Source organism: Bradyrhizobium sp. NBAIM08, assembly GCF_020193935.1.
Lineage (GTDB): Bacteria > Pseudomonadota > Alphaproteobacteria > Rhizobiales > Xanthobacteraceae > Bradyrhizobium > Bradyrhizobium yuanmingense.
In genome coordinates this window covers 390,050-446,241 of the sequence record NZ_JADYVR010000004.1, presented here as the reverse complement: position 1 = coordinate 446,241, position 56,192 = coordinate 390,050, and the positions used below count along the sequence as shown (strand labels likewise).

At 63.9% G+C, this 56,192-nt stretch carries 54 protein-coding genes and 1 tRNA gene (2 of these 55 running past the window's edge); 23 read left to right on the top strand and 32 right to left on the bottom strand.

Annotated elements, in window-relative coordinates:
* The 6 genes from argB to rpmH form a co-directional block, all read right to left on the bottom strand.
* Window positions 1–644, bottom strand: partial view of an acetylglutamate kinase gene (gene argB / locus I6F37_RS16805; protein WP_036014067.1) — the 5' portion only. Its footprint begins 244 nt before the window's first position; only the first 644 of its 888 coding nucleotides appear in the window; it begins with the start codon at window positions 642–644; its stop codon lies beyond the left edge, outside the window.
* A 164-nt stretch (window positions 645–808) separates the two neighbouring features.
* The gene (locus tag I6F37_RS16800) at window positions 809–1,174 is read right to left on the bottom strand and encodes a DUF423 domain-containing protein (RefSeq protein ID WP_225114333.1); all 366 of its coding nucleotides are present in this window, start codon (window positions 1,172–1,174) and stop codon (window positions 809–811) included.
* Complete coding sequence (gene yihA, locus I6F37_RS16795) at window positions 1,174–1,827, bottom strand: ribosome biogenesis GTP-binding protein YihA/YsxC (protein WP_036026511.1); 654 nt, start codon at window positions 1,825–1,827, stop codon at window positions 1,174–1,176. The genes I6F37_RS16800 and yihA overlap by 1 nt, the downstream gene beginning before the upstream one ends.
* A gap of 114 nt (window positions 1,828–1,941) precedes the next feature.
* Entirely contained in the window at window positions 1,942–3,792 is a 1,851-nt protein-coding gene (yidC, locus tag I6F37_RS16790) for a membrane protein insertase YidC (RefSeq protein WP_036014059.1), read from the bottom strand.
* Window positions 3,793–3,808: 16 nt separating this feature from the next.
* Entirely contained in the window at window positions 3,809–4,195 is a 387-nt protein-coding gene (rnpA, locus tag I6F37_RS16785) for a ribonuclease P protein component (protein WP_109145452.1), read from the bottom strand.
* Window positions 4,196–4,222: 27 nt separating this feature from the next.
* Window positions 4,223–4,357: a 50S ribosomal protein L34 gene (rpmH, locus tag I6F37_RS16780; RefSeq protein ID WP_008542748.1), complete on the bottom strand. Its 135-nt coding sequence runs from the start codon at window positions 4,355–4,357 to the stop codon at window positions 4,223–4,225.
* Window positions 4,358–4,707: 350 nt separating this feature from the next.
* On the opposite strand from rpmH, the gene I6F37_RS16775 reads away from it, so the two are divergent.
* From I6F37_RS16775 to I6F37_RS16750, 6 genes are all read left to right on the top strand, one after another.
* Window positions 4,708–6,207 carry a HAMP domain-containing sensor histidine kinase gene (locus tag I6F37_RS16775; protein WP_036014057.1) on the top strand — a complete coding sequence of 500 codons (1,500 nt, stop codon included), beginning with the start codon at window positions 4,708–4,710 and terminating at the stop codon, window positions 6,205–6,207.
* 296 nt (window positions 6,208–6,503) lie between these two features.
* A tRNA-Arg gene (locus I6F37_RS16770) sits at window positions 6,504–6,580 on the top strand.
* A gap of 84 nt (window positions 6,581–6,664) precedes the next feature.
* The gene (queD, locus tag I6F37_RS16765; RefSeq protein WP_225152044.1) at window positions 6,665–7,021 is read left to right on the top strand and encodes a 6-carboxytetrahydropterin synthase QueD; all 357 of its coding nucleotides are present in this window, start codon (window positions 6,665–6,667) and stop codon (window positions 7,019–7,021) included.
* 237 nt (window positions 7,022–7,258) lie between these two features.
* The gene (locus tag I6F37_RS16760; RefSeq protein WP_225152042.1) at window positions 7,259–9,124 is read left to right on the top strand and encodes an adenylate/guanylate cyclase domain-containing protein; all 1,866 of its coding nucleotides are present in this window, start codon (window positions 7,259–7,261) and stop codon (window positions 9,122–9,124) included.
* An 87-nt stretch (window positions 9,125–9,211) separates the two neighbouring features.
* The gene (locus I6F37_RS16755) at window positions 9,212–10,114 is read left to right on the top strand and encodes a hypothetical protein (RefSeq protein ID WP_225152040.1); all 903 of its coding nucleotides are present in this window, start codon (window positions 9,212–9,214) and stop codon (window positions 10,112–10,114) included.
* Window positions 10,115–10,215: 101 nt separating this feature from the next.
* The gene (locus tag I6F37_RS16750; RefSeq protein WP_225152021.1) at window positions 10,216–10,857 is read left to right on the top strand and encodes a hypothetical protein; all 642 of its coding nucleotides are present in this window, start codon (window positions 10,216–10,218) and stop codon (window positions 10,855–10,857) included.
* A 90-nt stretch (window positions 10,858–10,947) separates the two neighbouring features.
* Here the strand turns inward: I6F37_RS16750 and I6F37_RS16745 are convergent, their stop codons facing one another.
* Both I6F37_RS16745 and I6F37_RS16740 read right to left on the bottom strand, forming a co-directional pair.
* Window positions 10,948–11,739, bottom strand: coding sequence for a phytanoyl-CoA dioxygenase family protein (locus tag I6F37_RS16745; protein ID WP_225152019.1), 792 nt, complete (start codon window positions 11,737–11,739; stop codon window positions 10,948–10,950).
* A gap of 184 nt (window positions 11,740–11,923) precedes the next feature.
* Window positions 11,924–12,250: a hypothetical protein gene (locus tag I6F37_RS16740; protein WP_036014049.1), complete on the bottom strand. Its 327-nt coding sequence runs from the start codon at window positions 12,248–12,250 to the stop codon at window positions 11,924–11,926.
* A 275-nt stretch (window positions 12,251–12,525) separates the two neighbouring features.
* Here I6F37_RS16740 and I6F37_RS16735 point away from each other — a divergent pair, with 275 nt between their 5' ends.
* Together I6F37_RS16735 and I6F37_RS16730 are read left to right on the top strand one after the other, a co-directional pair.
* A complete protein-coding gene (locus tag I6F37_RS16735) occupies window positions 12,526–13,191 on the top strand; it encodes a class I SAM-dependent methyltransferase (RefSeq protein ID WP_036014038.1) in 666 nt (221 codons plus the stop codon).
* A gap of 15 nt (window positions 13,192–13,206) precedes the next feature.
* Window positions 13,207–14,250 carry a zinc-binding dehydrogenase gene (locus I6F37_RS16730; protein ID WP_036026523.1) on the top strand — a complete coding sequence of 348 codons (1,044 nt, stop codon included), beginning with the start codon at window positions 13,207–13,209 and terminating at the stop codon, window positions 14,248–14,250.
* 30 nt (window positions 14,251–14,280) lie between these two features.
* Here the strand turns inward: I6F37_RS16730 and I6F37_RS16725 are convergent, their stop codons facing one another.
* The gene (locus tag I6F37_RS16725; RefSeq protein ID WP_225152224.1) at window positions 14,281–15,144 is read right to left on the bottom strand and encodes a LysR family transcriptional regulator; all 864 of its coding nucleotides are present in this window, start codon (window positions 15,142–15,144) and stop codon (window positions 14,281–14,283) included.
* Window positions 15,145–15,245: 101 nt separating this feature from the next.
* Between I6F37_RS16725 and I6F37_RS16720 the strand changes: the two genes are divergently transcribed.
* From I6F37_RS16720 to I6F37_RS16690, 7 genes are all read left to right on the top strand, one after another.
* Window positions 15,246–16,556, top strand: coding sequence for an aspartate aminotransferase family protein (locus I6F37_RS16720; RefSeq protein ID WP_225152017.1), 1,311 nt, complete (start codon window positions 15,246–15,248; stop codon window positions 16,554–16,556).
* A 20-nt stretch (window positions 16,557–16,576) separates the two neighbouring features.
* On the top strand, window positions 16,577–18,187 hold the full coding sequence (locus tag I6F37_RS16715; protein WP_225152015.1) for a gamma-glutamyltransferase family protein: 1,611 nt from the start codon (window positions 16,577–16,579) through the stop codon (window positions 18,185–18,187).
* A 200-nt stretch (window positions 18,188–18,387) separates the two neighbouring features.
* On the top strand, window positions 18,388–20,547 hold the full coding sequence (locus I6F37_RS16710) for a GumC family protein (protein WP_225152014.1): 2,160 nt from the start codon (window positions 18,388–18,390) through the stop codon (window positions 20,545–20,547).
* A gap of 2 nt (window positions 20,548–20,549) precedes the next feature.
* The gene (locus I6F37_RS16705; RefSeq protein WP_225152012.1) at window positions 20,550–21,713 is read left to right on the top strand and encodes a glycoside hydrolase family 5 protein; all 1,164 of its coding nucleotides are present in this window, start codon (window positions 20,550–20,552) and stop codon (window positions 21,711–21,713) included.
* Window positions 21,714–21,769: 56 nt separating this feature from the next.
* Window positions 21,770–23,329: a hypothetical protein gene (locus I6F37_RS16700; RefSeq protein ID WP_225147276.1), complete on the top strand. Its 1,560-nt coding sequence runs from the start codon at window positions 21,770–21,772 to the stop codon at window positions 23,327–23,329.
* Between the two features lie 105 nt (window positions 23,330–23,434).
* Entirely contained in the window at window positions 23,435–23,653 is a 219-nt protein-coding gene (locus tag I6F37_RS16695; protein ID WP_036026528.1) for a hypothetical protein, read from the top strand.
* 10 nt (window positions 23,654–23,663) lie between these two features.
* A complete protein-coding gene (locus I6F37_RS16690; RefSeq protein WP_057027549.1) occupies window positions 23,664–24,122 on the top strand; it encodes a hypothetical protein in 459 nt (152 codons plus the stop codon).
* Between the two features lie 87 nt (window positions 24,123–24,209).
* Here I6F37_RS16690 and I6F37_RS16685 read toward each other — a convergent pair whose 3' ends face one another.
* Window positions 24,210–24,638, bottom strand: coding sequence for a hypothetical protein (locus I6F37_RS16685; protein ID WP_036026530.1), 429 nt, complete (start codon window positions 24,636–24,638; stop codon window positions 24,210–24,212).
* Window positions 24,639–24,680: 42 nt separating this feature from the next.
* Here I6F37_RS16685 and I6F37_RS16680 point away from each other — a divergent pair, with 42 nt between their 5' ends.
* Window positions 24,681–24,959 (top strand): hypothetical protein, encoded by a 279-nt coding sequence (locus I6F37_RS16680; RefSeq protein ID WP_192893365.1) that lies wholly within the window; start codon window positions 24,681–24,683, stop codon window positions 24,957–24,959.
* A 112-nt stretch (window positions 24,960–25,071) separates the two neighbouring features.
* Here the strand turns inward: I6F37_RS16680 and I6F37_RS16675 are convergent, their stop codons facing one another.
* The 3 genes from I6F37_RS16675 to I6F37_RS16665 all read right to left on the bottom strand — a co-directional run bounded on the left by I6F37_RS16675 (window position 25,072) and on the right by I6F37_RS16665 (window position 26,588).
* A complete protein-coding gene (locus I6F37_RS16675) occupies window positions 25,072–25,572 on the bottom strand; it encodes a hypothetical protein (protein WP_057027814.1) in 501 nt (166 codons plus the stop codon).
* 206 nt (window positions 25,573–25,778) lie between these two features.
* Entirely contained in the window at window positions 25,779–26,171 is a 393-nt protein-coding gene (locus tag I6F37_RS16670; protein WP_225152010.1) for a hypothetical protein, read from the bottom strand.
* Window positions 26,172–26,243: 72 nt separating this feature from the next.
* Entirely contained in the window at window positions 26,244–26,588 is a 345-nt protein-coding gene (locus I6F37_RS16665; protein WP_036014486.1) for a DUF1236 domain-containing protein, read from the bottom strand.
* Between the two features lie 490 nt (window positions 26,589–27,078).
* On the opposite strand from I6F37_RS16665, the gene I6F37_RS16660 reads away from it, so the two are divergent.
* Both I6F37_RS16660 and I6F37_RS16655 read left to right on the top strand, forming a co-directional pair.
* On the top strand, window positions 27,079–28,398 hold the full coding sequence (locus I6F37_RS16660; protein WP_225152008.1) for an aminotransferase class V-fold PLP-dependent enzyme: 1,320 nt from the start codon (window positions 27,079–27,081) through the stop codon (window positions 28,396–28,398).
* A 174-nt stretch (window positions 28,399–28,572) separates the two neighbouring features.
* On the top strand, window positions 28,573–29,412 hold the full coding sequence (locus I6F37_RS16655; protein WP_225152006.1) for a hypothetical protein: 840 nt from the start codon (window positions 28,573–28,575) through the stop codon (window positions 29,410–29,412).
* A gap of 92 nt (window positions 29,413–29,504) precedes the next feature.
* Here the strand turns inward: I6F37_RS16655 and I6F37_RS16650 are convergent, their stop codons facing one another.
* From I6F37_RS16650 to I6F37_RS16620, 7 genes are all read right to left on the bottom strand, one after another.
* Window positions 29,505–29,903, bottom strand: a complete 399-nt coding sequence (locus I6F37_RS16650; protein WP_225152004.1) for a VOC family protein — start codon at window positions 29,901–29,903, stop codon at window positions 29,505–29,507.
* Between the two features lie 153 nt (window positions 29,904–30,056).
* Window positions 30,057–31,130: a M48 family metallopeptidase gene (locus I6F37_RS16645; RefSeq protein WP_225152002.1), complete on the bottom strand. Its 1,074-nt coding sequence runs from the start codon at window positions 31,128–31,130 to the stop codon at window positions 30,057–30,059.
* Window positions 31,131–31,158: 28 nt separating this feature from the next.
* The gene (locus I6F37_RS16640) at window positions 31,159–31,557 is read right to left on the bottom strand and encodes a DUF2846 domain-containing protein (RefSeq protein WP_225114314.1); all 399 of its coding nucleotides are present in this window, start codon (window positions 31,555–31,557) and stop codon (window positions 31,159–31,161) included.
* A 159-nt stretch (window positions 31,558–31,716) separates the two neighbouring features.
* Entirely contained in the window at window positions 31,717–32,739 is a 1,023-nt protein-coding gene (locus I6F37_RS16635; protein ID WP_225152000.1) for an LLM class flavin-dependent oxidoreductase, read from the bottom strand.
* 54 nt (window positions 32,740–32,793) lie between these two features.
* On the bottom strand, window positions 32,794–33,258 hold the full coding sequence (locus I6F37_RS16630) for a hypothetical protein (protein ID WP_109145435.1): 465 nt from the start codon (window positions 33,256–33,258) through the stop codon (window positions 32,794–32,796).
* A 238-nt stretch (window positions 33,259–33,496) separates the two neighbouring features.
* A complete protein-coding gene (locus I6F37_RS16625) occupies window positions 33,497–34,360 on the bottom strand; it encodes a L,D-transpeptidase (RefSeq protein ID WP_225151998.1) in 864 nt (287 codons plus the stop codon).
* A gap of 188 nt (window positions 34,361–34,548) precedes the next feature.
* Window positions 34,549–36,750 (bottom strand): response regulator transcription factor, encoded by a 2,202-nt coding sequence (locus I6F37_RS16620; RefSeq protein WP_225151996.1) that lies wholly within the window; start codon window positions 36,748–36,750, stop codon window positions 34,549–34,551.
* A gap of 360 nt (window positions 36,751–37,110) precedes the next feature.
* Here I6F37_RS16620 and I6F37_RS16615 point away from each other — a divergent pair, with 360 nt between their 5' ends.
* Window positions 37,111–37,404, top strand: coding sequence for an antibiotic biosynthesis monooxygenase (locus I6F37_RS16615; RefSeq protein ID WP_225150875.1), 294 nt, complete (start codon window positions 37,111–37,113; stop codon window positions 37,402–37,404).
* A 129-nt stretch (window positions 37,405–37,533) separates the two neighbouring features.
* Here the strand turns inward: I6F37_RS16615 and I6F37_RS16610 are convergent, their stop codons facing one another.
* Window positions 37,534–38,409 carry an AraC family transcriptional regulator gene (locus I6F37_RS16610; RefSeq protein WP_225151993.1) on the bottom strand — a complete coding sequence of 292 codons (876 nt, stop codon included), beginning with the start codon at window positions 38,407–38,409 and terminating at the stop codon, window positions 37,534–37,536.
* A gap of 194 nt (window positions 38,410–38,603) precedes the next feature.
* Here I6F37_RS16610 and I6F37_RS16605 point away from each other — a divergent pair, with 194 nt between their 5' ends.
* Together I6F37_RS16605 and I6F37_RS16600 are read left to right on the top strand one after the other, a co-directional pair.
* On the top strand, window positions 38,604–39,722 hold the full coding sequence (locus tag I6F37_RS16605) for an aldo/keto reductase (RefSeq protein WP_036041701.1): 1,119 nt from the start codon (window positions 38,604–38,606) through the stop codon (window positions 39,720–39,722).
* A gap of 72 nt (window positions 39,723–39,794) precedes the next feature.
* Complete coding sequence (locus I6F37_RS16600; protein WP_036014475.1) at window positions 39,795–40,496, top strand: formylglycine-generating enzyme family protein; 702 nt, start codon at window positions 39,795–39,797, stop codon at window positions 40,494–40,496.
* Between the two features lie 99 nt (window positions 40,497–40,595).
* On the opposite strand, the gene I6F37_RS16595 is transcribed toward I6F37_RS16600, so the two are convergent.
* The 8 genes from I6F37_RS16595 to I6F37_RS16560 all read right to left on the bottom strand — a co-directional run bounded on the left by I6F37_RS16595 (window position 40,596) and on the right by I6F37_RS16560 (window position 50,450).
* Window positions 40,596–41,642 (bottom strand): transglycosylase, encoded by a 1,047-nt coding sequence (locus I6F37_RS16595; RefSeq protein ID WP_036014474.1) that lies wholly within the window; start codon window positions 41,640–41,642, stop codon window positions 40,596–40,598.
* 353 nt (window positions 41,643–41,995) lie between these two features.
* Entirely contained in the window at window positions 41,996–42,994 is a 999-nt protein-coding gene (locus tag I6F37_RS16590) for a glycosyltransferase (RefSeq protein ID WP_036014472.1), read from the bottom strand.
* 321 nt (window positions 42,995–43,315) lie between these two features.
* On the bottom strand, window positions 43,316–44,341 hold the full coding sequence (locus I6F37_RS16585) for an acetylserotonin O-methyltransferase (RefSeq protein WP_225151991.1): 1,026 nt from the start codon (window positions 44,339–44,341) through the stop codon (window positions 43,316–43,318).
* A gap of 680 nt (window positions 44,342–45,021) precedes the next feature.
* Window positions 45,022–45,354, bottom strand: a complete 333-nt coding sequence (locus I6F37_RS16580; protein WP_225151989.1) for a DUF3325 family protein — start codon at window positions 45,352–45,354, stop codon at window positions 45,022–45,024.
* Window positions 45,351–46,916, bottom strand: a complete 1,566-nt coding sequence (locus I6F37_RS16575) for a PepSY domain-containing protein (RefSeq protein ID WP_051057174.1) — start codon at window positions 46,914–46,916, stop codon at window positions 45,351–45,353. The genes I6F37_RS16580 and I6F37_RS16575 overlap by 4 nt, the downstream gene beginning before the upstream one ends.
* Before the next feature lie 61 nt (window positions 46,917–46,977).
* Window positions 46,978–47,259 (bottom strand): DUF3649 domain-containing protein, encoded by a 282-nt coding sequence (locus I6F37_RS16570; protein WP_036014469.1) that lies wholly within the window; start codon window positions 47,257–47,259, stop codon window positions 46,978–46,980.
* Entirely contained in the window at window positions 47,256–47,996 is a 741-nt protein-coding gene (locus I6F37_RS16565; RefSeq protein WP_036014467.1) for a cobalt ABC transporter substrate-binding protein, read from the bottom strand. Before I6F37_RS16565 ends, I6F37_RS16570 begins: the two co-directional genes overlap by 4 nt.
* A gap of 144 nt (window positions 47,997–48,140) precedes the next feature.
* Window positions 48,141–50,450 carry a TonB-dependent siderophore receptor gene (locus I6F37_RS16560; protein ID WP_036014492.1) on the bottom strand — a complete coding sequence of 770 codons (2,310 nt, stop codon included), beginning with the start codon at window positions 50,448–50,450 and terminating at the stop codon, window positions 48,141–48,143.
* 280 nt (window positions 50,451–50,730) lie between these two features.
* On the opposite strand from I6F37_RS16560, the gene I6F37_RS16555 reads away from it, so the two are divergent.
* Window positions 50,731–51,012 carry a hypothetical protein gene (locus tag I6F37_RS16555; RefSeq protein ID WP_157784098.1) on the top strand — a complete coding sequence of 94 codons (282 nt, stop codon included), beginning with the start codon at window positions 50,731–50,733 and terminating at the stop codon, window positions 51,010–51,012.
* Between the two features lie 101 nt (window positions 51,013–51,113).
* On the opposite strand, the gene I6F37_RS16550 is transcribed toward I6F37_RS16555, so the two are convergent.
* The 3 genes from I6F37_RS16550 to I6F37_RS16540 form a co-directional block, all read right to left on the bottom strand.
* On the bottom strand, window positions 51,114–53,135 hold the full coding sequence (locus I6F37_RS16550) for a YgiQ family radical SAM protein (protein WP_225151987.1): 2,022 nt from the start codon (window positions 53,133–53,135) through the stop codon (window positions 51,114–51,116).
* Window positions 53,136–53,219: 84 nt separating this feature from the next.
* The gene (locus tag I6F37_RS16545) at window positions 53,220–54,632 is read right to left on the bottom strand and encodes an amidase (RefSeq protein WP_225151985.1); all 1,413 of its coding nucleotides are present in this window, start codon (window positions 54,630–54,632) and stop codon (window positions 53,220–53,222) included.
* 2 nt (window positions 54,633–54,634) lie between these two features.
* Window positions 54,635–55,669 (bottom strand): LacI family DNA-binding transcriptional regulator, encoded by a 1,035-nt coding sequence (locus tag I6F37_RS16540; RefSeq protein ID WP_225151983.1) that lies wholly within the window; start codon window positions 55,667–55,669, stop codon window positions 54,635–54,637.
* A gap of 202 nt (window positions 55,670–55,871) precedes the next feature.
* Here I6F37_RS16540 and I6F37_RS16535 point away from each other — a divergent pair, with 202 nt between their 5' ends.
* Window positions 55,872–56,192 carry the 5' end (the start) of an ABC transporter permease gene (locus I6F37_RS16535; protein ID WP_036014490.1) on the top strand. The gene runs 621 nt beyond the window's last position, so the window shows 321 of its 942 coding nt (coding positions 1–321); its start codon is at window positions 55,872–55,874; its stop codon lies beyond the right edge, outside the window.

The following is a 56,192-nucleotide window of genomic DNA, read 5'->3' as shown; positions in this document are numbered from 1 at the left end:
AGCAGCAGAAGGCGCTTGGCCTTCAGCGCGCCGGCGACGGCCCCTGCAAAGGTGTCGGCGTTGATGTTCAGCGTCTGGCCCTCTTTCGAGGTTGCGAGCGGCGCCAGCACCGGGATCAGCTCGTAGCCGATCAGCTGGTTGAGCAAAGTGAGGTCGACCTTCTCGGGGTCGCCGACGAAGCCGAGATCGATCGCCTTCTCGATGTTCGAGTCGGGATCGACGATGGTGCGCGTCGTCTTGGTCGCCTTCACCATGTTGCCGTCCTTGCCCGACAGGCCCACCGCCTTGCCGCCGGCCTCGTTGATGTAGCCGACGATCTGCTTGTTGACGGAGCCGGCGAGCACCATCTCGACGATCTCGATGGTCGCGGCATCGGTGATGCGCAGGCCCGCGGCGAATTCCGAGACGATACCAAGACGCTTGAGCATGGTCGCGATCTGCGGCCCGCCGCCATGCACCACCACCGGATTGATCGCGGTCTGCTCCAAGAGCACGATGTCGCGGGCAAAGTTCTTCGCGGTCTCCTCGTCGCCCATGGCATGGCCGCCATATTTGATGACGATGGTTTCCTCGTCATATTGCTGCATGTGCGGCAGCGCTTCGGACAGGATGCGGGCCTGGTCGAGCGGAGAGATGTCGGTCATGTCGGGTCTCGCTGGCGGGTCGAATGGTGCGCGTTCTATCCGATTGGCGGGGACAGCGCAAAGGTGTGGCAGCTATGTAGCCCGGATGGAGCGCAGCGTAATCCGGGATTCGTCGCCGCAGACACCGGCCCCGGATTGCGCTTCGCTCCATCCGGGCTACGGATTCAGCGCTTCGCCACCACCGCCGCCACGCTTACCGCCAGCCAGCTCGCAATCATCACCATCCCGCCCGTCGGCGCCGCCATCGGAAACAGCGCGTGCCCGGCATACTGCCGCAAGGTGAGGTCGCCTGCGAACAGCGCGGCACCGATCGCGAAGCCGAACGTCGCCACGATTCCAATTCCGCCGTGCAGAAGGCCGCGCGTGAGCAAGGCGATGGTCGCAAGTATGGCACTTGCATGAAACAGCAGCATGGCGCTGGCGGAGGCAAGACGGCTCGCGTCGGCACCATGGGCGGACGCGGCGGCCAGCGCGACGCCGGCGGCGCCCATCAAGCCGGCAAGCCCGATCAGCAGACGGTGCGCTGCCATCACGAGGCCCGCTCTTCCAGGAGCTTCGCCATCGCGGCGCGAAGCTCGGCCATGCCGGTCGCGCTGCGCGACGAGGTCGCGAGCACGGTCGGGAACGCGGCCGGATGCTTGGCGAGCACGGCCTCGGTCTCGGCGATGCGTGCTTGCAGCTCGGCGACTTTCACCTGGTCGGCCTTGGTCAGCACGATCTGGTAGCTGACGGCGGAGCGGTCAAGCGTCTTCAGCACCTCGAGATCGACATCCTTGATCCCGTGCCGCGCATCGATCAGCACGTAGACGCGCGCGAGACTGGCGCGTCCCAGCAGGAATTTGTGGATCAGCTCGGTCCAGGACGCGACCTGGCTCTTCGGCGCCTTGGCATAGCCGTAGCCGGGCATGTCGACGAGGCGCAGGTCGTTCTTGCCGGGGACCTCGAAGAAGATCAGCTCCTGGGTGCGGCCCGGCGTATGCGAGGTGCGCGCCAGCGCGTTGCGGCCCGTGAGCGCGTTGATCAGGCTCGACTTGCCGACATTGGAGCGCCCGGCAAAGGCGATCTCCAGCCCCGCCATCGGCGGCAGCGTTTCGATCGAAGGGGAGGCCCAGATGAACTGCCAGTCACGAGCGAACAGTTTTCGCCCGGCCTCGATCAGCTTCGCATCTTTGTCGTCGGTCATGCGAAGCCTCGCTGTTTCCTTGCGTCATTGCGAGCGAAGCGAAGCAATCCAGAAATGTATCCGCCGAGGGACTCTGGATTGCTTCGTCGCAAGGGCTCCTCGCAATGACGACGCTTACGTCGCCTTCCTCGCGAACGTCGCCTTGAGATTGTCGAGTAATTCCACCTTCACGCCGTTGCGGCGCATGATGTAGCCCTGCTGGACCACCGAGAGCAGGTTGTTCCAGGCCCAGTAGATCACGAGGCCCGCCGGGAATCCCGCCAGCATGAAGGTGAAGATCAGCGGCATCCAGTTGAAGATGATCTGCTGCGTCGGATCCGGCGGCGTCGGATTCAGCTTCATCTGGATCCACATCGTGATGCCCATGATGATCGGCCAGATGCCGAGCGCGAGGTAATAGCCGAACACCGGAATCGTGGTCGGATCGAACGGGAGCAGCCCGAACAGGTTGAAGAGGTTGGTCGGGTCCGGCGCGGAGAGGTCCTTGATCCAGCCGAAGAACGGCGCGTGCCGCATCTCGATGGTGACGAACAGCACCTTGTAGAGCGCGAAGAACACCGGAATCTGGATCAGCACGGGCAGACAGCCGGCGACCGGATTGATCTTCTCCTTGCGGTAGATCTCCATCATCTCCTGCTGCTGCTTCACCTTGTCGTCGGGATAGCGCTCCTTCAGTGCCAGCAGCTGCGGCTGGATCGACTTCATCTTCGCCATCGAGGCGTAGGACTTGTTCGCCAGCGGGAAGAACAACAGCTTCACGATCACCGTGACGAGCAGGATCGAGACGCCGAAATTGCCGAAGAAGCGGAAGAAGAAGTCGAGGCCGAGGAACATCGGCTTGGTGAGGAAATAGAACCAGCCCCAGTCGATCAGCAGGTCGAACTGGTTGAGGCCGAGCGCCTTGTTGTAGCCGCCGAGGCCCGCGAGCGGGAAGTTGATGCCGACCACGCCGGCTTCCTTGGCGCCTGCGAACAGCCGCGCGTTGGCCGTCGCGGTGCCGCCGATCGCGACGGTGACGGGGTCGAGCAGATAGTCGGTCTGGTAGGTATGGACCTTGCCGACCGGGTTCGACGAGAAACGCGCCTGGAGCTGGGCGTTGGTATCCGGCAGCAGCGCGGAGGCCCAGTATTTGTCGGTGATGCCGAGCCAGCCATTGGTGGCCTTGAAGTTCACCTGCTTGGCTTCGTCGATCTTGCTGTAGGCATATTCCTGCAGCCTGTGTTCGCCGAGATAGCCGATCAGGCCCTCATGCAGGATATAGTAGCCGGAGACATGCGGCGCGCCGTGGCGCGAGATCAGCGCGAACGGATAGAGCGTGACGGGCGCGTTGCCGACATTGCTCACCTCGTCCTTGATGGTGAAGAGATAATGGTCGTCGACGGCGATGGTGCGGCGGAAAGTCAGGCCGTCGCCATTGTCCCATTTCAGCACCACGGGCGTCGACGGCGTCAGGCTGCCGCTGCCCTCCTGCTGCCAGACGGTCTGGGCATCCGGCATCTTTGCCGTCACGCCCGTCGCTGCAACCCAGCCGAACTCGGCGTAATAGGGCTCCGCCGTGCCCGACGGCGAATAGAGGACGATCGGCGGCGATTTCGGATCGACCGTCTCGCGATATTGCACCAGCGCGATGTCGTCGATGCGGCCGCCCTTCAGCGAGATGCTGCCGGCGATCCGCGGCGTCTCGATCTTGACGCGCGGGCTCGCTGCAATGGCAGTCTCGCGCGAAACGACCGCTTGGGGCGGGCTCGCGGCCGGCGTCGACGGCTGGGCCGCGCCGGGCTGCGGCGCGCTGCCCGGCGTCGGGGACGCGCCCGGCTGCGGCGTGCTGCCCTTCTGGAGCTCGGACTGCGCCTGCTGCTGGGCGCGCTGCTTCTCCATCTGCGGCACATTGTAGAAGTACTGCCAGGCGATCAGCACCAGGCCGGACAGAATGACGGCGAGGATGGTATTGCGATTGTCGGTCATCTCGATTGTCTCGTCATCAATCCGGTTTGCGGCTGGTCGCTGCGGCGTGACCCGGCCTGTGGCCGCGCGCTTTGGCCGTATGCCGCGCGGGCTTCGTGAACGCTATGCGCAGATCGTCGAGCATGGTGGCGAAGTCGCGCGAGAGCGCGTCCTTTCGTCCGACCAGGACATAATCATGGTGGGGCTGCATCGATGTCGGATCGAGCCGCTTCACCAGTTCGCGCAACCGGCGCCGGATGCGATTGCGCTCGGGGGCGTTGCCGTTCTTCTTGGTGACGGTGAAGCCGATCCTGACAGGGCCGGAATCATCGCGGCGGCGGCTTTGCAGGACGAACGCGGGACTATTCACCCGCGCGCCATTGGCAACGGCGAGGAAATCCGCCCGCTGCCTCAGCCGATCCATGATGAAATCCCAAAAAGGGGGTCCGGCTCAGGCGCTCAGACGCTTGCGGCCGCGGGCGCGGCGGGCGGCGAGAACCTTGCGGCCGCCGGCAGTGGCGAGACGGGCGCGGAAGCCGTGACGGCGCTTGCGCACCAGTTTGCTGGGTTGATAAGTCCGCTTCACGGGTTTTTCTCCGCTGACCGGGCAATTTGCCTGTAGAATTGATGGTAAAGTCCGGAAGATGCGGCCCAAAACGGGCCCTTTTTCGGCCCCAAGAGAGCCGCTCCCGGTGTCGCACCGGGTCATCGCGGACAATTCGCGCGGCTTATAAGGGAGCGCCTTGTCTTCGTCAACGCCGCACAAGCGCGCGATTGTGGTGAATATCGCTGTTTGCGCGGCGTTTTTAACCCTTGAGGTGGCGACTCGCGCTATCAGCGCTTACATCACACCTCGGCAGATTAGCGATCCGTAATTTGACCGGACATCGGTCGGGTCGCATCCTCCATCAGCCAAGGCCAACAGGGGCGAGTTTCGTGCCAGCCACAGATCGCCAGCCGATCCAGGATCTGGATCAGCCAGACCAGCCGGCGACGCGGCCCCGCGGCTCGCGCGGGCTCGGGTTGTCCGGCAAGCTGCTGCTGCTCACCATTCCCTTGGTGATGATCGCCGCGGTGCTGCTCTACGTGCCAGCCATCGCGAATTTCTGGGTCAACCGGCTGAATGATCGCGTCGCGGCGGCCAACACCGCGGCGCTGGTGCTGGATGCGGCGCCGCTCGGCATGGTCCCCGATTCGCTGTCGCGGCAGATCCTGAAGAGCATCAACGCCCGTGCTGTTGCCATCAAGATGGGTCAGCAGCGCCGGCTGCTCGCCAGCGACAACATTCCCGCCGCCATCGAGCACGACATCGACCTGCGCGACATGACGGCTTGGGAGGCGATCACCGGCTCGTTCCGGATGATGCTGGAAACCGGCAACCAGGCCATCCGCATCGTCGGCCCCGGGGTCGGCAATGCACAGTTCATCGAGATCGTCACCGATGAGCTGCCGCTGCGGAAGCAGATGTACCGCTTCTCCCGCAACCTCGTCGTGGTCGCGTTGATCATCGCGGTGCTGACCGCGGGCCTCGTCTATCTCGCGCTTCATTACCTCTTCGTGCGCCCGATGCGGCGGCTGACCGCGAGCCTGGTCGGCTTCCACGAGAATCCCGAGAGCTCGGCCGGCATCATCGTGCCGAGCCAGCGCAGCGACGAGATCGGGGTCGCCGAGCGCGAATTGTCCGACATGCAGCGCGACCTGATGTCGATGCTGAATCAGAAGAGCCGGCTCGCTGCCCTCGGCCTCGCGGTCTCCAAGATCAACCACGATCTGCGCAATCTGCTCGCCTCGGCCCAGCTGCTGTCGGATCAGCTCGCCAGCGTGCCGGATCCGCGCGTGCAGCGCTTTGCGCCCAAGCTCGTGCGCTCGCTCGAGCGCGCCATCGCCTTCTGCCAGTCGACATTGTCCTACGGCCGCGCCCAGGAGGCCGCACCCGACCGCCGCATGATCCTGATCGAGCCTGTTGTGATGGAGGTGCGGGAGACCGCGGGGCTCGCCAACGACGCCTCGATCGCCTGGGTCGCCGCGATCGAGCGCGGGCTCGCGGTCGACGCCGATCCCGACCAGCTGTTCCGGGTCTTGCTCAACCTCGTCCGCAACGCCGCCCAGGCGCTCGAAAGCCATGCGGCGGGTGAGGGGCGCGTGCAGCAGATCCGGATCACCGGAAAGCGCGAAGGCGCCGTCGCCATTCTCGAGGTCTCCGACACCGGCCCCGGCGTTCCCCCGAAGACCCGGGAGCGCCTGTTCGAGGCCTTCCAGACCTCGGGCCGCCCCGGCGGCAGCGGCCTTGGCCTCGCCATCGCCGCCGAGCTGGTCCGCGCCCATGGCGGCGAGATCCACCTGGTCGAGGGCACCATCGGCGCCACGTTCCGCATCGTCATCCCCGACCGTCCCGTGGAACTGCTCTCCATCCGCAACGAGCGCCAGAGGGCTTAAGGCTAGGCCAGCGGCCGACTGAAACGAGCTGGGCCATCGCCATTCCTTCCGTCATTCCGGGACGACCCGAAGGGTCGGGCCCGGAATCCATAACCCCGGCTGGTGGTTATGGATTCCGGGCTCGCGACTTCGTCGCGCCCCGGAATGACGAAGAGAAGTGCGGAAATGCTCCAAAATACCGGCGAGCCGGACCTTGCCAATCGGGACAAGAGCGGTTAGTCAGAGCGCTCTTTCGCACCCCCTCCGGCTCCGCCGGGGGCTGCTTGCGGGCCCTGCCCGCGCTGTTTGCGAAACACGCGCCCGTAGCTCAGCTGGATAGAGCATCAGACTACGAATCTGAGGGTCGGACGTTCGAATCGTTCCGGGCGCGCCATTCTTTGCCGAAAGGTCAGGACAGGACAGCATCTGGTCGCCAGACCGGCCCGAGACCGGATGGCCATGCCGTGTGGGGAGCTGGATGAGGATATCGCAGGCGTTCAAGTTTGAGGCGGCGCATCGGCTGCCAAACGTGCCCGAGACTCACAGGTGCAGCCGGCTGCATGGTCATTCCTATCGGGTCGAGGTCCAGCTGGATGGGCCGGTCGACCCGCACACCGGCTTCGTCGCTGATTTCTTCGATATCGAGAAAAGCTTCGCCGGCATCATGGCGGCGCTGGACCACCAGTGCCTGAACGAGGTCGACGGCCTCGCGAACCCGACCGCCGAGAATATCGCGGTCTGGATCTGGGACCGCTTGAAGCCCAGCCTGCCGCTGCTGTGGGCGGTCCGCGTTTATGAAACGACGGATTGCTGGGCCGAATATCAGGGGCGGTGACGACGGCCCGCTGACCCAGCGCCAGTCTCACCGACGCCATATGGGAACCCGCAGGGAAACTCTGGATCAGCCGTATGAGCGGAGTGGTGCTGCTTGCGCGCCGCCGGACGGGTCTCATTGCTCACGAATATATGAGCTGTGTTGATAACCGCATGCGGGTTGGAAGGTTTAATTTCAAGCTGGCGTAGAATGTCCGCAATGCCAGTTGTGCTTGGCCCCTGTACAGGGAAACCGTTGATGGAACGCAAGCTCGCCGCGATCATGGCCGCCGACATCGTCAGCTACAGCCTGATGATGGCCGAAAACGAGGCCTCCACCTATAAAGAGCTGCGCACGGTCTTCGACAATCTGATCGAGCCCACAGTCGCGCAGCATGGTGGACGCATCTTCAAGAAGACCGGCGACGGGTTTCTGGCGATGTTTCCCAGCGTCAACGAAGCCGTTGATGCGGGCTCTGCCATCCAGCAAGGGTTCGACAACGCCCCGTTTGAGCTGCGCATAGGCATCAACCTCGGTGATGTCATCGAGGACAATGGCGACATGTACGGCGACGGCGTTAATGTCGCCACACGGCTCGAGACGATGGCCGATCCCGGTAGCATCTTTGTTAGCGGCGCTGTCGTCCTGGCCGCAGACCGCAATCGCGGCGACGTGTTCGCGCGTGTGGGCCGCAGGCGCGCCAAAAACATTCCCGACCGTCTTAACGTCTACCGGGTCCGACGCGCGCAATCCTCGTGGTCTCGCTGGCGAAAAGTCCCGCGCGTTCTACGCGGTACCGCTGCGCGCTGGTCGTATGGCGTCGCCGCCGTAGCCCTTGTCCTCATCGGCACCCAAATCCAACCGCTTTCCCTGGCGGCGATGGTCAGCCGGCTCCCGGCCGCGCTATCTTTCGACCAGACCCGCGCCGACCCGCGCCCGTCAGTTGCGGTCATGCCCTTTGCGACCATGGGCGGCGACCAGTCGTACTTTGCAGACGGGCTGACCGAGGATGTGACCACGGCGCTCGCAAGGAATTCCGAGCTTCAGATCATCGCGCGCGACTCCACCTATGCCGTGCGCGGGCAAGACAGCGATATGCGCAAGCTCGGGGCAAAGCTGGGCGTTTCCTACGTGGTGGAAGGCAGCGCGCGCCGCGAGGGGGACCGGCTTCGCGTCTCGGCGCAGCTGATCGACGTGAAATCGGGCGCGCACCTTTGGTCGCGCAGCTTCGACAGGCAGGTTGCCGACGTCTTCACCGTACAAAGCGAGCTGACCACGGAAATCGTCGCCCAGCTCGCGCCGTATATCGGCCGAAGTGAAGCCATCGCTGCCGCGCAACGTCCGACCGACAACCTTCAGGCTTACGATCTTCTGCTGCGGGCCCGTCATCGATACCGGCATGGCGTCCAGGATGCGGAAGCGCTTATGGAGGCACGCGGCCTATATCAGCGCGCGCTGGAAATGGACCCGGCCTATGCCGCCGCCCGTGCGGGCTTGGCCCTCACTTACATCGCGGATGTGGCCAAGAGGTCGAGTGGTCGGGCGACAGCGCATGAGCTGGAACTAGGTCTTAGCGAAGCGCGCCAGGCTGTGCGCCTCGATCCCAATCTCTCGCTCGGCTATCAGGTGATCAGCTTCGGGCTGGCGGTGCAGGGCGATTATGCGGGCGGCTTGCAGGCCGCCAAGCGCGCCGTCGAACTGAATCCCAATGACCCGGATAGCATGATGGCATTGGCAAAAGCACAAGTCCGTTTCGGGGACTACGCGGACGCTGTTGCCAATGCCGAGCGGGCGCGTCGCCTTCATCCCATGGCACCGGAATATTACGCCTATGTGCATGGCCAGGCGCTTTACGCCGCTGATCGTCGCGATGAGTCGGCTACCGTGATCTCCGAATGCCTTGTAAGGGCGCCGCGCGATGCCAACTGCCTGCTCATACAGGCTGCGCTGCAAGGGCGGCGCGGTGATATAGAAGCGGCGCAGCTGACGATGGCAAGCTTGGTAGGGGCCCAACCGACATTTTCGTTGGAGGCAGAGCGCTCTTATCGCCGGTTTGGCAACAAGCCGCTCATGGAGCAGTTCCTGAAGGACCTGACGGTGGCGAAGGCACCGGGGGCTGCGTAATAGGATTCTGTGTAGCTGAAATTCAATGAGATAGCAGTTCTCAGTTTCATCTCGTCGCGCGCGCCGTTTCGATGGTAAGTTCGTCCGATGCGCACGATCGATCATCTATTCTCCCGCTTCGTTTTATTCCTTGCCATTGCAGCCGCCCCGGTGCTTCCCGCGCGCGCGGCCGAAACCTGCCCGTTCATCAGCGCCCAGGAGCTCGCCCGGGCGATGCCGGCGCTGAAATGGTCGCTGATTTCGAACCAGGACGGCCGCGGCTGCATCTACCAGGCCGGGCGCGGCGACACGATGATGCTCTCGGTGTTCCGCAATCCCGACAAGGACCGCGCCAGGGAATTGTACGCGACCTTCGTCAAGACGCTTGGCGAACGCATGCCGCTGAGCGCAGTGTCCGGAATCGGCGACGAGGGCCAGGGTGGAACGAGCGCGGCGGGCGCGGAACGCCAGGAGGCCTCGGTCGTCGCCCTGTCCGGCGATTACATCCTGCAGATCAGCGTCTATCCGGTCGGCCGGCGTGCCGATGATGCGCTGCTCGCGCCGATCGCTGAGGCCGCGCGCGTTGCCGTCGGCAATGTGAGCAGGAGCAGCGAGCGGTTCGGCAATTGCGAGTGGCTCACGGCCGCCGATGCCGACGGCTTTCTCGACAACGGCACGCTGACGGTGCAGCGGACCGGGGCAGGCAGCTGCATGATGTTCGATCGTGAGGCCAACACCATGACCGTCGCGGTGATCACGACCTCGCGCGATACCGCCATCGGCATGATGAAGCGTGCAGGGCCATGCACGCACGTGGCGATCCCCGAGCTCGGCCGCGAAGCCTTCGGCGAGCATTCCTGCACCAAGGGCAACGGCAACGCCGTCCACATCCATGTCTGGAAGAACGGCCGCCAAGCCTCGATCCTGTTCGCCCCGGTCAAGCCGCATCCGCAGTCCGGCTCGGTCGAGCGCCTGAAGGCGGTTGCCGCGCGGGTGTATGGGAAACTGTGACGACGGTGGTCGGGGTCACACTTGCGTCGCGCAATTCTGGATTGCGTTTGCCGCGGGCGCAGCTATCGTCCCACACCCCACGGTCTGCTGGAAAGCCCTTGATGTCTAAGCGTCGCACATGGTCCGCAGCCAGTGGCTTGATCTGTGTCGCTGCCGCGCTCCTGTTATCGGCCCTCACCGCGGATGCCCGGGAGGCACAGTGGTCTCCGTTGTGGGATGCCTTGACGAAGCGGTCTGACGCAAAGGTGGTCGACGGCGTCAATGACAAGGGCAAGGCGACGCGACGTATAGATCTCTCCTCGGGGGTGTCCTTCTTTCTGGAGCGCGATGGCGACCGGATCATGAGTACCGGGTTCGACAACAGCGGACGCGGAGCCGTGCAATGCAGTTGGGAGATTTATGTCGGGGTTCGAGCCTACACCGAAGCTTGCCAGCCGGGCGAAGATCAAGCCTTTGAAGCCGATCTGGACGATGCGATAGCTCGCATGAACGAGTTCATCGTTGAGAACAGCATCGTTCCCGTGACCAAATCGGAGCTTCAGGATGCCATTCGGCAACGTAAGCAGCACGTCGGGGACGTGGTGCGCGGGCAATCCGACGACGATCGCCGCAAGCTATGCGAAGCCAGCCCTATTCGTCCCATGAGCATTGCATTGCGGTCCGCTTCGCACGACTTGCGAGTTTCAACTTTGAACACGCTCTTGTCCGTCAAGCGACCACCGGTGAAAAATCCGTGCCTTTGAGCGTGCCGCTGCCGGCGTGATGCGGCTTCGCAAAACGATGCAAGACGACAGCAACATCCGGGACCCTTGGAGGTCCCGGATGTCATCCGCCTAGACCGTCAGCCCGCAAGCCTGCCGGATCGCGATCTGAATCGGCGAAGGTGGCAGCGCCGGATCGAATTCGCGCTTCGGCAGCAGCGGAGGCTGTGCCATGAAGCGCGGCTCTTTCCCGCGGTGGGGTTGCGCGGCATGAACCAGGAACGGGTGGCACAGATAGACGGTGCCTGGCTTGCCGGTCGCAAGTTCAACCTCGCGATCCCTTGTCGACGCCCAGTCGCCGGCAGCAAGTTGCCGGAGCGTTGCGCCCGCCTCGCCATGGGGCAGTAGCTCCCGCGCGATGGCCGCATGCGAGCCTTTCCGGATTCGCGTGGGCGCATCATCGTTTCCGACGTCCGAGAACAGGAAGAGCATCAGCAGCGCACGGCCGCTGCTCTTCACATTGGCACGCCATTCCATGAAGTCGGCATGGGCTGTGCCAAAGCTCATGTCCACATGCCAGCCATCGTCGCCTGGCGATTGCGATGACGGGAAGCGGATCGGAAAGGTTCCGAGGCCCCTGGGCGCAAGCCAGCGTCCTTCGCCGGCGAGCTGATCATAGGCCTTGTGCAGACGCGGCGTGTTCGCGGCTTCAATGAAGGGGGGCGTCGCTTTGGCGCCGACCCGGACAACGGGCTGGGTCCAATGTTCGGGCTCGTCCGGCGACAGGCCGATATCCGCCCACAGCTCGTCCCTGCATTGCTTGGCAAGGTCGGTGCTGAAGGCATTCTCGAGTTTGACGAAACCGTCGTCGATGAAGGTCTGGACCTGACGGGGCGTCAGGCCAACCTGTTCGGTCTTGGGCATTGCACATCTCTCCGTTCGGCTACCGCAGCGCGCGTAGCCGTTTGATCTGAGTGGCGCAGGAGCGCCGGAACGACGTTCGGCCGTTCAGATCAGCGGGAAGAATGTGGAGATGAACATCATGGCGGGAACGTATAGCGCGGCGGAGCGGGGAATCAAGACACGGACAAGCGGATGAGCGAGGCCTTCACCGCAGGCCCTGCTCGTCGATCAGGATGCGGTGGATCTCGATGCGCTCCGGCAGCTCGATCAGAAACTCCGCGTCGCGCGCGAGATGATGGACCTTGGTCGGCTCGCCCTTGGTGAAAGCCGTCATGGCTGCGATGTCCGCCCAATAGGAAATGGTGGTGAACCACGTCTCCTCGTCGCGGTCCTCGCGCAGTTGCTGCACACCGAGCGCGGTCTTTCGCAGCGGCGGGATGCCCTCGGCTTGCAGATAGGCCTGGTAGGCGTCGGCGAGGTCGCGGCGGGTACGGCCGCGCCAGACGCGGGCGATGGTCGGCTTGGTCGGCATGGCAGGATTCTCCTCGCTGCCGAACGCCGTGCGGCGCATCTCGTTCCAGCGTCGCCATGTCACGGCCGCCGGCAGCCGCGGCTGGAACCTGGCGCTTGGTCGGCACTGGCGATTCATCGGCCGGATCTTGACCGGCGCCGCGGCAGCATTTCCACATCATTGATCTGAAACAATGATGGTCTTCGCGACAAATGCTAGGGCCAGTCGCAGGTCACGTGCGAGGCTCCCCAGGCCGGTCAAGACAATCTCCGCGCGTGATGAAATCCGAGGGCTCAATGGGACGACTGCTGAATATCGTAACGCCGCTGCACACTGCGACCAAGCGCGACTACATGGGCCGCATGAACGACGACAAGATCGGCTGCTCGCTGAAGGCGCGGGAGTACGAGGCAGATTACTGGGACGGCGATCGCCGTTTCGGTTATGGCGGCTACCGCTTCATCGAGGGGCGCTGGGCCCCCGTCGCCAAGGCGCTGATCGAGACCTATGGCCTGAAGGACGGGTCGAGCGTGCTCGACGTCGGCTGCGGCAAGGGTTTTCTGCTGTACGAGATGCAGAAGATCCTGCCGGGTCTGAAGGTCACCGGCTTCGACATTTCCAAGCATGGTCTTGCCAATGCACACGAGCAGGTGAAGCCGTATCTGTTCAACTATCGCGCCCAGGACGTCTATCCCTATGGCGACGACAGCTTCGACCTCGTCATCTCGCTCGGCACCCTGCACAATCTCAGGCTCTACGAGCTCGAGGCCGCGCTCAAGGAGATCGAGCGGGTCGGCAAGAACAAATACGTCATGGTCGAGGGCTACCGGAACGTCACCGAGCTGCACAACCTCGAATGCTGGGCGCTAACGGCAGAATCCATCCTGCACACCTCGGAATGGATCTGGCTCTACGGCAAGCTCGGCTACACCGGCGACTACGAATTCATCTATTTCGAGTGACCGGGCGCGCGATCCATGGACATCAAGACCGCGAAGGCCGCGATACTCGTCGAATCCGGCAAGCCGCTGATCGTCGACGAGTTCAATCTGCCCGACAGGCTCGAGCATGGTCAGGTGCTCGCCCATGTGCACACGTCGAGCATTTGCGGCGCACAGATCAACGAGATCGACGCCGTCAAGGGCGTCGACAAGTTCCTGCCGCACCTGTTGGGGCACGAGGCGCTGGCGACCATCGTCGAAACCGGACCCGGCGTCGTCTCCTGCAAGCAGGGCGATACCGTCGTCATGCATTGGCGGCCGGGGAAGGGCATCCAGTCCAACACGCCGGTCTATTCCTGGCGCGGCAAGCGCCTCAATGCGGGCTGGGTCACCACCTTCAACGAATATGCCGTGGTGTCGGAAAATCGCGTCACGCCCGTTCCTGATACGATCGACCGCACCAGTGCGCCGCTGCTCGGCTGCGCGGTGACGACCGCGCTCGGCGTCGTCAACAACGATGCGCAGATCGCCATCGGCGAAGCCGTCGTCGTATTCGGTGTCGGCGGCGTCGGATTGAACATCGTGCAATTCGCCGCGATGGTCGGCGCATGGCCGGTCATTGCGATCGATCGCCTCGACAACAAGCTGGCCATGGCGAAGGATTTCGGCGCCACCCACATCGTCAATTCCGAGACCGTGAAGGATGTGGCCGCCGAGGTCCGGTCCGTCACGGGGGCCGACGGCCCCGACAAGGTCGTCGAGACCACCGGCGTCAAGAACCTGATCGAGCTCGCCTACGAGATCACGGCTAAGAAAGGCCGCTGCATCCTGGTCGGCGTGCCCCGCGAGAAGGCCGAGATCTATACCCTGCCGTTGCACTTCGAGAAGGTGCTGAAGGGCTCGGAAGGCGGGCAATGCCAGCCCGCGCGCGATATCCCGCGCCTTGTGCGACTCAGCGACGCCGGCAAGGTGAGCTACCGCGGCATCGTCACCCACGAGTTCGCGCTCGACGACATCAACGACGCCCTGGATCTGATGCGCAGCGGCACATCGGGACGGATTCTCCTGAACATCAGCTGAGCGCTGCGCTCGCCGCACACGCGCAGGTCACTAATCGATCTCCGCCTTGGTCTTCAGTCCGGGCAATACGGTGCGGACGTGCTCGGCCAGCGTCGTCGCCAGCAGCGAGGGCCTCGCCTCCGAGAATTCGAGCGCGATGCCGATGGTCGGAAGCAGGGGCAGTCCGGCCGAGACGACGTGTAGATCGAACGGGACGGCGGTTCGTGTCAGGACGCTGATCGCATGACCGGACCGCGCGATCGCGATCAGGCCGGCGAGGCTGTTGCTCGCGTAGGCGACCCTGTAGCGCCGATTGACCGCGTCCATCGCGGCGCAGGCGGCGCGGTAGTCCAGGCTCATCGGCGCCGCCAGCGCCAGCGGCAGCACATCCTGCGTCAGTATTTTCGGTTCGGCCTCGTTCGCGACCCAGACGAAGCGCTCCTCTCGGATCACCTCGCGCGCTCCGGCATCGGACAGCGAGATCAGCGCCATGTCGATCTGGCGCCGCGCCAGCATCGGGCGCAGCTCGGAGGTCGGTGCGCAGACCATGCGCAGCTCGACATTGGGATGCAGCGCGCAGAACCCCTTCAGCAGCGCCGGCAGGAAAGCGATCGAATAGTCCTCCGGGCAGCCGAGGCTCAGCGTCCCCTCGAGACTCTCGCCGCTCATGTCGGCGAGAATCTCGTCGTGCTGCGCCAGCAGCGTCTCGGCGTGGGCGAGCAGTTTCTCGCCGGCCGCGGTCAGCCTCATGCCGGATCCGCTGCGGTGAAACAGCGGCTGCGTGATCGTCTGTTCCAGCCGTTGCATCTGCATGCTGAGCGCGGACTGTGTCCGGCCAATCTGCAAGGCCGCCAGGCTGATCGAGCCGGTGCGGGCCACGACGACGAAATTCCTCAGAAGGTTGAGATCCAGCATCGACATCAAGAAGATTGATATCCAAATTGAATTATATCAATTAGCCTGAAGTCAAATTCTTGACTAGAGGTCGGACGTCCCCCAAGCGAGAGGTGGCTGTCATGACCTTGAATGCCGATCCCGATTTCTGGGCGTCCGCCAACACGCATCTGACCCGCTATGGGCCGAGTTTCGAACCCGTCATCATCGAGCGTGCGGCCGGCAGTTTCGTCTACGACGCCGACGGACGCGCCATCCTCGACTTCACCTCGGGTCAGATGAGCGCCGTGCTGGGGCACACGCATCCCGACATCGTTGCTACGGTCGCACGGCAAATGGATGCGGTCGCTCATCTCTTCAGCGGCATGCTCTCGCGTCCGGTGGTGACGTTGGCCGAGCGTCTCGCTGCGCTTGCGCCCGGTCTCGACCGCGTGCAGCTGCTGACGACAGGCGCGGAAGCCAATGAAGCGGCGATCCGGATGGCCAAGCTCGTCACCGGCCGGCACGAAATCGTCGCCTTCGCGCAAAGCTGGCACGGCATGACCGGCGCGGCGGCGTCGGCGACCTACAGCGCGGGCCGGCGCGGTTATGGGCCGGCCGCGGTCGGATCGTTCGTCATTCCCGCGCCGAACGCCTATCGGCCGCGCTTCAGGAACGTCGACGGCAGCAACGACTGGCAGACCGAGCTCGACGATGCGTTCGCACTGATCGACAGCCAGTCGACCGGTAGTCTGGCGGCCTTCATCGCCGAGCCGATCCTCTCCAGCGGCGGCATTCTGGAACTGCCGCTCGGCTATCTCGCGGCCTTGAAGCAAAAATGCGAGCAGCGCGGCATGCTGCTGATCCTCGACGAAGCTCAGACCGGAATCGGCCGCACCGGGCACATGTTTGCCTTCGAGCGTGACGGCGTGGTGCCTGATATTCTCACGCTGTCGAAGACGCTCGGCGCCGGTCTGCCGCTCGCCGCGGTCATGACGACAAAGGCCATCGAGCAGACCGCGTTCGAGCGCGGCTTCCTGTTCTACACCACGCATGTCTCCGATCCCTTGCCCGCCGCGATCGGCGTCACGGTGCTCGACGTTGTCGCGCGCGACGGGTTGGTGGCGCAGGCAACCGCCAGGGGCAACAGGCTCCGGGATGGATTGCTGTCGCTGCAGCAAAAGTTCGAATGCGTCGGTGACGTCAGGGGCCGCGGGCTTCTGCTTGGTCTTGAAATCGTCGTCGACCGGCAGTCCAAGACGCCGGGGTTTGAACTCGGCGCGCGGATCATGGAGGAGACCATGCGTCGCGGTCTCAGCATGAACATCGTCAAGTTGCCCAGCATGGGCGGCGTATTCCGCATCGCGCCGCCGCTCACGGTGTCCGAGGCCGAAATCGATCGCGGTCTCGAGATCATGTCGGAGGCGATCCAGGCTGCTGCGACGACGCACTGATCGGGGAAGGCCTTTTCCGGATGCAACTCGCCAGGACATATGGGCGTCCGACGCTGTTCTCGCGGCACGGCATGGTCGCCGCCGCGCATCCTCTCGCGGCACAGGCCGGTGCACGAATCCTGATGCAGGGCGGCAATGCGTTCGATGCGGCCGTCGCCACGGCGGCCGCCCTCAACGTGGTCGAGCCGTTCATGTCGGGGCTTGCCGGGTTTGGACTGGCCACGATCTGGGTGGCGATCGAGCAGCGCATTCGCGTGCTCGACTTCGCGCCGCCGATGCCCGCAAGCTTCCCGGTCGGCAGATACACCAGCAGATTCGAGCTCGAGCGCGGTCCGCAGGCGGCCTCGACGCCCGGCAATCTCGCGGGCTGGTGCGAGCTGCTCTCGCGCTATGGACGCAAATCGCTTCCAGACGTCTTTGCGCCGGCGATCACGCTGGCGCAGGGCGGCTTTGCGCTCTCGGACTTCGGTGTTGATGAGATCAACGAGCAGGTGCCGCTGCTCGAACCCTGGCCGGACCTGCACGCCGCACTGGTCAGGAACTATCTCCCGGATGGAATGCCGGTGAAGCTCGGCAGCATCGTCGCGCAGCCTGATCTTGCGCAGACTCTTGCCGAGATCTCCGACTTGGGGCCCGAGCATCTGTATGGCGGCAAGCTCGGCCGGCGGATCGTGGACTATCTCGCCACGCTCGGCGGCAGCCTGACGCTGGACGATGTCATCGCCGTCAAGCCGCATTGGTTCGATCCCCTGACCGTGTCCTATCGGGGGCTCGAGCTTCACGTGCCGGCGCAGCAATGTGGCGGCTTTCAGTTCGCCCTGACCCTCAAGATCCTTGAAGGCTTTGACCTCGGGCGTTTGCCGAAGGACGGTGCCGATCATCTCGATACGGTCTATCGCGCGATCCGTCTCGCCGCCGGCGAGCGCATCGCCCATGGCAATCTGGGACCGGATCAAGCCGCTGCAGCAATGTCCGAGGCGACGATCGCGCGGCTTCGCCAGCGTGTGAGCGACGGCCGGCCGATCACGGGCCCGACAGAGCAATGGATGCCGCAGGATCGTGCCGATCCCGGCCACACCACCTCGTTCTCGATCGCCGACGCCGAAGGCAATCTGGTCTGCATGACGCAAAGTCTCGGCAGCCCGTTCGGCAGCGGCGTCGTGGTGCCGGGGACCGGCGTTTGCCTCAACAATCATCTGCATTGGGCCGACGTGCAGCCGGGAAGCCCGAACCTCGCCAAGCCGGGCGATGCGTTGCCGGTGACGCTGGCACCGTCGATTGCGACGCGCGGCAGCCGTCCGGTGCTCGCGCTGGGGACGCCCGGCAGCTACGGCATCCCGCAAACCCAGGCCCAGGCTTATGTGCAGCACATCGAGTTCGGCCTTCCGCTGCAGCAGGCGATCGAGGCGCCGCGTTCACGGCTGTGGGACGGCCGCTTCATTCAGGCAGAGAACCGCATCGCGCCGGAAACGATCGTCGAACTGAAACGCCGCGGTCACGAGATCGAGATCCTGGACACCGGGTGGACCATGCTCTGCGGCGGCATGCAGGCCATCGCGCTCGATCCGGAAACCGGCGTGATGACGGGTGCCGCCGATCCGAGGCGGGATGGATATGTCATCGCCTTGTGAGCGGTCGCACATCGAGGCGAGCGCAGGCAGGCGCCGCCGATGTGCGCCGCGCCTGAATGGCTGGCCGCGTCGCGTTAACGAATCGTTCACCGCCCAAGACCATCCCAGCCCGGCCCAGCCGTAACCGCCGGTTAACCATGGATATTTACGGTGTAGCAAGCCTCAGAGCTATGACTGTCAGTTGATTTCGAGTCCAACCCATGGCGTTCGGTAGCCGCGCATCTCCGCGAAGCATCGCCCCGACGGAGCAAGCGGCTTCGTGGGAAGCGCCGCGCGCTGCGAAGGCGAAGCCTGACGGCGCCTCGCCGGGCATGACCAAGGGATCGCTGACCGTCTCCGGGACGCTGTCCTTTCTGCGCGAGAACGGCCGGCGCATTCTGACGCTGGCGCTGGCGCTGTTCGCCCTCGGCGTCGTCGCCCTGATGGTGCTTCCGGTCCGCTATGCCGCGACGGCCCTGGTCGTGCTCGATCCGCGCGAGCTGCGCGTGACCTCGGAGCAGGACGTGCTGCCCGGCATCGGCCAGGATGCCGCGGCGCTGCAAAGCCAGATCGAGATCGCCAAATCCGACGGCTTCCTCCGCCCCCTGATCGAGCAGCTCAAGATCGCGGACGACGAGGACATCGCGGGCGGCTACACCGACATGACGCGCCTGCTCGAAAGATTCCGCAACCGCCTCGAGATCACCCGGCGCGGGCTGACCTACGTCATCGCGATTTCCTTCACCTCCAACCGGCCGGATCGCGCCGCCTACTACGCCAATGCCATCGCCGAGGCCTTCGTTGTCAGCCAGGGCCGCGTCCGCACCGAGGCGACGGACGAGGCGGCCGGCTGGCTCCAGGACCGGCTGAAGACGCTGAGCGAGCGCCTGCGCGCGTCGGAAGACGCAGTCGCCGCCTTCCGGCTCGAGCACAACATCGTCAATGCCGGCAAGGAATCCACCACGCAGCAATTGCGGGTGACCGATCTGACCCAGCAGGTCTCCGCCGCCCGCGCCCGCACCGAGGAGGCCAAGGCGCGCTACGAGCAGGTGCAGCGCGACGTCAAGGCCAATGTCGAAGGGCCGGTGAAGCAGGATCTCCTCAGCATGCTGCGCGCGCAGCGCTCGGCGCTGAACGACCAGATCGCGCAGAAGAAGGCGGTCTATGGCGACCGCCATCCCGACCTTGCGATCTCCTACAGCCAGCTGGCGGATATCAACCGGCAGATCGAGATCGAGCGGAAGAAGAACATCGATACAGCCAAGTCCGAATATGAGGCTCAGCTGGAGCAGCAGAACGCGCTGGAAAAGCAGCTCAAGGCGGTCGAGACCAAGATGCTGCGCGACGGCCAGGCGCTGGTGAAGCTGCAGGAGCTGCAGCGCGACGCCGATGCCAACCGCAACATCTACGAGCAGTTCCTGTCGCGGTTCAAGACCACCAATGAGCAGCGTCAGCTGCAGGCGTCCCAGACCAAGATCGCATCCGTTGCCATTCCGCCGTTGCGCTCGACGCGTCCGCCGCTCGCCTTGCTGCTCGCGGCGCTGGCGATCGGCTCGCTGCTGACGTCGACCGCCGCCGTTGCGGTGACGACGAGCCTGTCCGCCGACAAGCCCGAATCCGTTGAGGCGCCTGTCTCACGTGAAGCGGAGGAGACGCCCAACCGGCAAGTTTCCCCTCCTGCCGCCGCCGCGCGCCCAGCCGAGGCGATGCCCCGCCTTCCTGTCTGGGCTCGCATCCCCGAGCTGGCGCCAGGCGCCGGGATCAACGGAGGCGGGATCAACACGGTCTGGCAAAGACCGGTCAGCGCGTCGGCCGAGCTCGATCTCGGTCCTCACCTACGGCCGCTGCTCGAACGCATCGACCGCGTGCCGGTGCGCGGCTGCAAGGTCGCGCTGGTCTTGTCGGTCGGCAAGAGCGCCGGCGGCAACACCGTGGCGCGCGCCCTCAATCGCGCCGCCGTCAACCGCGGCATGATGAGCGTGCTGATCCGGCTCCAGCCGGAATTTGCAGGCACTCAGCCGCCGGTGACCGAATGGCAGGACGGCTCGACCACGGCGGGACTTCAGTCGATCGACGAGTTGCTGAGTGCCGGCCGCAAGCCCGATGCGCGGCCCGAGGACGATATCCGTTCCGAGTTCGACCTGATTGTCGTCCACGCCGGCAATCTCGCCTTGCAGCCCGACGCCATTGCGCTCGCCGCGCATGCGGACCTGATCGTTCTGGTGGCGCGCGCCGGCGAGCTTGGTTCGTCGGCGATGCGCAGAGTGACCGCGGCGCTGTCGAGATACGCGGCGGTGTCGACCGGCCTCGTCGTCAATCACGTGCCCGCTGATTCAATGGTGGCTCAGCCCGACAGTGGCGCTTTGGGCCTTGCGGTGTGACGATGACACTCTTGCGCCGCCGTCTGCTGGCTGCGGCGATGCTGTTGTCGATCGCGGTCGGCCGTCCGGTATTCGCCGAGGATTGCGTGCCACTGCCGTCGACGGTTTCGCCCGGGCGGCTTGCCGCGCTCTCGCGCGGCTTCAACGCCGACGGCTGGATCAACGGTGCGCCGCCGAGCCGCGCGCTGCTGCAGCAGCTGCGCAAGGCGGGCATGAGCCATGTCCGCCTGCCGGTGCCGGCGGAGCGTGTGATGCCGCGCTTTGCCGCAAAGGACGAGCGCGAGGCGACGCTGCGCGTGCTCGACAGCGCGCTGAAGCAGCTGACCTCGCTCGGCTATTCCAGCTCCGTCGACCTTCATCCGGGCGAGCGCTTCAATCGCCTGCACAAGGATGATCCGGATGCAGCGATGGGCGAGATGCAGGAGGCCTGGCGCGCGCTTGCAGGGGTCATTCGATCCTATCCTGCCGATCTAGTCTTCGCCGAGCTGCTCAACGAGCCCGATATCGAAGCGGACAGATGGCAAAGAGAGGTCGAGGCGCTCGCCGCCTTCGTTCGCCGGTTGCTGCCCGCAACCACCCTCATCGTCGGCCCTGTCAACTGGCAGCGCGCGGACTCGCTGCCGCGGTTTCGCCCCCTGGCGGACCCTGACGTCATCTACGCCATCCATTTCTACGATCCGATGGTGTTCACCCACCAGGGCCACTGGGACGCGCGCGATCCGCTGCACGACATCATGGATCTGCCTTATCCGATCAATGCCGGCGATCCCAAGGTTCAGGCGCTTCGGCAGGATTTGCAGGCTAGGGCCGCGGTCAAGGCGCTCGCCATGCTCGATACCGCGATTGCCGCCACCAAGGAGAAGCCGGGAGCCGATCGCTGGCTCGCGCCCGCGCTCGCATGGCAGCAGCAATTTTCGCGGCCGATCGTCGTCAATGAGTTCGGCGTGTTGAAAGCCGGCGCCCCCCGGCAGAGCCGGTTGCGCTGGCTGGCGGAGGTCACTGCCTATGCTCGCGCGCATTGCTGGGGCTGGGCGCATTGGGAACTGGAGCAAGGCTTTGGCCTCGTCGATGCCGCAACCGGCAAGCCCGATCCCGACGTGATGCGGGCGCTGCTCGGCGCGCCCGGCCGGCCTGAACGGGCTCCCGCTGCGCGCCGCGATCGTTAACGGATCCTTACCCCTCGCGCGGCTATCGTGTCCGGCGCGATGGTAAAGGACGATTGATGAGCGCCGGGTACTCACCGCAAGGCCAGAGCGTGCAGGCCGCGCCGTCGCCTCCGGCCTGGCGCGAGCTGGCCGCGACCTTCTGCATCGCCATCGCGACGATCAGCTCTGCGCCGGTTCTGCACCTCGCCAATCCCGCGCTGGCCATCATCATCGAGGTCCTGATCGGTATCGCCATCGTCGTTGCGGTCCCGACCTGGGCCCCGGCGGTCGCGATCTTCGTCCTGTTCTTCCAGAACCTGTTCGTCTCCATCCTGTCGCCGCTGGTCCCGCTCCCCTCCGATCTCGACTTCATCAAGGGCTACAATTTCCTGATTTGCTCCGTGATGTGGCTGGCGACGTTTGCGCTCTACGTGCTGGGCCAGAGGAGCCAGTCGAGGGAAATCAATCAGATCATGCGCTGGGGCGTCGTCACCCTCGCCGTCGTCTCGCTCTATTTCGCGATCGGCTTCGTCCAGGACGGACAGCCGGCGGCGGTCTATTTGCGCAACATCGTTCTGCCGCTGTTTCTGTTTCAGCTGTCGCTCCTGACCGCGGCAACCTTTGAGGTGCGCATCACGCCGTTCCTGGTCGCGCTAGCGGTCATCCTCATGCTGTGCGGCTATGTCGAGCTCGTCTTGCGCGATGTCTGGCTGGCCGTCACCAACGGCCATACGTTCTGGGGCTTCGACGAGCTCAAGGCGACCCATTCCGGCGTCTGGGAAACCCAGATGCGGCAGACCGGCAACGTGCCCGTCACACTCAAGGATCGTTTCAGCTTCGACTTCCTGAACACGCCCTTGCTCGAAGGCTTCGGCCTGTCGAAGATGCTGCGCATTCACGGCCCGAACATGCACCCGATCAGCTTCGCCTACGGGATCGGCTTTCTCGCCCTGTTCCTGTTCTCGGTCGGCCGCCCGCTGCTCGCCCTGGCAGCCCTGCCGCTGCTGGTCTTCTGCAGCGTGAAGGGAGCGCTCATCACCGTCATCTTCGTGGCTGCGGGCTGGATCGGGACTCGCCTCATCGGTGCCGTAGCGACATTGTTGCTGGGGTTCGCCGGCATGATCGCCTTTGCGATCCTGGCGATCCGCATCGGCCTGCAGATCGGCGACTATCACGTCATCGGCCTGATGGGCGGCCTCGACGGATTCGTGCAGAGACCTTACGGCCGGGGCCTCGGCATCGGCGGCAATTTGTCGGAGAGCTATTTTTCGATCGATTGGAGCGCCGCGCAGGCGGCCGGCACGATCGACGGCGCGGTCGAAAGCGCGATCGGCGTCCTCTTGTACCAGATGGGCATCGCGGCCTTCGTGCCGCTGGCCTTCTATTTCGCGATGGCGCTCAAGGCCTGGCGCCTCTATGCGTCGTCGGGATATCTGACGCAGGGCCTCGCCGGCTTCGGCGTGCTCGTCGTTCTGCTCAACGGATTATTTCAGGAAGAGGCCCTGTTCGCGCCGCTCGCGCTGGGCCTGATGCTCTCGCTCGCCGGTCTCGTCATCGGCAGCCATGCGAGGGTGCAGAGCGTTGCAAACGAGCATGCCGAGCCCGCTCGGCTCACCGGCTACCAGCCGGCTGCGTGAGCTGCCGACCTGCCGACGGTCCCAGTACTCGGGACCGTGCCCATCCAGGAACTTCCGGTTTTTCCCGGCGTTGAACACGACCCGCACAAGCGGCCGACGCACGCGATGAAGAATTTTTCCAACGCCGAATTTTCTCCCGAGGTGATCGAGATCATGACGACCGCGCTGGAAGCTGCGGTTGCGACCCTGCCGGATCCCGTGCATTCCTCGCATGTCAACGCGCTCGCCGAATCCATCCTGCGCACCGCCGGCGCTGGCGAGCGGGACGTCTCCAACCTGCAAAGGATGGCCTTGATGGAGCTGCAACTGGCGCCGCGCAAATGACGAGGCGGACATGAAGACATTGCTTGCCGCAATCATCGCGCTCTGTGCGACATCCTCGATCGCCTCGGCAAGCGGCTGGAGGACTTACCGCATCCCGGAATCCGGAACGTCGGTCGACATTCCCGCCGCGATCTTCACCGAACCGGCCGGCAAGCCTGACGGATATGGGCAGCATTTCCGCAGCTCCGACGGCAATGCCGACTTCACCGTTCAGGCCGTCGAGAACCGGCAAGGTCTGTCGCCGGGCGAATTCCTCGCCAGCAAGAATCCGCCGACGGGGATCATCTACAAACGGATCAGCTCGAACTTCTTCGTGGTCTCGAGCATCAAGCGCGACAAGATCTGGTACAACCGCTGCAATTTCGCGCGCGGCTACGTGCACTGCGTTCTGATCAATTATCCGGCCGCCCAGAAGCGGCGATGGGATGCCGTCGTCACCCGGATCAGCCACAGCCTGCGTGGTGGCTGAGCCGGCTCGCAAGACGGAAAGTCGCAAACGGAAAAGCTGCCCGGGCCAAGCCGGGCAGCAGGTGGTGAGGAATAGAGCCGCGCGATGCTAGCGGGCCGTCGTCGTCGTCCTCGACATTGTCGGCTTCGAGCCCGGCACATGCGACATCGTCTTGGTGGTCGAGCCGACCTGCTCGCCGGCCTTGACCTTGGTGCGGGTGTGCGAGCGGCTGAACGTGCCGCCATCATGGGCTTGCGCGCGGGCGTTGGAGTTCAGTACCGGACCGTTGCCCTTGTTCATGCTGACGCCGGTCTTGGTCTTGCCGTCGACGGTAGCGGCGCTTCCGCCGGCCGCGATCGAAGAGCCGGTGCGGCCCGTCGCCGAGGTGGACGTTCCGCCGGTGCCGACGGTGGAGGCGGAGGTGCCGCCCGCTGCAGCCGAGCCGCCGCTGCCACCGGTGATACTGGTCTGCGCCAGCAATGGTGAAGTGGCGGCAAGCAGAAGCGCGACCGCCGAGGTCGTAACGAGCGTTCTCATGATTCAATCCTTTCTGTACCCTAAGGCGACGAGGTCGAGATTGTGCAGCCGTTGACGGTGATGGTGCTGGCGCTGGTGGAGCCGGGCCCACCCGCCGTCGACGAGGAGCTCGAGACGTGGCCGCCGCCCGCTTGCACATTGACCGACGATCCGCCGGCAGAGCTCGAGCTCGACAGCGAGCCGCTCGATGCGGTCGAGCCCGTCGTGCCTGAACCCGATGCGCCCGCGGCCGTGATGCTGCCGTCCGCATGCTTCACCACCGTCACCTTGCACGTCTCGCCCGACGCCGTCTTGCCGGTCTTTTCCATGGTAGCCGCCTGAGCTGCGCTAAACGTCAGTGCCAACGCTGCGATCGCAATGATTGATCTGTTCATGCGAGTTCTCCTCCAACAAAGACGAAGGAGCGGCATCGCTGCCGCTCCTGGTCAAGGCACTAGTTCTTGTCCTTCTTCCACTCGTCCTTGTTATGGCCCTTGCCCTTTTCGAGGCCCATGTCGCTGGCGTGGCTACCCGACTTGCCGTCGCCCATGCCGGGCGATTTCGACGAACCGGACTGGCCAACGGTCGAGCCGCCCGCAGCCGAGCCGCCAGTGCCGACGCTGGATGAGCTCTTGCCATCGCCCGCCGATGAACCACCGGTGCCGAGCGTCGAGGCCGAGCCGCTGCCCGAGCCACTGCCCGCCGCCGATCCGCCGGTGCCGACGGTCGAAGAGCTGGTGCCGCCGCCGGCCGAAGAGCCGCCGGTGCCGAGCGTCGAAGCAGAGCCTGACCCGCTGCCGCCAGCCGAAGAGCCACCGGTGCCCACCGTCGAAGAGCTGGTGCCGCCGCCGGCCGATGAACCGCCGGTGCCGACCGTCGAGCTCGATTGCGCAACGGCGAGCGCCGTGCCGGCCAGCAGCGCGGCCGCAGCCGCAGAGAGCTTCAGGATCCTCATGTGCATTTCCTCCAGGTTTCCAAAAATCAAATCGCCAATCAGGCCCGGGATAAATTGGCAATCGCGGAAACGTTCCTTGTGTCGGACACGTTGACGCTTCGATTCAGCCTGAGACAGTTCCGCGACGCGAAGCGCACAGCTTTTATTCATTCAGCGTTCATCTGGTGCTGCGGCCATGGAGTCGCGTTCGCTACGATCGCCGGCTCTCAGAATGCTCCGGCCGTCACCTGACGCGTGGAGAGGCGAGAGGAAGCCGCGCGGCCATTCCGATTCGAATGCAGACCGGCTGCGCGCGCCGTGTCGCGCCGAGATGCCGCGACGTCCGGCGTTCGCGTTTCAAGCATCGTCAATGCGCCGCTCGTACCGCGATCAGGCGCGTCGGCGGCGAGCAGGGGAGTGGAGACGGTGGCGGCGATCCGAGTGGATGTGTCGAAGATGATTTTGTCAGGCAGCGCCCGTGCGGAGTGGATGCGAATGGTGGCCCGAGCGGCCTCCGGGCCGGCAGCACGCTCCGCGGGCTGCGGCAGAGAGCGATCCAGCAACAAGAGCAGCGCCACCGCGAAAATGCTTGCAAATACGACGTATCGGACGATCGGCATCAGGCGCTACCGCAAACGAGCTGTCGAAAGAATGCACGGGCGGGCCGCCTCGACGACCCGCCGTGCGGCGGTTTAGTCAATCTCCTGGACGACCATGCGGCTGCCGGGATCGACCAACATCACGCGGTTGCCCGAATAGACGTAGCGGTACTTGGTGAGCGAGGGACCCCAGTCACTCGGCACGGCTGCGAGCTCGACGTCGCTCGGCACGGGCGAACCGACGACGATCTTTTCGCGCGTTTCGACCGGACGGATCTTGCGCTCGGTGACGTAGGACCGGATCTTGGTGCGGGACTCCGGTTCGATCTGCACGGCCGCGCCGTGCCCGGCCCCGGTCGTCGTGGTGACGGTGGTTTGCGCCATCGCGCCCGTCGACACGAGCAGAGCGGCGGCCGAAATCAACATGAGCTTCTTCATTGCGTTCTCCCTCGCCGCTGCATGCGGCGCTGCAATGAACTCGCCATCGGCTGCGCCGTTCCGGGGAAACCCGGAACGTTTGCCGTTTTTTCCCGTTCTCTCCCGGGAGGATTCAACTGGAGGAGAGGAAATTGCCTGTGTTCATTCTTTGGGCAGTGCCCGCGATCATCGTGCTGGGCGGCGGCATCTATCTCATCGGCTACCTGCACTGAATGTGAAGGTTCCGGTTTCAGCACAAAGGAAGAAACCGGACCCCACATCCGCTCGCGCGCGTCGAGGCCGGTGCTCCGGCCGCGCCGTCGCCAGCGGCTTCCGATCATCGCATTGTCACGCTCCGGTCATCTCCGCTGCATCGTCCGTTGCTCTTGTCCCGCGCGCCAGAGCCTGCTTCGTCCGGTGACGTCGGAACGGAGCTCTGGATCGTCGTTTGGCGTTTTCGCGATGCGATCCCGACGCTGCTTCGCTCGAAAACGCTCTGGGGAGAGCTGACATGCAACTGATCAGGACGATTTCAGCGGACCGCCGCGCGATGCTCAAGGGCCTCGCCGCAGCAGCCGTGGCGCCGCTTGCGGGGCCGGCCTTTGCCGCCGAAGGACTTCCGCCGCAGCCGACCGGCTCAATGGCCGCCATCGCCACCGACAAGTCCTATTGGGCGGCCGTGAAAGGGCTCTATGCCGTGACGCCGGACATCGTCAATTTCGAGAACGGCTATTGGGGCATCATGGCCGAGCCCGTGCGGCGCGAGTTCATCCGCCAGTCCGACATGGTCAATTATCAGAACACCTATTACGCGCGGCTGCGTGCGGGCGCAGATTTCGAGGCGGTGCGCACCAAGGTGGCGGAGGCGGTCGGCGCGATTCCAGCTGAGATCGCGCTCACCCGCGGCGCCACCGAAGCGCTTCAGCTCCTCATCGGCGGCTACAACAGGCTGAAGCCGGGCGACGGCGTGCTCTATGCCGATCTCGACTATGATTCGATGCAATATGCGATGAACGCGCTGAAGGCGCGCCGCGGCGTCAACGTGGTCAAGTTCGACGTGCCGGAGCCCGCCACCCGCCAGGCGGTGCTCGACGCCTATGCCCGCGCCATCGAGGCGAACCCGAAGACGAGGCTTCTGCTCCTGACCCATGTCAGCCACCGCACCGGCTTCGTCATGCCGGTCGCCGAGATCGCCCGCATGGCCAAGGCCAAGGGCATCGACACCATCGTCGATGCCGCCCATTCCTGGGGGCAGCTCGATTTCCGGGTGAGCGAGCTCGAGGCCGATTTCGTCGGCTTCAATCTGCACAAATGGATCGGCGCGCCGCTCGGCGTCGGCTTCCTCTACATCAGGAAGGATCGCCTCGCCGCCATCGACCGCAACATGTGCGACGAGGATTTTCCGGAAAGCGATATCCGCTCGCGGGTGCATACCGGCACGGTCAATTTCGCCACGATGCTGACGGTGCCCACGGCGCTGGCGCTGCATCAAGAGATCGGCGCGGCGGCGAAGCAAGCGCGCCTGCGCCACTTGCGCGATTATTGGGTGAGCCGCGTCCGCGGCTTCAAGGACATCGAGATCCTGACGCCGGATGAGGCCGGCTCATATGGCGCGATCACGTCGTTCCGCCTCGCCGGCAAGACCGGCAAGACCGACAACGAGGCCATCGTTGCGAAGCTTCGGGACAGCTACAGGATCATGACGGTGCGCCGCGCCGGCGTCGCCAAAGGCCAGTGCATCCGCGTGACGCCGGCGCTCTTCACCGACGAGGCCGATCTCGGCCGACTCGTCGAGGCGCTGGCCGTCATCACGGGGACGAAGACGGGGTAAGGCTGGTATGACACGGCCGCTCGATCGCCAGAGGTCGCACGCCGGTCGGGCGGGCTCGGCCGTGCACGGCTTCGCAATTCTGTTCCGACGGGGGCGGTGAGTGGGTTACAAGCGCAGGCGATCCAACGGTCGCCAATGCGACTGAGCCGCGACGGCATGGGTAGGAGACGGCTCGTGCCTCACGACAGGAAAGCCCTTCAGATCCTTTTCAATGCCTATTGGTCGCCAAAGGGCTGGAAGCAAAGCGCGGCGACTGATCAGGCGGATTTCGAGTATGCCCGTCAAGCCGGTTACATGTTCGATCCCGTCGCCGTGACGCATGACGACATCGTCGCGCGGCTCGTCTCTATCCGTCCCCGGGTGAATCTGGAACGGGCCGCCAACGCCTTCCTTGCCAGTCTCAGCACCCGCCGGCTCGATTTGCGCTCGGCGCTGGGCAGCTTCTCCTGTGCCGCATATTTCCCTCTTCATGGGCTTCGGGAACAGGCCTCTCGAGCGCTCGGCGGCCGGCTGCCCTGCCGGATCTGCGGGCGCTACGGTGACGGGAGCCCGGCGCAAGAGGATCTCAACGTGCTGAGCTTCGAGAGATGGAAATGGGGCGGCGTTCGTCACGTCGACCCCCTGTACTGCTGGTTCGATCTCGCACAGTTCGAAAAAGCTGATTTGGTCGAGCCGACGGAGGAAGATTGCTCGATTCTGACGGAGATCATCGGCATTGCCTCTGGCCTCCCTCCGGACGCAAGGCCGAATGAGCTGGAGAAGCGCATCGGCAAAGTGCTCAAGTCGAACCGAGCGGAGCGGTGCGCTCTCATCCAGATTCTCGGTTATTGCGGCGTCCTGAAGCCGGCGCGCCGCAGCGGCTTCCTGCAGGCCTTTACGCCGGATGAGTTCCGGGACCGGCCTCCCGATCACACCAATGATTGGGCCTACCCGGCCATCTGGTGGCGCGGCGCGGATGGCATCGATGCCGATGCGCTCAGCCAGCTCTTTCCGAAAGTCGCTTCTATGGTCTGAGGACCTCGGCTGCGGGACGTGATGCGCCCACAATCGGCGATGCCCCTCAAGTCGAAATAGGCATGAGGCTGGCGGAACCGGCGGCGACAGCATCAATTGCGGCTTGACGATTGGATCAGGTCCCAACGGTTGCCGCACAGATCCTCGAAAACCGCGACGACGCCATAGGCCTCGTGCCGCGGCGGCCGGACGAAACGCACGCCGGCGGCAATCATGCGCGCATGATCGCGCTCGAAATCATCCGTTTCCAGGAAGAGGAAGACGCGCCCGCCGGTCTGGTCGCCGATGCGCGCCGTCTGCGCCGGCCCGTCTGCTCGCGCCAGGAGCAGGCCAGAACCAGGATTGCCCCGCGGCCGCACCACCACCCAGCGCTTGCCGCCGCCGAGCGGCGTGTCCTCGCAAAGCTCGAAATCCAGAGAGGCCGTGAAGAAGGCGATCGCTTCATCATAGTCGGCGACCACGAGACTGACGAGTGACAGACGCTGATTCATCGCGCGACCCGGCGAATGGCGGCAAGCTCGCTGTGGAGGAGACAGGATAGCATAACACTGTCCAGCTCGCGTGATCCTGCCGCCGGTCCCAAGAGCTAGCACGGACACACGGAGATCGTCGAGCAATTGTTCGCTCGGCCAGAGCCCGCACGTTCATCTGCCGACGCTGACCCACTCCTGGACCTTCTTCCGCCATTCCTCATCGAATCGTAAGGTGAGTTGGTTGGCAGCGTCCGGTGAGAGAAGTTGGTCAACCGCGGACATTTGTATCTCGCCAACGTCAGGTACGTCGATGTATCCGAGGCTGGCCAACCGCTGGCCAAAAGGCGGATGTGTCGAATCGGGATTGTGCTGGCGGCTCAGACTGGCGACGGCGGCGGTCATGAATCCGGGCGCTCTTATAGCTGGAATCTGATCTAAGATTCGCGCGAATGGCGGCGATGGCGCCTTGATTGCGCCGAGCACCTCCTTCTGCAGGGGAGCGATGACGAGATCGGCCAGACGTGCTCCACAAACCTCCATCATCACCAGCGCGCGTGCCATCTCCTCGCGTCCAACCTGCTCGGCCGCTTCCAGATCGGCGGCAAGCTCGTTCTCCCGTGACAATGCCTTGTATTCCTTCTCCAGCCTTTCGAGCAGGGAATGGAGTAGGATGCGAGCAATGTATCCGGTAATCGTGTGCTCCGGATCGGCGTAGAAGAAAACGTTCTCCGCGGCCGCCATGAAATCGGCGAGGTTGGTGCCTCCCGAAGTGTGCCGAAGCCGGGCGTGCGCCACTTCATGAGCGATAACGGCACGAACCGATCGCTGGTCCAGGATCATCAACAATGGCAGACCAATGGTCATCGTGACATGCTGCCCGAACACGCCCGCATACCGGCTTTCTTCCGAGATCGAAGCGTTGAAATCGGTGTCGACCAGCAGAGTGCGGTTCGATCTGACAAAACTGCGATCGAGCTCCCTCCATGCGGCCCAAAGCCCCGGGGCGGTCTGTTCGTCGGCTTCGAAACCGCCATGCTTGCGCGAAGGCAGGAACAGGAGCCCAATTGCGAGTGCTATGGTGGCCATGGAGCTTGTGAACACAATCGGTGCCGTGGCCAGCGCCGCAATCGTGTAGCGGTCCATGATCATCAGCCAGATGGCGAGAATCGTGCATGCCAGCGCGACGACGGGAAGCACCGCATAGCGACCAAGGCGCAAGACGATTTGCAGAATAAGGCGTTTCATCCGCGTTTCGGCCGCGGAGAGCCTCAGATCACGCCTTGCCACATGAGCTGTTGCTCTGATGCAAGCTGGCGACGTCGGCACGACCTTGGCTTTCCGTGACCTGAACCAACGTGATCGCACCGGGCGTGATGATTCCCACCTGTGGCTGGGCGGAGAGGTAGGTGGTGCTGCCGGCGCGCAGATCGAGGCTCACTTTCTCGCTTCCCTGCCCGAACAGGTTGGTACTCAGTGGAAGATTGTTGACCGCAACCTCGTGGCGGCCCGGAGGCAGCTCGCAGGCGACGAACCCTGCAGCCTGGCTGCCTCCAACGACGTTTCCATCGACCGCATAATTTGGCTGGATCGCAAAACCGAGGGCGGACGAGCGATAGATGACAAGCCGCGCAGTGTTGGCCTTGACGTTCTCTGTCAGCGCCGAGCTGCCCATCGGCCCTGACGCACACCCCGCTAGCAAGAATGCTGCAACGAAAATTCCTGGACGCAAGCCCATTCAACCCCCGATCAGTCCAACAATGCCCCGGGGGATCATTGGCGTCGGTGGTGCATGAAGTCAATCACGACTTGCGGTCGTGTCACGCCTTTCAGGTCACCGCCACCCCAGCGCCGGCGCGACATGCATCAGGATCGCCTCGATCGCATGCGCGCAATAATCCACGCCGAGCTGGTTCGGGATCGTCAGCAGCAGCGTATCGGCTTCGGTGATCGCCTCGTCCTGGCGCAGATGTTCGATTAGCACATCGGGCTCGGCCGCATAACTCCGCCCGAAGATCGCGCGCGTGCGCGGGTCGATGAAGCCGATCTCGTCTTCGCTGCCGCGCTCGCCGCCGAAATAGGCGCGGTCGCGATCGTCCATCAGCGCGAAGATGCTGCGGCTGACGGAGACGCGGGGCTCGCGGCTGTGGCCTGCTTCCTTCCACGCCGCGCGATAGGCACGGATCTGCGCCGCCTGCTGCACGTGAAAGGCCTCGCCGGTCTCGTCGTTCTTCAGCGTCGAGCTCTGCAGGTTCATGCCGAGCTTCGCCGCCCACACCGCGGTGGCGTTCGAGCCGGCGCCCCACCAGATCCGTTCGCGCAGGCCGGGCGCATGCGGCTCCAGGCGCAGCAGCCCCGGCGGGTTGGGAAACATCGGCTGCGGATTGGGCTCGGCGAATCCTTCGCCGCGCAGCAGGTCGAGGAAGACCTCCGCATGGCGCCGCCCCATGTCGGCGTCGCTCTGGCCTTCGGCCGGCCGATAGCCGAAATAGCGCCAGCCGTCGATCACCTGCTCGGGCGAGCCGCGGCTGATGCCGAGCTGAAGCCGTCCGCCAGCGATGAGATCGGCGCTGCCGGCGTCCTCCACCATGTAGAGCGGGTTCTCGTAGCGCATGTCGATCACGGCCGTGCCGATCTCGATTCGGCTGGTCTTGGCGCCGACGGCCGCGAGCAGCGGAAACGGCGAGGCCAGCTGCCGCGCGAAATGATGAACACGGAAATAGGCGCCGTCGGCCCCGAGCTGTTCGACCGCGACCGCCAGCTCGATCGATTGCAGCAGCGTATCCGCCGCCGAGCGCGTCCGGGATTGCGGCGAGGGCGTCCAGTGCCCGAAGGAGAGAAATCCGATCTTTTTCATGCGGGCAACATATGGCTGATCGGAAGAGTTTGCGAGACGTTCCTGGAGGCGGCCTCAGATTTCGCAGCCGGTCAAGTTCAAAGCCTTGAGCAGGCCGCCGAACGCCTTGAGGCGACACTGCTCGGTCTCGTTGGCGGCCTTTGCGCGCTGAACAGTGGCGGCTCGTTTGACGCCAAATGCCTTTGGCTTCGGCTTGGGAGGTTCAGCGGTCGCGATCCGTTTCGGTTTGCTGCGCGGACGGACGATCGGCGTCGGCGCGAATGAACGGACATGCACGTCCTGCGGAGCAACCGGGTTATCCACCGAAGCGGTCTGTGTCGGCATCGCGCGGCTCTCAGCGGCAACCTCGAGGCGGTCGGCCTTCGCCAGCGCATCGTGCGAAGCGGGGATGCTTGCGTTCTGCTCGGCAGGCGGCTGGACCGTGGCGGCGATGCGACGCGGTGGAGCGCTCAGCTCCATGGCCGACAGCATTCCCACACTCAACAGGATGAGGAGGCCCAACAACGCCATTCTCAGCATAACGCGCCTCTGACCCAGGTTAGCGCCGCTGAAAATTCTGCGCGTCAATGAGGCAACTTTGCCGGCGGCCGCCGCCCAACGGCAATCATTTGTCGATAGGGTTAATTCGGTGCCGCATCTTGCCAACGCAGACCGGCTTTGGTCGCGCAAGATGGTCTGTTCGGCCGTGGCTATCGACGTGAAGTGACGACTTGAATTGCTCTTTGTCCTCGAGGCAGAGCCAGGAGGAAGGGCCGAACTACTGCACCTCGGCGATCTTCGGTCCGGGTGATGGCACCTGTGCGCTCGTTGCCGACGGCCGGTTTGACGGCGAGGCCGGGTCCGGAGATCGGGATGCGGCATCGGGCGGCGTACCCTGGGACGGTCGACGGGCCGCATTCGTCGGAAGCACGATCACCTTCGCGCCGACTTTCACCCGCTCATAGAGGTCGACGACGTCCTCGTTGGTCAGGCGGATACAGCCCGACGACACCCGCTTGCCGATCGTCTCGGGCTTGTTGGTGCCGTGAATTCGATATTCGGTCTCGCCGAGATACATCGCGCGGGCGCCGAGCGGATTGCCGGGCCCGCCCGCCATGAACCGCGGCAGGTAGGGCTGACGCGAGACCATCTCCGCAGGCGGGCGCCAATCCGGCCATTCTGCCTTACGCGCCACGGTCTGCTCACCGGACCACGCAAAACCTTCGCGGCCCACACCGATGCCGTAGCGCATCGCCTGCGTGTCGCTCAGGACGAGATAGAGGAACGTGTTGTTGGTATCGATGATCACGGTGCCCGGCGTCTGGCGGCTGGCATAGTCGACCACCTGCCGGACCAAGGCTCCGGGAATTTCGGCGTCGGCTTTGGGCGGTTCGACAAGCGGCGCCGGAGTAGGAACCGGGGGCGGCGCGGGCGCTGCTGCGTGAACCTGCGGTGCCACGTAGACCGGCGTTGACGATGCCTTGGCCTGGGGCGCGGACGGCTTCCGCACCGGTTGCACGTTTCCCGGGCGAGCCAGCAGGCCATACCCCAATGCTGCGATGGCCACGGCGCCAATTCCGACTCTCGCTGCCATCGGCAGTGCGATCGTCTCGACCTTCCGGCGTTTGGCCCGCTTGCTCATGTCTTCTCCCAGGTCGCCACGCCCAGGAGGAGTACCCAGCAAGATTTAAGAAACTTCGAAGCGATTTCGCTGGGACCGGAACCGTCGATCATGGTTAACGCCGGCTGAGCCCGTGGCGGCCGCGCGGGAGACCGTCGAGCGAAGCGGCGTCATTCGTCCTCTTGCTTTGGCAGCTTCTGCTTGGTCAGCTACACAAACCAATCATGCACTGGATGATGCTCAACGCCCCTCGCGTGATCAACGGCGCTTTGCTCCGCGTGCGAATGGCCAATCAGATCTGCATCTGGGATCAGCGACAGTTCGGGATGTCCGGCACGGTGCGGGCCGTGTTCTGCCGTGTCGGTGCCATAGCCACTCTCGCGATGATCCGAACCCTTGGCCGATGGCATATCGTTCCTGAAATGAAAGGAATCTCCGGGCCCGGGCGCGGCAGCCGCTTGTGCTGCACCGGCGCCGTGGTTCGCCGGGTCGTGGCCGTCAGCCTTTTGGCCCGGCTCTGCATGCGGATTTTGAGAAGCGTTTGGATGCGCCTGGTGCAAGTCACGCTGCGATTCGCCGGAATTGGCATGGCTTGCGGGTCCGTCATCGTCGGCAAGCTGCTTGGCAGCTGCGGAACCGGGTTCCGAAGCGTGATCCGATTGTCCATGATGGGGGTCGTGCCCGGTCGAGCCCTGCTTGTCCTGATGCTTTCCGGCCGCTGCACCGTTTTCCGAACCATGCAAATCACGCTGCGATTGTCCACCAGCGAAATCGCCCTCCGGCGGGCCGAGCTCGGCATGCTTGTTGCCGGCTGCTGCATCCTTCTCCGAAGCGTGCGATTTTCCCTGGCTTGATGCGTGGTCGGGTGGCCCGTGCTCGGTCTCCGGCTTGCCGGCTGCTGCGCCGTCTTCCGAAGCGTGCAAATCGCGCTGCGCTTGTCCATGATCGCGTGCGTCGATCGCCGCTGCCTGTGTCGTGCCGCGTTCGGCATTCCTCGCGCCCGTTGCGGCCGCCTGTTCCAAGCCGCCATGATCACTCAGAGCGTCGATGGCGCCGGATCCGATATGAGGGTTGCCGTTGTCGCCGAAGCCGTCCTCGCGCGCGGCCGCGTCGATGATCTGAACCTCATCGGCTCTGGCCATGGCGTCGCCTCGGGCAGCTTCCAACGCGAATGATTCATGGTGTGTGTCGGGATCGAGCCAGGGCAGCTTGTCGAAGCCGTCGAGATCGGGCCTGCCGGGACTATCGAGGGCGACCAACTCGCGGGGGGCGTTCGCGTCAGCCCACGCAAAGACATCGCTCGGTCTTTCCCAAGCAGTGAACGCCTGGGCGTGACTGCTCAGGAGCGAGACTCCGACTGCCGTCATCATGAACGTGCCGGCGCTGCTCAAGCCCGGCCTTGCAGGGTTGAGTGGCGGCACTGTGATCGTGCTGCCAGCAATATCGGCTCGCGATTCGATGAGCTTGGCGGCCCGCGTCGGCATGTCCGTCGGGGAGTTCTCGATACGGACGGCTCTGGCCATCTTGCCCGGAGCAGGAGTCGTTTTTGCGGAGGTGATCTTGATGGTCACGATCGCGCCGGTGCCATCTGCGGTCATGACCGTGACAGTGTCGGCATCCACAGTATCGACTTCGGTCGCGCCGGCGGATCGAACGTCCTCGAGCGCCGCCCAAATCAGAGCTGCAAGCGCGCCGACCCCGCCGTAAAGGCGCGTCAGGGCGAAGCTTGCGAGCTCCGTCCGGCCCTTGATGTCGAGCCGCGCGGATATGTGATCGATCCGCGCCTGAATGGTGCCTGGGGCGACCTTGAGCTCGCGCGCAATCTCCTTGTTCGACATGCCGCTGGCGACCAGACGCATGATCCTGCGCTCCTGGTCCGTCAGCGCTGCCAGGCCATTCTCGCCAGACGCGCCATTGCCTGTCTTGCGGGCCGCCGGGTGCGCGTTCGGCGCCACCAGCCGCAGCGACTGCAACAGGTTTTCGGGCTCCTCGCGCATCGGTATGGCGGTGCAGGCACCCGCTGCGACGGCCGCAGCGAGATCGCCGCGTGCGATCGATGCGGTGTAGAAGACCAGCCGTGTGCGAAGGCTTTCGGCGTTGACGGCGGCCAGCATGGCTGAGGCCGTCAGATCGGGAAATCCATCCTCGACAAGCGCGACGTCCGGCGCCAACGTCCGGACGGCTTCGAGGCAATCGGCTCCATTGATGCAGGACGCAACGATCTCGAAGTCACGTTCGGTCGCAAATAGCGTGGCAAAACCCTGCAAAACGATCGGACGGCGATCTGCGATCACGAGTCGGATACGACGCATCTGGTTTGGCTCGCCCGGCTTTCCCGTCTTGATTGGCCCAGCAATGCGACCCGGCCTCAGCCGCGTCACCTTCAAGAGCAGCGCGGCAACGCGCGACACCCTCGTTGGTTCCACGAGGTGTGAAGCCCAGGGATGTCAGTACGGAGCAGCGGATGGGGTCGGCCCATCTTGATTCTTCCGATGCGCCATCCTGCTCCTGTTTTGCCCGACGGTGCAACGCTTTCGTAAATGAGCAGAGTGCGCTGCGGTCATTCGAAAGATCGTGCTTGCTGGAGCAGCCAGGCCCGCCGCGGAGATCTATCCCGTCTCGCCGCGCTCTAAGTCGCTGATTTCGTTGCCCGCGCCTACCGTGCGTGGGGATGTTTTCGACTTTTTGTTGCGGGGGTGCAAAGATATCGGTCCGAACCCGATCTGGTACGGCGCTCGCATTTTCATCCAATCATTTTCCGGAGGCGCATCATGCAGGTTTACAACGTCGTCAAGTTCAAGGTGAAGCCGGGCCAGGAGGGCGCCTTTCTCGATGCGCACCGAGACGGCAAGGCCAAATGGCCGGGACTGGAGCACGGCGTCATCATCAGGACCGGCGATCAGACCTTCTGCCTCATCGGCACGTGGTCCAGCCAGGACGCGCTGGTCGCGGCCCGCTCGGCGATGATCAAGACCCTCGACAGCTTCAGGTCCGTGCTCGAGGACCAGGGCAACGGACGCGGCGTGACGGACGCGGTGTCGGGCGAGGTCGTGCTCGCGCTGTAGCGCGGGCCGGGCCGCGACTTCATCACCCGCAGGGGCCTCGTCGCAAAATGACGCTGGGTTGAGGCGTGTCGTCAGCTATTTGCCGACTGCCGTTGTCCGCCATTGGCCGTCAGGCGCTACTTTCCCCCGTCAAAGATGGAATGAGCGTCGATATTGGGATGGACTCTGGCCGGTCATTGACCGGAAGACGCGGGCAAAATGCGCGGGACTGATAAAACCGACGCGTAGCGCCATCTGCGCGACCGAAAGCTTGCTGCTCGCCAGCAGTTGTTTTGCGATTGCAACTCGCCGCGCATGGACGAATGCCAGCGGCGTCTGCCCCGTCGCTGCCCTGAATGCGCGATGGAAATGGCCTTCCGAGAGCTGCGCAAGATCAGCGAGATCGGCAATCCGAATTGTCGCGCTTAAATGCGCGTCGATGAATTCGGTGACGCGCCGTAACCTCCACGCCGGCAGCTTGATCGATGTATCGTTCACTCTTGCACCACCATATCGGCGTGCAAGGTATACAACGAGAGCAAGGCTCATCGTGTCGCAATAGATCGCGTCGAGACCTCCCTCCAGCGCGTCAACTCGTTCGAACTCCGCGAGCATGTTCCAGACAAAGCTGTCTTCCGAGCCCGACAGGGGGCCCAGTCCTTCGATCGATGCGCCGGCGATTGCTGAAATCCTGGCGGGGTCGAGGGCGATCGCTGCCCATCGCCAACCCACATTGTGAAGCCGAAGCCGTCGTTCGCAGCCAGCCGGGAGAAATGAAACGGTCGACGGCAGATCGGGCCCGTCATAGCGATGCCCGCCATCGGCCGAGATTTCATGTCGCTCGGCGCCGCCGGACAGGGTCGCCATGATGAGGTGATTTGGCGACAGGATGCGTCCTTCGACGATGGAGGTCATCGGCCGGTACGCCGTTTCGAATGCGCCGTTCGCCCATTGGGTGCGCCGCCAGCCATCCGGCCGGGAGCTCAACCGATCGATTGTCGACGCATTCTCAATGACACGGTGCATCGCGACTTCCTGCGAAGCGATGTCGCCTGAATACACATTCAAGCTTGGAACCGCAATTCCTTGCAGGCCGGAAAGGGAGCATCGTCGCGTCAGGATCGGGGTGATTTGGTCAGAATCCCGCGCGACAAAACGAGAGGTCGATCTTTTCTATTGGCGGGCGACAAGTGCCGCAGGCGAAATCACGGAGATTTGCAATGGATAAGACACCACAGGATTGGCCGACGGCGACCGATCGCCGCCAGTTTCTCGGCGCCGCCACCGCGATGGGCGCCATCGCGGCGACAGCTGTTCACGCAACTGCGGTCGGCGTTTCGAGCGCCAGTGCGCAAGCGCCAGCCGGCACTGCATCGCGTGCGCCTGCGGCGGGGCCGGTACTCACCCGAACGATCGGCCGCACCAACGAAAGTCTGCCCGCGCTCGGACTGGGAACGTTTCTGACTTTTGACCTGCTGCCCGGCAGCAATCGCGACGCGCTGCGAGAGGTCACCAGGAAATATATAGATGCCGGCGTCCGGGTGATCGATACATCGCCGCTCTACGGTACCGGCGAGGTCAGCGTCGGTGGATTTCTCAGCGCGATGGGCGTGACGGACCAGATGTTCATCAGCAACAAGATCTGGTCGACCGGCGACTACCTGGCCGACGAAAGCCACGCCTTGGCCAGCATGGAGCAGTCGAGGCTTCGGCTGTGGCGCGACAAGATCGACGTGCTCCACTGCCACAGCCTGGTCAATGTCGACGCGATCGTGCCACTGCTGCGCGTATGGAAGAGAGAGGGCAGGATTCGCTATGTCGGCGCCTCGGTCCACGAGAATGACTATCACAACATTCTCGCAGGCTTGATCGACAAGGATCTGGTGGACATCATCCAGGTCAACTATTCGATCTTCAATCGTCACGCCGAGGAGCGCGTCCTTCGCGCGGCGAGCGACAAGGGCGTCGGCGTGCTCACAAATATGCCGCTCGAAAAAGGCCGCTTGCACAAGATCGTCGAGGGCCGGCCGCTGCCCGATTTTGCCCGCGATATCGCTGCGGAGAATTGGTCGCAGTTCTTCATCAAATGGGTCATGGGCCATCCGGCGGTGACGACCGTTCTTGCCGCGACATCGAACCCGGATCACGCGGCCGAGAATGTCGGCGCGCTGCGCGGTCCTCAGCCGGATCAATCCATGCGGCAGCGGATGGCACGGCATATGGAAAGCATTCCCGGCTTCGCCAATCTCGCGTCGATGCAATGGTATCCTGACAAGCAGAGCATGTACCAGGGCGTCATCCGCCGTTCGCAGGCGGCATTGCGTCAGCGCATGAGTTGATCGATGAATGGCAGGCGCGCAGGGTCGACGCCTGCCCTTCTCACCTGGAAGCAATACAGGAGAAGTTCATACATGAAATGGCGCTCGATTGCTTTGCGATGTGGCTTGATGGCCGTTACCGGCGTTGCATTCGCCGATCCTGCCCAACGCGAGAATCTGGGCAAGTTTGCCATCGACCGGACCGAGGTCACGATCGGCCAGTTTCGCAATTTCGCGGCTGACAAAGCTCTGAAGACCGCGGCCGAACAGGAGGGAGGCGGACACGAATTCGCGGACGGCTGGATCCGTCGCCGCGGCTGGACATGGGCGACACCTTTCGGAGAACCGGGCAGCGACGATGAGCCGGCGGTGCATGTGTCGTGGAACGAAGCTCGTGACTACTGCTTAGCCGTGGGCGGACGCTTGCCGACCCTGGAAGAATGGGAAAGAGCCGCCTATACCGAAACGCGTGCGAATCCTACCGACGATTTCGTAAATGGACGCACCTATCCTTATCCTGTCGGCGATAGACCTGACGGCATGAACACATCCGATAGAGATCGCTGGCCGCGGCATGCAGCCGTGGGTACCACCAAGCGGGGTGTCAACGGTCTGTACGACATGGGTGGCAATGTCTGGGAATGGCTCGCGGATCGGCGGGGCGATGAGGCACTGACGGCCGGCGGGTCGTGGTGGTACGGTGCGGACAAGACAAAAGCGTCAGCCGTACAGTGGAAATCGGCCGACTTTCACGCGGTCTATATCGGGTTTCGTTGCGTTTACACGGCTCAATAGCCCGTTCAGGTGAGGGCCCAACACACCCTGGGTAAAGGCCGACGGCCGGCGAGTTGCGCTAAAGACAAGCAAGCATGCGCGGCGCTGCCGACGACCGACTTATTGGTTTGCCGCCGCCGCAGCAGTCGCCACATATTTCGTGTAGAATTCGGCGACCCGGCCGCGCCACATGCCGACGAACGCTTCTGACGTCACGTTGTCGACCGATTTCCAGGTGCGCTTGAAGGCCGGAAGTGCATTGCCCCAAATCGCGCGTTTGCACCACCGCTCACCCTTCTCCTTGCCTTCGCTGGTGGCGCACATCGATTTCCACGCGGCGCGAGCGGGCCGGCTGATGTGCTCGGCGGCGCCTTCCCAGCCCTGCTGATGAATCAGGTAGAGATCGCTCATGTCCGGCTTACGGTGGGTGATCCACTCGAACAGGACGCCCTCGGTAATGATCTTGTAGGCGGCGGCGACGGCGTTATCCCGCGGACTGCGAATCTGCCCGAAGCCGAACTTCCCGAACTCATAATAGCTCAGCTGAAACAGCCCGATATAGGACCCGGTGCGTTGATTGGGGTTGAAACCGGATTCGATCTTGGCAACCGCCATCATGAAATTGAAATCGAGACCAAACGCGTCGGCAGCGCGCTTGATTTCTTCGGTCGGCGTTCCCAGCGGAATGTCCCTGAACGCACGCAAGACGATCTCCGCCGGTTTCTCGGCGGGCGGCAGTTCGGACCAGACGTAGTAGGCCAGATGACGGAAATCCCGCGTCGACGCCGCTTTCGGCGCACCGTTGGACGCATCGCGTTCCGGCGGCAGCGATTGGACGACATCCTGTCCCAACGAGGCCAACTTTGGCGCGACGGGTTCATCGACAATCTCGGCTTCCGTGCGCAGCGGCCCGGAAGCTGTTGACGTCACCGCGCCCGGCTCTGCTCGTTCCGCCCGAAGCGCCGCCGCAAGTCTGGCGGCTGCGTCTGCGTACGCCGCAGGCGTCACTATGTTCACAGGGGCCGCTGTGCTTGCTGCAGCCGGTATGCTCGCTGCCGCTTCCGACATGAGATCCGGCAACGTCGGGGCCGGTCTGTTAGCGGCGGCCAGAAAGAGTCCCACGGATGCGAGAACAGCCACGATGCAGCTGGTCTGCCAGGCCTTCATTGCCCGAAGTCACCGGATGGCTTCTGTACGAAGGCTGTTGGCATGGTCCTGCGGCCCGTGGGTGAGCACTCTTCGTACAATCTTAAGGTTTAAATGTGGTGAACGAGAGCAGGCATTCTGCTTCGCAACCCGATATGTCCCTCTTGGGCCACAAGCGGCTCCTGGCGGAGGACGCTCGTGGGTCGGCCATGGGCGCACATGCTGGCAATGGGATCCGATCTCAGCGGCTTCCGCGCTACACCCCGCAACCGACGCGCCGACAGCCACCGGAACCTTCGGCTACGGGCCAGAAGCGGAAATGATGCGCCAGTGGCTCTAGCGGGCAGCCTATGCGTCGCGGCGAGCTCGGCTACTCAGCGCCGCTCGTTCCGGAAGATGGATCTGAACAACTCAACTGAAGGCCGCACCAGCTGCCATCCTCGCAATCCAAGCACCTTCTTGCAGGCAAGAAACCACCAACGACGTGAATGTTGAACGCTTGGGTCAATACTCAACGCAAGTTCGGCAAGGCGTGCTGAGGTGTCTATCGCTCCTTCGTTGAAGGCAATGCTTGCGCGGACGATCGCGTCAAGTGCCAATTGGCGGGTCAACCAGTTCCTGAGATCGTTTGTCAGCATCGCGGCGCCGCCATTCAGGAAATGTTCGATAGCCGCCTTGCGTTGGAGCAGGTTTAGCTCCGGTGAAGGCTCACTCGACATGTTGACTGAGTGGTATCGATACACGGCCTGGTCCGCACCAATGAATCCGACGTCGCCATGTGCGGCGAGCCGCATCCACATTTCCATGTCGGAGGCGTAGGGCAAGTCTGCTAGATACCCGCCCAGTTTTTTCTGCAGGCTCGTGCGAACCACGACGGTCGGTGACACCACAATACATTGTGCACGACTAAGAGTGATGAACTCGAGTCCGGACAAGATGCGCGTTCGGAGATCCACTTCCGTTCCATAATAGCTTCTGTAGAATGGATGATCCCCGCGCTGGTCTAGAACAACCGCGCCTCCGAAGGTGAAAGCGACAGAAGGGTGATTGTCCATCAGATCGACCGATGTCGACAGGGCACCGGGCAGCAGGTAGTCGTCCGCAGACAGCAGAAGCATATAGTCGGCGCTCGCCCAGGCAATGCCCTCGTTGGCGGTCGCGATGAGACCTTGATTCCAGATGTGCCTGCGGTAATCGACGCGGGGATCGGAGCACCGTAACTCTTGCGCAACTTCCGCGGTATTGTCAGGTGACGCATCATCGATGATGAGCACGCGCAACTCGGGACCGGATTGCGTCAAAACGCTCTCGACGCACTCTCGCAGGAAGTGCCCATACCTGAAGCAGGGAACAACGACGTCTACGGAGCTCATTTTTGTCGGATTCCACCGACGATCGAGCGTCGATCCATCTGTTCAAGAAAATACTATTGAAAGCGTTCCGGGCCGGCTGGCACCGGCCAGCTCATCCGCTCCAACGCTGCCGATGGCACATCCCCTCCTTGGCAACACGGAGGCCGCAATGGGTCAATCGCGGCGATCCGGCCCGGCTTAGGTTAGGCCCGGTCTACCTCTGACAGCCGACATATCCTCGGTCGTGGGATGCCGCAGCGATGGGCCAAAGGCTGACATGCAGAGGTTTCGACGATCTAAAGGTTCGTTGCGCATGTATGACCCGATGCTTTTTCGAAGACTTCAGGCTCGGCTTGCCTCAAGAACTGAGATCGCCCGGGCGGTCGAAATGACCCGCTCAAGCCGCAGACCTGCGGCGGCAAGCAAAGCGGCAAATTCGCTCTCGGTTCGCTCGACGCCCCCCGTAACGACAAGCATGTTCGCATCGATTAGCTTGATCGTATTTCGTTCGTTTCCCGGGGGAATAATAGTCTCCGCAATTAACACTCGTCCGTGGGGTTTCATTACCTCTCGGCAATTGCGCAGGATGCGTACCGCTTGCTCGTCATTCCAATCGTGAATGACCTTTTTCATGATATAGACGTCCGCACCGGCTGGAACGGCGTCGAAGAAATTGCCGGCCACGAACGAGGTCTGTGGCGGGAAACTTGCCGCATCAGCCCGCGCTGCCTCAACCCCCGCCGGTAGGTCAAACAATATGCCGGAAAGGTGAGGGTGTCTCTTTAGGATCTCCGAAAGCAGCTGTCCATGGCCGCCGCCGACATCGACAATCTGAGAAAACGCACCAAAATCACACGCCTCTGCTACAGCTTCATTGGCGCCTTGGCTAAGCGCGATCATCGCCTGCTGGAATAGCGAAGCCGCGTCCGGATGGTCCGCCAGCCAATCGAACCTGGGCTTTCCAAATACGGTTTCGAACGTCGGCAAACCCGTTTGCACTGAATGAGTGAGCTGAGCGAAGGCGAGATAGGGCTCCCTGTTCATCATTCGGATCAGGTCGCGGGGACTTGAGGGCGCATCGGAAAGCAAGGCTGCGCCCAATTCGGTGAGTTGGAAACGGCGGGCCGAGGTTTCGCTAAAGACCCCCTCGGCGGCGAGAAGCCGCATAATCCTATAGAGCGCATCGCAGTGACAATGCGTTTCCTCCGCCAGATCGTCGACGCTCCGCTCTCCGGCGACCAAGCGATCCGCAACGTTGAGATCTGTCGCAACGCGCAAGGCTTGGGAGACCATGAAGCCAAGGCCCAGGTGAATGAGTTGTTGAGAAGGACTATACATAGCTTTCCTTTCAAACAGCCGCCGCCTCACGGCGCCCGTGGTCTCAATATCACGACCTGAAGTGCCGGTAAGGGATGATAATTTAGCCGAGGGTGCAGTGTTTGTCGTTCGATGTAGACATCCCGCTCAGGTCGATGTCCGGTTCGGGTCAATAATCGACTCGGGTAATCCTCTATCGGGCAGAGATCGCCCAGGCTGGATCGTCGTCCTGAGTGCGCGGCGGCTTCTTTTTCGCTACGGGCAATGGGCGCCTGATATGTCCAAATCTGGCGTTAGGATCAGTAAATGTCCCCGGAATCGCTTCTGGTCGCATTCGCCCAATTTGAACCTGATGCAATTCAGTTGCTGACGAAAAGCGCAGGTGCATGTGCATGGTCAGAACTTCTTCTTACCTTTCGGCATCTGGTCTCGCGCTGCGGATGTGCGACTTACGTGGTTGCGTAAGGTGGTTATCCACCTCTCGCACCGAGAGGCTTTGGATCAAAGCCTAACGAAGTCGACCACCGTCGCGGACGTTCGGTCCGCCTTTGGCAGGCATTTCCAAGCGGACTGGAGGCGATGATCACAAAGAGTCGGCTTCGGGTCAAAAGCTGACGCTAGGCAGGCAGCGCGGCAAGGTCAGCTTTGGACCAGAAGCAGACAAAGTCACGACCATCTATTTGCCGCATCCACAACCGTTTCTGGCCAGCTTGATCACGAAACGAATACCTTCAACGTCGAGTGACGGAGCGGACGCGAGCATCATTCTGTCGACGTCGCGCCGTGCGGGCAGCCAGTCTTCCCCACCCGATCAGCGCACAAAACACGATGGCGGCAGCCATCGTGGTGTGACCGCTGAATATCACGAGGCCCACGCTCCAGCTCTTTGCGGCCACGAGGATGCCGAGCGCCAGCAGCAGCACCCCTGCACCGGCAGCCCGAAGTCCATAGGTCGTCACCCGCGGCAGCGCCTTGCCGAAAATATCGCGCTGCTGGCGGTGCGTGGCGAAAGCGAGCGCAGCAAAGCCCGCCAGACACAGCCCAAGGGCAAGCAGATGGATCATTCTGCCGCACCGCTTGAAGCAATGGCGACCGGCACCTGCGGCATGCGCTTCGATTGCACAATGGATCGGTTCCGGGCGGTGCGAACAGCCAGAACAACGTGGAGCAGTGCGAGTGCCCAGCACGTCACGTCGATGCCGGCGAACACCCAGTCGCCTTGCGCCAGGCTGTGCCACAGCGGCCGCTGCGTCGTCAGCGCGTTGAGGACGGGCAACAGGAAGAGCAGCGCAGCCGCCGTCCAAAATTGCTCGATCCAGGCCGCCTTGGCCGGACGCAGCAGGGCGTGGAGCAGCGTCAGAGCCCAGACCGCAAAGAATGCATGGATCTCCCAGTCGGCGCGGGCTTCCATCGGGTGCGGCAGAAGGCGGTTGGCCCACAGGAACGCCGTCATCGCGATCGACAGGCCGACAATGCTCGCGATGTTCAGGCGCTCGACGAGACGGAAGCCGAAATGCGGGCGCTCCGGATCGCGCAGCCGGCTGCGCCGCTTGACGGTCCACATCACGAGGCCGGTGCCCACCATGGCCGTGCCCATGAAGCTGACGAGAAAATACAGCCATCGCGTTTGGGTGTCGCTGAAGCGCCCGAGATGGAGCGCATAGAGTACGCCCCGGGTTTCGGCGGCGGCGCCGACGCTGTCGCGGACGTTCAGCAGTTTGCCGGTGGTGCCTTCGAACTCCATATATTGCGGGCTCATCGAAACACGGCCAGCCTCTCCGCGTGCCACCGCCACACGTGCGGCGGCGTCGCCGGGATGAACGAAGGTCACGCGTCCGACATTGCCCTTGCCCCAGCGCTCCTGCGCCTGTCGCACCATGTCTTCGACCGATGCCAGCGGAGCGCTTTGTCCGCTGGGCTTGCCGGGCTGAATAAAGACGCTGAGCTCGGAGGTCATCTGCTGGCGCTCGGCCGGCGTCTTGAAGGCCGCGTTCTCGCCCCAGGGCATATAGAGCGCCATCAGCGTCACGAGGCCGGTGTAGGTGATCATGAAATGGAACGGCAATCCGAAGACCGACAGCGCGTTGTGAGCCTCCAGCCACGAGCGCTGGCCTTTGCCCCAGCGGAAGGTGAAGAAATCGACGAAGATCCTCTTGTGGGTGATGACGCCGCTGATGATGGCGACGAGCATGAACATCGCGGCGATGCCGGCGATCCATCGTCCCCACACCACGGGCAAGTAGTGAAGCTGGAAGTGGAAGCGGAAGAAGAACTCGCCGCCCAACGTCTCACGCGAGGAGATTTTCTGACCGGTCGTGGGATCGAAATTGGCCTCGCCGAACGCGCGCTGGCCCTGGCCACGCGTCCGCCAGAACGCATAAACGCTGTTGTTGCGGCCGTCCGGCAGTCGGATGCTCCACTGCGAACTTCCGGCGGCGACGTTGCCGAGTTCATCGGCGATCCGCTGCGCCACTGCGGCCTGATCAGGAACTTGCGACAGCCGCGCCAATTCCGGCCGCGTCCACTGTGAAAGCTCGTCCTTGAAGTAGGACACCGTGCCCGTGAGGAACATGGCGTAGAGCACCCAGCCGAGCAGGAGCCCCGCCCAGGTGTGCAGACCGGACATGCTTTGGCGGATACCGCGGCCCGCCCTCTGTGCCTCCTTGTCGGCTTTCACGCGCCGGCCCTCAGCCAACGGACCAGGCCAGCGGCGTCAGCACCGCGGCCGCGACGATCAAGCCCGCCCATGACTTCCACGCGCTGCGCGCGGCAAAAACCCAGATCACGGCAGCTGCGTAAATGGCAAAGCTGGCCAGCATGCCCGTGAGCACCGCCTGCGGCTTGCTCATGGGCAATGCCAGCACAGCCACGCTCGCAAGCGCTGCCAATGCATAGCCGCCGAACACCGCCGCCATGATGCGGGAAATCAGCGGCCCCGTCGCCCAGACCTGTCGGATCAGCGCGTTCATTTAGCGGGTGTTGCCGGTGGCCCGGCCGGAATCGGCGCCAGGCCTTTGGCGTTCACGAAGGTTACGGTGGTGGAATAGCTTACCGCATCGTACCTTTCGGTGCCGTTCGTCCCGGCGCGTTCGCCGCCATTGTTGTCGTTGAAGCTGACCTCGACCACATAGACGCCCTTCCACGGCATATCGAACGTCACGTGGCCCTGCTCGTCGGTGTGGGCTTCCTTCTGCCAGCCCGACTCCGTCATCAGCGTGACCTTGGTCTTGGCCTTGGGCTGGTCCTTGAAGACGAGCTTGAACTGGCCTTCTTGGCCGGTCGGCACGAGATCGAACACCAGTTTCGGCTGCTGCGCGGCAAAGCTGGTGATGTAGCGGGCCGCCGGATAGAACCAATTGTTGACGTCCTTGCCCGGCTGTTTCCGGACGTAGAGCGGATAGCTGGCGTCCTCCGCCACGATGGTGTCGCCTGCGGCGGCCGAGAACGGCAGCCTGAAGCCGTCACCGCTCTTGGTCGCATCGGACTTCTGCTCACCCTTGGACTCACCCTTGGCCGAGATCAGCGTGCCCGTCACCTTGCCGAGCTTGTCGAGAAGGCCCGGCGAGACCTCGCGAAGGTTCTCACCATATTCGCCGAAGCGAACGATCGCGTTCTGGCCGTCGGCCTGCTCGATCCAGATCTGGTGCGCCTGCGCCGGCAAGACTGCGGCAAGCAGGGAAATCACGACGGCAAAACTCCTGATCATGACAGACTCCTCGAAACACAATCCGTATGTGACGTGAAATCGCCGGCGCGCGAGGCCCCGGCGATCCGACGATGTTAAGACGCTCGGCACAGCTGGAGATCATCCATCGCGAATGACCTTGCTGCGGCCATCGGGGATGTTCGATCAGAGATCGAACGCCGCCGACAGCAGGAAGGTGCGGCCGGCGCCAACGGTTTGGAAACCGCCGCTGGTCAGCCAGTATCGCTTGTCGAACAGGTTTTCGACATTGGCACGGAACGTCACCGGGCGGCCGTTCAGGACGGTCGCGTAACGCGCACCGATGTCATAGCGAGTCCAGCTGGGGAAGCGCTGCCACGCCAGGTTGGCATTCGTCAGGTAGGAGCCGCCCGTGTGGATCACGCGCCCGTTGAACGAAAGGCCTGTCACCCACGGTGCATCCCAGTCGAGGGCACCCGAGAATGTCACGTTCGGAACACCGGCGGCATCGTTGCCGCGCTCCGAGGCCGTGGCCGGATTGGTCAGCTCCGGACGCAGGAACGTAACGCCCGCCATGCCGCGCAGGCCGGGCAGCAGAAGACCATAAGCCGAGAGTTCGAGGCCGCGGTTGCGCTGTTCGCCGTCGTAGGCGCGGGCGTTCCCGGCAGTGGTGACCAGGCTCGGCCGTGCAATCTGGAACACCGCTGCCGTCGTGGTGATGGTGCCCCAGTCCACCTTGATGCCGGCTTCCTGCTGCTCGGACTTGTAGGGCGCCAGGATCGACCCGGTATTTGCAAAGCCGGCGGGAACGATGACACCTTGGCTGAGGCCTTCGGCGTAGTTCGCGTAGAGCGACACGTTCTGCAGCGGCTTGACGACGAGACCGGCCAGAGGCGTCACGGCCTCCGCGCCATAATCGCTGGTCTTGAGCCCCGTCGTGGTGCTGAAAGCATCCTGCTCGACCCGCTGATGGCGGGCACCGAGCGTGAGCAGGACCCTCTCATCCAGCACCGACATCGTGTCCGCGAGCGCAAAGCTGCGCAGCAGGATCTCGTTGGCCAGCCGGGGCGGAAGACGCGCGCCGGTGACCACCGGCAGCGGGGCCGGATTGTAGATGTTCGAGGGTACCGACTGTGCCGGAGTGTTGGCGACGTAGGCGTTGCCGTTTTCCTGGTAGTAGCCGGTAAAGGCGAAGTTCACCCTGTGCGTGACCGGACCCACATCGAAGCGCGACCGAATGCCGGCATTGCCGCTCGTCGTCTTGCTGTAGGAATCGTAGTAGGCGTTGATCAGCCGGAAATTACCGAAGGCGTCCGCACCGCTCGGGAAACCGGTGACGCGGGAGTCGGGGAATGTCTGATAGATCTCGCCGTCGCGGTAACCGATGCCTGCATACGCCGTGATCGACTGGGACAGGTCATACTCGAGCGCCGTGGCAATCGTATTGTCCCGCTGCTTCAGCAATGTGCCTGGATACCAGGTGCTGCGCGGGTCCGGTGGAGCCGGAATGAACGGTACCGTCGTTCGAATGCCAATCTGCGGACGGAAGTTCTCGGTATCGTCGTTCTGCGAGATCGCATCGACCGTCCAGCGCAGGCGCTCGCCGCGATAATCGACACCCAGCGCGCCGAGGCCACTCCTCCAATTGCCATTGTCGATAGTGGCTTCGCCGTTGCGGCCGACGCCGTTGAAGCGGACGCCCCACTCCTTGTTCTCGCCATAGCGCTGACTGGTCTCGACGTGAAGGCCATAATGGCCGGCGCTCATGAAGAACGGCGTCACACGCGTGAAGGGGATTTCCCCGGCGCGCTTGGTGAGGATGTTGATGGCGCCGCCGACCGTACCGCCAGGCGCGATGCCATTGATGAGTGCCCCGGGCCCCTTGAGCAATTCGATGCGCTCGATGATCTGGGCGGGAACGCGACTGGAGGACACCAGACCGTAAAGTCCATTCAAGCCGACGTCCGTCGCGGCAACGGGGAAACCGCGAATCTGGAACGTGTCATCGAACCCGTTGGGTCCGGTGGTGAGACGAACCGACGAGTCGTTGATCAGCGTATCCGCCGCCGTCCGTGCCTGTTGGTTCTCGATCAATTGCGAGGTGTAGTTGACCACACTGAACGGGGTATTCATGACGCTCACGTTGCCCAGCAGGCCAAGGGTCCCACCCTGCGCAACCTGACCTCCGGCATAGGCAGGGGCCGGAGCGCCGAGTGTCCGCGTGCTTCCCATCGTGGTGACCGGAACATTCGACGGAGCTTGTTCGGCTGGCCTCCGCGCATCGCGTGCAGCGCGCTGGACGTTTCCGCGCGGCTGCGCGTTGCGCGTGACGCGCGCGCGCTGTTGAGTCGCGTCGACCGTCACCGCCGGCAACGCTTGCGGTGCGGAACTCTGCGCGCTGCTCTCCGTCACCGCGGCGCCCGTCAGACAGAGCGAAAACGTACCGACGGCCGCTCCGACAAGCAGGCGGCTCTTGTAGTTCTGAATGTTACTCACCAACGCCCCCAATTACTCAGCAGATCGTCTGCTAGGGGCTCGAAACATCAGAAGCAACGCAGCGAAATTAGAACTTCTATAGTCTGGTGCGCAGCGGCAGCGTTTGCGCAATCATCGCGACGATTTGTCACGAGTACGATTGCGCAAGCTGCGACCGCGCATCGGTCTCTTTGGTGATGGCGATTCTTGCAGCGGTGATTCGATCGCGTCTTGGATCAGTTGTTAGAGCGCTTCTAATTAACGGCTTTGTTACGCGGAGCTTGCCCCGGCGATGAAACGCATGAAGAAGAACACGACCGAGCGCGGAGTTTCGGCGCTCGTGGCGAACCTGCAAGCCAAGCCGGAGAAATTCGGGCGCGGCGCGGTGAGCTCAAGCTATCGATACGGAGCAGCAGGACGGGTTCGTCTCATCCACGTTCCGCGATGGTGGCATCATACGCCTGTTTTGCCCGACGATCAAGCGAATTTCGCAAAAACGGAAATTGACCGTCTCCCCAGGCCGATCATGCCTCGATTTGCGGTCGATGTTCGCGCCGATCTCATCGCGCTCGTAAGCCGTTGATCTAGCTGCCCCCGGCTACTGTGCATGGGGTTGTTTTCGAGCTTTCGTCTTGCCGACGCGAAGACGCCACACCAAACCGTGCCAGATCCGGCTCACGCCCGCTACTTCATCACCCGCAGGCCCTTGGTCGTGAACCGCTGCGTCTTGCCGCCGGGCCGCATTGGCCGCTTGGTGCCGGCGGCCTTGCCGGTGCCGGGAGGCTGGTGCGCAGGCACGAGCTGGTGCGGCTGCGAGCCGATCAGGTCGCGGCGGCCCATCTCGATCAAGGCTTCGCGCAGCAGCGGCCAATTGTCGGGGTCGTGGTAGCGCAGGAATGCCTTGTGCAGGCGCCGCTGGCGCAGGCCCTTGATCGCCTCGACCTTGTCGCTGCCGCCGTGGCGCACGCCGCGCAAGGGGTTGACGCCGGTGTGGTACATCGCGGTCGCGGTCGCCATCGGCGAGGGCAGGAAGGTCTGCACCTGGTCGGCGCGATAGCGGTTCTTCTTCAGCCACAGCGCGAGGTTCATCATGTCCTCGTCGGTCGTGCCCGGGTGCGCCGCGATGAAATAGGGGATCAGATAATATTTCTTGCCGGCCCGTTCGGCCGCCTCGTCGAACATGCGCTTGAACTTGTTGTAGGCGCCGATGCCCGGCTTCATCATCTTGTCGAGCGGGCCGCGCTCCGTATGTTCGGGGGCGATCTTCAAATAACCGCCGACGTGATGGGTGACGAGCTCCTTGATGTATTCGGGGCTCTCGACGGCGAGGTCGTAGCGCACGCCGGAGGCGACCATCACCTTCTTGATGCCTTTGGTCTCGCGCACCTTGCGATAAAGCCGGATCAGATCGTCATGCGAGGTGTTGAGGTTCGGGCAGATCTCGGGGAAGACGCAGGAAGGACGGCGGCACGCCGCCTCGACCTTCGGGTCCTTGCACGCCATCCGGTACATGTTGGCGGTGGGGCCGCCGATGTCGGAGATGACGCCGGTGAAGCCGGGCGTCTTGTCGCGGATGCGCTCGATCTCGCGCAGGATCGAGCCTTCCGAGCGGTTCTGGATGATGCGGCCCTCGTGCTCGGTGATCGAGCAGAAGGTGCAGCCGCCGAAACAGCCGCGCATGATCGTCACCGAGAACTTGATCATCTCCCAGGCGGGGATGCGTGCATCGCCATAGGACGGGTGCGGCGCGCGCGCGTAAGGCAGGTCGTAGACCGCGTCCATCTCTTCCGTGCTGAGCGGGATCGGCGGCGGATTGAGCCAGAGGTCGCGGTCGCCGTGACGCTGCACCAGCGGCCGTGCATTGCCGGGATTGCTCTCCCGGTGCAGCACGCGCGAAGCGCGCGCATAGGCTTCCTTGTCCTGCTCGACCTGCTCCAGCGCCGGCAGGCGGATCACGCTCGCACCTTTCTGGCGCGATGCGCCCTCGTCGGCTGAATCGAGATCGTCGGCGTGCAGCTCGGCGTAATCGTCCGGCACTTTTCGGAACAGCGCCACGCCCCTGATGTCGTCGAGCTCGCGCGGCGCTTCGCCGGCGGCGAGCCGGTGCGCCACTTCGACGACGGCACGCTCGGCGTTGCCGTAGAGCAGCAAGTCCGCCTTGGCGTCGGCCAGCACCGAGCGGCGCACCTTGTCGGACCAGTAATCGTAATGCGCGATCCGGCGCAGCGAGGCCTCGATGCCGCCGAGCACGATCGGCACATCCTTGAACGCCTCGCGGCAGCGCTGGGCGTAGACGATGGTGCAGCGGTCCGGCCGCTTGCCGCCTTCGCCGCCCGCCGTATAGGCGTCATCGCTGCGGATGCGCCGGTCGGCGGTGTAGCGGTTCACCATGGAATCCATGTTGCCGCCGGTGACGCCGAAGAACACTCTTGGCTTGCCGAGCGCCTTGAACGGCTCCGCCGAATGCCAGTCCGGCTGCGCGATGATGCCGACCCGAAAGCCTTGCGCCTCCAGCAGCCGGCCGATGATCGCCATGCCGAAGCTCGGATGGTCGACATAGGCATCCCCAGTCACCAGCACGATGTCGCAGGCGTCCCAGCCGAGCGCGTTCATCTCGGCGCGGCTCATGGGGAGGAACGGCGCCGGCTTGCGCGGGCGCGCCTGGGCCATCAGCGGCTTTTCGGCGGTGATCATCTGGGTGTCCATGGCGCCTACGCATAGGGCTCCGAGGCGATGAATTCAACCGACGGGCGCGTGAAAGATCAGGTTCCGCGGGACATCGCCTTTCCCTCAGGATGGCGAGGAAAACGCCTGCTCGATCCGCGCCGCGAAGGAGATCAGGCGCTCCTCGCTGTGCGGTGGGCCGACGATCTGCAAGGAGACGGGCATGCCGGCTCCATCGCGGCCGGCGGGCACCGCCAGCGCAGGGCAGCCGAGGATCGACCAGACATAGGTGATCATGATCCAGTCGATGTAGATCTTCGATGCGGTCCCCTCGATCTCGGCCGGCCACATGATCTCGACCGGAAAGGGCGCGACCTGCACGGTCGGGCAGATCAGGATGTCGAACTCCCTGAAGAAGGTCTGCATGCGCCGATAGATCGCCGCCCGCTGCTCCATCGCGGCCGCGATGTCTCTCGCGGACAGGCTTTCGCCATGGGCGATGTCGCCGGCGACCTCAGGCGTGAAGCGTTCGCGCGATTGCGGCCAAAGCCTGCCCCAGGTGGCAAGATAGGCGAGACCACGTAGCGCGCGGATCACGCGCGGCAGCCCGGCGAGATCAGGGGCGGTCTCGCTCATCCTGCAGCCGGCGGGTTGGAGCCGGTCGATCGCGCCGCGGAAGGCGGAACGAATGTTCCGATCGACCGGCAACAGGCCGAGATCCTCGGACACCGCTATGCGCCCCGCCCATCCGGGTCGTGCGGCGGCGTTGCGGAACGATGCGGGATGCTCGCGCGACAACAGATCGGGCGGATGGAAGCCGGCCATCGCATCCAGCATCAAGGCAAGATCGGGAATCGTCCGCGCCATCGGTCCCTCGACGAAAACGGTGTCGAACGGATCGGAGAGCGGCTTTCTCGGCACGAGGCCCGGTGTGGGCCTCAGCCCCGCAACACCGCAAAATGCGGCCGGCGTGCGCAGGCTGCCGCCGACATCGTTGCCATGGGCGAGATAGACCTGATGCGCGGCCAGCGCCGCTGCCGATCCGCCGGAGGAGCCGCCCGCGGTCAGCGCAGGAAAGAACGGATTGCGCGTCGCGCCGAACAGCGCGTTGGTGGTGTTGGCGCCGCCGAGCTCCGACAGATTGCTCTTGCCCACGACGATGGCGCCATTGCGCTGGAGACGATCGATCGCGGGAGTCGATATCTCGGGGGCGCCGCGGGCCGTCAGCGCGCTGCCGCCGCTGGTCGGCACGCCTGCGACATCGGTGTTGTCCTTGACCGCGAGCGGAAGTCCGCAGAGCAGGGGCCAGTCCTCACCGACCGCCTTTTTCTCCATAAGCCGCCGTGCTTCACCCCGTGCGGCCTCGAAGCAGCGAACCGGAATCGCGTTGATTCCCGCATCCGTCGCTTCGATCCTGTCGATCGCGGCATCGACCACGTCGAGCGGTGACAGATGGCCTTTGCGAATCTCGGCAATGGCGTCGACGGCGGACAGCGCAAGAATGCCGGTGGAAGGCGCAAGGCTGGGCGCATCACTCATCTCTATGTCCGGATCGCGGCGGTGGACCCGCGCACCACCAGCGCCGGCTGAAGCTGGATCGATCTCGCCTCTCCCTCGACGCCGGAACGTCCCTCCGAAACTCGCGACAGCAGGGTCGAGACCGTGGTTTGGGCAATCGCCTCGGATGGCTGCGTCACGATGGTCATGCCCGGCCGCACCAAGCCGGCCCACGGAGGCTCGTCGACCGCGATGACGGAGAGGTCGTCGGGAATCGAGAGACCGCGCTCGGCAATGGCGCGAAGCAGTCCGAGCGACAGATGATTGTTGGTGGCGAAGATCGCGGTCGGTCGCTGCGCCTGCCTCAGGAGCCGCATTGCGGCGGCATGGCCGGCGGCCTCGGAGAAATTGTCCTTCTCGATCAGCCGTTCGTCGAGGGTGGTGCCGCGCGAGGCCAGGCCGCTTCGGAGGCCATCGAGGCGGTGGCGCGCGATCTGATGCTCGGGCGATCCCATGATCACGGCGATGCGGCGATGGCCGAGATCGTCGAGATGTTCGGCCGCGAGCCGTCCCAGCGCGACATTGTCGGTCGTGACCGAATCGAGGTCGAGCCCCTCGATGCGTCGGTCCACCAGAATGCCCGGCATCGGCAAGTCCGCCAGCGCGGCCTGGCGTCCGCTCCAGCCGCGCCGGGTCGGGATGACGATGACGCCGTCGGCGCGCTGCGACAGCAGCATGGCAAGATGCCGCTCCTCGCGCCCGGGGTCTTCGGCACTGTTGCAGAGAATGACGGAATAGCCCGCGGCGCTCGACAGCCGCTCGATGCTTTCGACGAGCTTCAGGAAGTAGGGATTGGCGAGGTCTGCCACGAGCAGCCCGAGGATGCGCGTGGCGCCGCTGCGCAGGCTGCGGGCGCTGGCATGCGGTGCATAGCCGAGCTTGCGTGCTGCCGCATTGACGCGCGCCTGGAGGAGCTCGCTCACCTTGCCCGACCGGTTGAGCGTCTTCGACACGGTGGCCACGGAGACACCGGCGAGCCGGGCGACCTCGTGGATAGTGGGCAATGGCCCTGCCGGCATCAACCATTCTCCTGTTAAACGTTTTTGTATTGGTTGGATTGACTGGAGGCAAGCCAAAAGAGCATGAGAAGTGTACAATACCGTTGCGATAGACCAGCTTCCGTGCTTCATTAGAAAAACGTTTAACTAAGACCAGGGAGGCAATGGTGCGTGGGCTGGATGGCGTCCGGCGATCGCCGGTCTGCATTTGCAGGCGCTCGGCATGACCGGCTATGTGGTCGGTCGGCTGTTCGCGGCCATCCCCGTGCTGCTCGCCGTCGCGGTATTCGTCTTTCTGCTGCTCAGCCTCGTGCCGGGTGATCCCGCCGTGCTGATCGCCGGTGACTTCGCCTCGCCGCCACAGGTGGAGGCGGTGCGCCAGGCGCTCGGACTCAATCTGCCGCTGCTGCCGCGTTTCCTCGCATGGGCCGGCCGCATCCTGAGCGGCGATTTCGGCCTGTCGCTGTTCAGCCGCATCCCGGTCTCGCAGCTCGTCGCCCAGCGGATCGAGCCGACGCTGCTTCTCTCTCTCATGACGATCACG

Bases quoted from the DNA above. Each gene is read 5' to 3' on its own strand.
- I6F37_RS16800 (WP_225114333.1), bottom strand. From the start codon at position 1,174: ATGGCAGCGCACCGTCTGCTGATCGGGCTTGCCGGCTTGATGGGCGCC.
- yihA (WP_036026511.1), bottom strand. From the start codon at position 1,827: ATGACCGACGACAAAGATGCGAAGCTGATCGAGGCCGGGCGAAAACTG.
- yidC (WP_036014059.1), bottom strand. From the start codon at position 3,792: ATGACCGACAATCGCAATACCATCCTCGCCGTCATTCTGTCCGGCCTG.
- rnpA (WP_109145452.1), bottom strand. From the start codon at position 4,195: ATGGATCGGCTGAGGCAGCGGGCGGATTTCCTCGCCGTTGCCAATGGC.
- queD (WP_225152044.1), top strand. From the start codon at position 6,665: ATGAGGATATCGCAGGCGTTCAAGTTTGAGGCGGCGCATCGGCTGCCA.
- I6F37_RS16760 (WP_225152042.1), top strand. From the start codon at position 7,259: ATGGAACGCAAGCTCGCCGCGATCATGGCCGCCGACATCGTCAGCTAC.
- I6F37_RS16755 (WP_225152040.1), top strand. From the start codon at position 9,212: ATGCGCACGATCGATCATCTATTCTCCCGCTTCGTTTTATTCCTTGCC.
- I6F37_RS16750 (WP_225152021.1), top strand. From the start codon at position 10,216: ATGTCTAAGCGTCGCACATGGTCCGCAGCCAGTGGCTTGATCTGTGTC.
- I6F37_RS16745 (WP_225152019.1), bottom strand. From the start codon at position 11,739: ATGCCCAAGACCGAACAGGTTGGCCTGACGCCCCGTCAGGTCCAGACC.
- I6F37_RS16740 (WP_036014049.1), bottom strand. From the start codon at position 12,250: ATGCCGACCAAGCCGACCATCGCCCGCGTCTGGCGCGGCCGTACCCGC.
- I6F37_RS16735 (WP_036014038.1), top strand. From the start codon at position 12,526: ATGGGACGACTGCTGAATATCGTAACGCCGCTGCACACTGCGACCAAG.
- I6F37_RS16730 (WP_036026523.1), top strand. From the start codon at position 13,207: ATGGACATCAAGACCGCGAAGGCCGCGATACTCGTCGAATCCGGCAAG.
- I6F37_RS16725 (WP_225152224.1), bottom strand. From the start codon at position 15,144: ATGCTGGATCTCAACCTTCTGAGGAATTTCGTCGTCGTGGCCCGCACC.
- I6F37_RS16720 (WP_225152017.1), top strand. From the start codon at position 15,246: ATGACCTTGAATGCCGATCCCGATTTCTGGGCGTCCGCCAACACGCAT.
- I6F37_RS16715 (WP_225152015.1), top strand. From the start codon at position 16,577: ATGCAACTCGCCAGGACATATGGGCGTCCGACGCTGTTCTCGCGGCAC.
- I6F37_RS16710 (WP_225152014.1), top strand. From the start codon at position 18,388: ATGGCGTTCGGTAGCCGCGCATCTCCGCGAAGCATCGCCCCGACGGAG.
- I6F37_RS16705 (WP_225152012.1), top strand. From the start codon at position 20,550: ATGACACTCTTGCGCCGCCGTCTGCTGGCTGCGGCGATGCTGTTGTCG.
- I6F37_RS16700 (WP_225147276.1), top strand. From the start codon at position 21,770: ATGAGCGCCGGGTACTCACCGCAAGGCCAGAGCGTGCAGGCCGCGCCG.
- I6F37_RS16695 (WP_036026528.1), top strand. From the start codon at position 23,435: ATGAAGAATTTTTCCAACGCCGAATTTTCTCCCGAGGTGATCGAGATC.
- I6F37_RS16690 (WP_057027549.1), top strand. From the start codon at position 23,664: ATGAAGACATTGCTTGCCGCAATCATCGCGCTCTGTGCGACATCCTCG.
- I6F37_RS16685 (WP_036026530.1), bottom strand. From the start codon at position 24,638: ATGAGAACGCTCGTTACGACCTCGGCGGTCGCGCTTCTGCTTGCCGCC.
- I6F37_RS16675 (WP_057027814.1), bottom strand. From the start codon at position 25,572: ATGAGGATCCTGAAGCTCTCTGCGGCTGCGGCCGCGCTGCTGGCCGGC.
- I6F37_RS16670 (WP_225152010.1), bottom strand. From the start codon at position 26,171: ATGCCGATCGTCCGATACGTCGTATTTGCAAGCATTTTCGCGGTGGCG.
- I6F37_RS16665 (WP_036014486.1), bottom strand. From the start codon at position 26,588: ATGAAGAAGCTCATGTTGATTTCGGCCGCCGCTCTGCTCGTGTCGACG.
- I6F37_RS16660 (WP_225152008.1), top strand. From the start codon at position 27,079: ATGCAACTGATCAGGACGATTTCAGCGGACCGCCGCGCGATGCTCAAG.
- I6F37_RS16650 (WP_225152004.1), bottom strand. From the start codon at position 29,903: ATGAATCAGCGTCTGTCACTCGTCAGTCTCGTGGTCGCCGACTATGAT.
- I6F37_RS16645 (WP_225152002.1), bottom strand. From the start codon at position 31,130: ATGAAACGCCTTATTCTGCAAATCGTCTTGCGCCTTGGTCGCTATGCG.
- I6F37_RS16640 (WP_225114314.1), bottom strand. From the start codon at position 31,557: ATGGGCAGCTCGGCGCTGACAGAGAACGTCAAGGCCAACACTGCGCGG.
- I6F37_RS16635 (WP_225152000.1), bottom strand. From the start codon at position 32,739: ATGAAAAAGATCGGATTTCTCTCCTTCGGGCACTGGACGCCCTCGCCG.
- I6F37_RS16630 (WP_109145435.1), bottom strand. From the start codon at position 33,258: ATGCTGAGAATGGCGTTGTTGGGCCTCCTCATCCTGTTGAGTGTGGGA.
- I6F37_RS16625 (WP_225151998.1), bottom strand. From the start codon at position 34,360: ATGAGCAAGCGGGCCAAACGCCGGAAGGTCGAGACGATCGCACTGCCG.
- I6F37_RS16615 (WP_225150875.1), top strand. From the start codon at position 37,111: ATGCAGGTTTACAACGTCGTCAAGTTCAAGGTGAAGCCGGGCCAGGAG.
- I6F37_RS16610 (WP_225151993.1), bottom strand. From the start codon at position 38,409: ATGCACCGTGTCATTGAGAATGCGTCGACAATCGATCGGTTGAGCTCC.
- I6F37_RS16605 (WP_036041701.1), top strand. From the start codon at position 38,604: ATGGATAAGACACCACAGGATTGGCCGACGGCGACCGATCGCCGCCAG.
- I6F37_RS16600 (WP_036014475.1), top strand. From the start codon at position 39,795: ATGAAATGGCGCTCGATTGCTTTGCGATGTGGCTTGATGGCCGTTACC.
- I6F37_RS16595 (WP_036014474.1), bottom strand. From the start codon at position 41,642: ATGAAGGCCTGGCAGACCAGCTGCATCGTGGCTGTTCTCGCATCCGTG.
- I6F37_RS16590 (WP_036014472.1), bottom strand. From the start codon at position 42,994: ATGAGCTCCGTAGACGTCGTTGTTCCCTGCTTCAGGTATGGGCACTTC.
- I6F37_RS16580 (WP_225151989.1), bottom strand. From the start codon at position 45,354: ATGATCCATCTGCTTGCCCTTGGGCTGTGTCTGGCGGGCTTTGCTGCG.
- I6F37_RS16575 (WP_051057174.1), bottom strand. From the start codon at position 46,916: ATGTCCGGTCTGCACACCTGGGCGGGGCTCCTGCTCGGCTGGGTGCTC.
- I6F37_RS16570 (WP_036014469.1), bottom strand. From the start codon at position 47,259: ATGAACGCGCTGATCCGACAGGTCTGGGCGACGGGGCCGCTGATTTCC.
- I6F37_RS16565 (WP_036014467.1), bottom strand. From the start codon at position 47,996: ATGATCAGGAGTTTTGCCGTCGTGATTTCCCTGCTTGCCGCAGTCTTG.
- I6F37_RS16555 (WP_157784098.1), top strand. From the start codon at position 50,731: ATGAAGAAGAACACGACCGAGCGCGGAGTTTCGGCGCTCGTGGCGAAC.
- I6F37_RS16550 (WP_225151987.1), bottom strand. From the start codon at position 53,135: ATGGACACCCAGATGATCACCGCCGAAAAGCCGCTGATGGCCCAGGCG.
- I6F37_RS16545 (WP_225151985.1), bottom strand. From the start codon at position 54,632: ATGAGTGATGCGCCCAGCCTTGCGCCTTCCACCGGCATTCTTGCGCTG.
- I6F37_RS16540 (WP_225151983.1), bottom strand. From the start codon at position 55,669: ATGCCGGCAGGGCCATTGCCCACTATCCACGAGGTCGCCCGGCTCGCC.